The sequence below is a fragment of the Helicobacter pylori NCTC 11637 = CCUG 17874 = ATCC 43504 = JCM 12093 genome (assembly GCF_900478295.1).
GTDB classification, from domain to species: Bacteria; Campylobacterota; Campylobacteria; order Campylobacterales; family Helicobacteraceae; genus Helicobacter; species Helicobacter pylori.
The window spans coordinates 805,418-863,088 of record NZ_LS483488.1; the positions used below are offsets into that span (position 1 = coordinate 805,418).

General features: G+C 39.3%; 42 protein-coding genes, 1 other RNA gene and 3 pseudogenes (2 of these 46 running past the window's edge). 30 read left to right on the plus strand and 16 right to left on the minus strand.

Annotation, left to right across the window (positions count from 1 at the left end):
* The 3 genes from DQL14_RS04165 to DQL14_RS04175 form a co-directional block, all read left to right on the plus strand.
* On the plus strand, positions 1 to 75 hold the 3' end of the coding sequence (locus DQL14_RS04165; protein WP_108169921.1) for a disulfide bond formation protein B. The gene continues 1,398 nt to the left of window position 1, outside the view; only the last 75 of its 1,473 coding nucleotides appear in the window; the start codon falls outside the window, past its left edge; the stop codon is at positions 73 to 75.
* 35 nt (positions 76 to 110) lie between these two features.
* Positions 111 to 426, plus strand: an RNA gene (gene rnpB, locus DQL14_RS04170) — RNase P RNA component class A.
* A gap of 185 nt (positions 427 to 611) precedes the next feature.
* Positions 612 to 1,130: a tumor necrosis factor alpha-inducing protein gene (locus tag DQL14_RS04175; RefSeq protein WP_232258816.1), complete on the plus strand. Its 519-nt coding sequence runs from the start codon at positions 612 to 614 to the stop codon at positions 1,128 to 1,130.
* 2 nt (positions 1,131 to 1,132) lie between these two features.
* Here the strand turns inward: DQL14_RS04175 and pbp1a are convergent, their stop codons facing one another.
* From pbp1a to DQL14_RS08840, 4 genes and pseudogenes are all read right to left on the minus strand, one after another.
* On the minus strand, positions 1,133 to 3,112 hold the full coding sequence (gene pbp1a / locus DQL14_RS04180; RefSeq protein WP_108169922.1) for a penicillin-binding protein 1A: 1,980 nt from the start codon (positions 3,110 to 3,112) through the stop codon (positions 1,133 to 1,135).
* Entirely contained in the window at positions 3,113 to 4,234 is a 1,122-nt protein-coding gene (locus DQL14_RS04185) for an aminotransferase class I/II-fold pyridoxal phosphate-dependent enzyme (protein ID WP_108169923.1), read from the minus strand.
* Positions 4,235 to 4,257: 23 nt separating this feature from the next.
* A complete protein-coding gene (gene tlpD, locus DQL14_RS04190) occupies positions 4,258 to 5,559 on the minus strand; it encodes a chemotaxis chemoreceptor TlpD (protein WP_108169924.1) in 1,302 nt (433 codons plus the stop codon).
* Positions 5,560 to 5,630: 71 nt separating this feature from the next.
* Positions 5,631 to 5,720, minus strand: a pseudogene (locus tag DQL14_RS08840) (ABC transporter ATP-binding protein); the annotation flags it as partial.
* Between the two features lie 186 nt (positions 5,721 to 5,906).
* Between DQL14_RS08840 and DQL14_RS04195 the strand changes: the two are divergent.
* The 9 genes from DQL14_RS04195 to DQL14_RS04235 all read left to right on the plus strand — a co-directional run bounded on the left by DQL14_RS04195 (position 5,907) and on the right by DQL14_RS04235 (position 25,433).
* Positions 5,907 to 7,439, plus strand: a complete 1,533-nt coding sequence (locus DQL14_RS04195) for a flagellin A (RefSeq protein WP_108169925.1) — start codon at positions 5,907 to 5,909, stop codon at positions 7,437 to 7,439.
* A gap of 118 nt (positions 7,440 to 7,557) precedes the next feature.
* Complete coding sequence (locus DQL14_RS04200) at positions 7,558 to 8,214, plus strand: 3-methyladenine DNA glycosylase (RefSeq protein ID WP_108169983.1); 657 nt, start codon at positions 7,558 to 7,560, stop codon at positions 8,212 to 8,214.
* Positions 8,211 to 8,828 (plus strand): hypothetical protein, encoded by a 618-nt coding sequence (locus DQL14_RS04205; protein ID WP_162296859.1) that lies wholly within the window; start codon positions 8,211 to 8,213, stop codon positions 8,826 to 8,828. The genes DQL14_RS04200 and DQL14_RS04205 overlap by 4 nt, the downstream gene beginning before the upstream one ends.
* A gap of 68 nt (positions 8,829 to 8,896) precedes the next feature.
* Positions 8,897 to 9,916 (plus strand): uroporphyrinogen decarboxylase, encoded by a 1,020-nt coding sequence (gene hemE / locus DQL14_RS04210; RefSeq protein ID WP_162296860.1) that lies wholly within the window; start codon positions 8,897 to 8,899, stop codon positions 9,914 to 9,916.
* Between the two features lie 9 nt (positions 9,917 to 9,925).
* Positions 9,926 to 11,359 carry an efflux RND transporter outer membrane subunit HefA gene (gene hefA, locus DQL14_RS04215; protein WP_108169927.1) on the plus strand — a complete coding sequence of 478 codons (1,434 nt, stop codon included), beginning with the start codon at positions 9,926 to 9,928 and terminating at the stop codon, positions 11,357 to 11,359.
* Between the two features lie 10 nt (positions 11,360 to 11,369).
* The gene (hefB, locus tag DQL14_RS04220; RefSeq protein WP_097680838.1) at positions 11,370 to 12,074 is read left to right on the plus strand and encodes an efflux RND transporter periplasmic adaptor subunit HefB; all 705 of its coding nucleotides are present in this window, start codon (positions 11,370 to 11,372) and stop codon (positions 12,072 to 12,074) included.
* A gap of 12 nt (positions 12,075 to 12,086) precedes the next feature.
* Positions 12,087 to 15,173: an efflux RND transporter permease subunit HefC gene (gene hefC / locus DQL14_RS04225; protein ID WP_108169928.1), complete on the plus strand. Its 3,087-nt coding sequence runs from the start codon at positions 12,087 to 12,089 to the stop codon at positions 15,171 to 15,173.
* On the plus strand, positions 15,170 to 15,739 hold the full coding sequence (locus DQL14_RS04230; RefSeq protein ID WP_108169929.1) for an outer membrane beta-barrel protein: 570 nt from the start codon (positions 15,170 to 15,172) through the stop codon (positions 15,737 to 15,739). The genes hefC and DQL14_RS04230 overlap by 4 nt, the downstream gene beginning before the upstream one ends.
* Before the next feature lie 118 nt (positions 15,740 to 15,857).
* Entirely contained in the window at positions 15,858 to 25,433 is a 9,576-nt protein-coding gene (locus tag DQL14_RS04235; RefSeq protein ID WP_108169930.1) for a vacuolating cytotoxin domain-containing protein, read from the plus strand.
* 63 nt (positions 25,434 to 25,496) lie between these two features.
* Here DQL14_RS04235 and DQL14_RS04240 read toward each other — a convergent pair.
* The 4 genes and pseudogenes from DQL14_RS04240 to ligA all read right to left on the minus strand — a co-directional run bounded on the left by DQL14_RS04240 (position 25,497) and on the right by ligA (position 29,671).
* Positions 25,497 to 26,254, minus strand: a pseudogene (locus tag DQL14_RS04240) (ABC transporter permease).
* A gap of 148 nt (positions 26,255 to 26,402) precedes the next feature.
* Positions 26,403 to 26,954 (minus strand): ATP-binding cassette domain-containing protein, encoded by a 552-nt coding sequence (locus tag DQL14_RS04250; RefSeq protein WP_231952919.1) that lies wholly within the window; start codon positions 26,952 to 26,954, stop codon positions 26,403 to 26,405.
* 307 nt (positions 26,955 to 27,261) lie between these two features.
* The gene (locus tag DQL14_RS04255; protein ID WP_162296861.1) at positions 27,262 to 27,594 is read right to left on the minus strand and encodes a ribbon-helix-helix domain-containing protein; all 333 of its coding nucleotides are present in this window, start codon (positions 27,592 to 27,594) and stop codon (positions 27,262 to 27,264) included.
* Between the two features lie 106 nt (positions 27,595 to 27,700).
* Positions 27,701 to 29,671, minus strand: a complete 1,971-nt coding sequence (ligA, locus tag DQL14_RS04260; RefSeq protein WP_108169932.1) for an NAD-dependent DNA ligase LigA — start codon at positions 29,669 to 29,671, stop codon at positions 27,701 to 27,703.
* A gap of 77 nt (positions 29,672 to 29,748) precedes the next feature.
* On the opposite strand from ligA, the gene DQL14_RS04265 reads away from it, so the two are divergent.
* The 6 genes from DQL14_RS04265 to ppa are packed head-to-tail and all read left to right on the plus strand — an operon-like array spanning position 29,749 to position 36,007.
* Positions 29,749 to 30,690: a chemotaxis protein gene (locus tag DQL14_RS04265; RefSeq protein ID WP_108169933.1), complete on the plus strand. Its 942-nt coding sequence runs from the start codon at positions 29,749 to 29,751 to the stop codon at positions 30,688 to 30,690.
* Between the two features lie 33 nt (positions 30,691 to 30,723).
* On the plus strand, positions 30,724 to 32,457 hold the full coding sequence (aspS, locus tag DQL14_RS04270) for an aspartate--tRNA ligase (protein WP_108169934.1): 1,734 nt from the start codon (positions 30,724 to 30,726) through the stop codon (positions 32,455 to 32,457).
* A 16-nt stretch (positions 32,458 to 32,473) separates the two neighbouring features.
* Entirely contained in the window at positions 32,474 to 33,049 is a 576-nt protein-coding gene (locus DQL14_RS04275) for an adenylate kinase (RefSeq protein WP_108169935.1), read from the plus strand.
* Positions 33,050 to 33,074: 25 nt separating this feature from the next.
* Positions 33,075 to 34,073, plus strand: a complete 999-nt coding sequence (locus DQL14_RS04280) for a glycosyltransferase family 25 protein (RefSeq protein ID WP_108168853.1) — start codon at positions 33,075 to 33,077, stop codon at positions 34,071 to 34,073.
* Positions 34,074 to 34,113: 40 nt separating this feature from the next.
* Positions 34,114 to 35,433, plus strand: coding sequence for a glycosyltransferase family 25 protein (locus DQL14_RS04285; RefSeq protein ID WP_111735921.1), 1,320 nt, complete (start codon positions 34,114 to 34,116; stop codon positions 35,431 to 35,433).
* Between the two features lie 52 nt (positions 35,434 to 35,485).
* Positions 35,486 to 36,007: an inorganic diphosphatase gene (gene ppa, locus DQL14_RS04290; protein WP_108168856.1), complete on the plus strand. Its 522-nt coding sequence runs from the start codon at positions 35,486 to 35,488 to the stop codon at positions 36,005 to 36,007.
* Positions 36,008 to 36,159: 152 nt separating this feature from the next.
* Here the strand turns inward: ppa and DQL14_RS04295 are convergent, their stop codons facing one another.
* Genes DQL14_RS04295 through DQL14_RS04310 form a run of 4 tightly spaced genes read right to left on the minus strand, consistent with a single transcriptional unit; the run spans position 36,160 to position 41,264 of the window.
* Entirely contained in the window at positions 36,160 to 38,409 is a 2,250-nt protein-coding gene (locus tag DQL14_RS04295) for an endonuclease MutS2 (protein ID WP_108168857.1), read from the minus strand.
* 20 nt (positions 38,410 to 38,429) lie between these two features.
* Positions 38,430 to 38,795, minus strand: coding sequence for a hypothetical protein (locus tag DQL14_RS04300; protein WP_108168858.1), 366 nt, complete (start codon positions 38,793 to 38,795; stop codon positions 38,430 to 38,432).
* On the minus strand, positions 38,795 to 40,144 hold the full coding sequence (gene murC / locus DQL14_RS04305; protein WP_108168859.1) for a UDP-N-acetylmuramate--L-alanine ligase: 1,350 nt from the start codon (positions 40,142 to 40,144) through the stop codon (positions 38,795 to 38,797). Before murC ends, DQL14_RS04300 begins: the two co-directional genes overlap by 1 nt.
* A complete protein-coding gene (locus tag DQL14_RS04310) occupies positions 40,137 to 41,264 on the minus strand; it encodes a succinyldiaminopimelate transaminase (RefSeq protein ID WP_108168860.1) in 1,128 nt (375 codons plus the stop codon). The genes murC and DQL14_RS04310 overlap by 8 nt, the downstream gene beginning before the upstream one ends.
* 119 nt (positions 41,265 to 41,383) lie before the next feature.
* Between DQL14_RS04310 and ispG the strand changes: the two genes are divergently transcribed.
* From ispG to DQL14_RS04335, 4 genes and pseudogenes are all read left to right on the plus strand, one after another.
* Positions 41,384 to 42,463: a flavodoxin-dependent (E)-4-hydroxy-3-methylbut-2-enyl-diphosphate synthase gene (ispG, locus tag DQL14_RS04315; protein ID WP_000892493.1), complete on the plus strand. Its 1,080-nt coding sequence runs from the start codon at positions 41,384 to 41,386 to the stop codon at positions 42,461 to 42,463.
* A 2-nt stretch (positions 42,464 to 42,465) separates the two neighbouring features.
* Entirely contained in the window at positions 42,466 to 43,671 is a 1,206-nt protein-coding gene (locus DQL14_RS04320; RefSeq protein ID WP_108168861.1) for a 2,3,4,5-tetrahydropyridine-2,6-carboxylate N-succinyltransferase, read from the plus strand.
* Between the two features lie 11 nt (positions 43,672 to 43,682).
* The gene (locus DQL14_RS04325; RefSeq protein ID WP_108168862.1) at positions 43,683 to 44,741 is read left to right on the plus strand and encodes a tetratricopeptide repeat protein; all 1,059 of its coding nucleotides are present in this window, start codon (positions 43,683 to 43,685) and stop codon (positions 44,739 to 44,741) included.
* Positions 44,742 to 44,946: 205 nt separating this feature from the next.
* Positions 44,947 to 46,995 (plus strand): annotated as a pseudogene (locus tag DQL14_RS04335) (DUF262 domain-containing protein).
* A 48-nt stretch (positions 46,996 to 47,043) separates the two neighbouring features.
* Here the strand turns inward: DQL14_RS04335 and mdaB are convergent.
* Positions 47,044 to 47,628, minus strand: coding sequence for an NADPH:quinone oxidoreductase MdaB (gene mdaB / locus DQL14_RS04340; RefSeq protein ID WP_108168863.1), 585 nt, complete (start codon positions 47,626 to 47,628; stop codon positions 47,044 to 47,046).
* A 159-nt stretch (positions 47,629 to 47,787) separates the two neighbouring features.
* On the opposite strand from mdaB, the gene DQL14_RS04345 reads away from it, so the two are divergent.
* From DQL14_RS04345 to hydE, 5 genes are read left to right on the plus strand one after another with little or no spacing between them, the layout of a single operon-like run.
* Positions 47,788 to 48,942, plus strand: coding sequence for a hydrogenase 1 small subunit (locus DQL14_RS04345; protein WP_108168864.1), 1,155 nt, complete (start codon positions 47,788 to 47,790; stop codon positions 48,940 to 48,942).
* A gap of 9 nt (positions 48,943 to 48,951) precedes the next feature.
* The gene (locus DQL14_RS04350; RefSeq protein WP_108168865.1) at positions 48,952 to 50,688 is read left to right on the plus strand and encodes a nickel-dependent hydrogenase large subunit; all 1,737 of its coding nucleotides are present in this window, start codon (positions 48,952 to 48,954) and stop codon (positions 50,686 to 50,688) included.
* A gap of 12 nt (positions 50,689 to 50,700) precedes the next feature.
* The gene (gene cybH, locus DQL14_RS04355; protein ID WP_108168866.1) at positions 50,701 to 51,375 is read left to right on the plus strand and encodes a Ni/Fe-hydrogenase, b-type cytochrome subunit; all 675 of its coding nucleotides are present in this window, start codon (positions 50,701 to 50,703) and stop codon (positions 51,373 to 51,375) included.
* Positions 51,372 to 51,908, plus strand: a complete 537-nt coding sequence (gene hydD / locus DQL14_RS04360; RefSeq protein ID WP_108168867.1) for a hydrogenase biosynthesis protein HydD — start codon at positions 51,372 to 51,374, stop codon at positions 51,906 to 51,908. Before cybH ends, hydD begins: the two co-directional genes overlap by 4 nt.
* 1 nt (position 51,909) lies before the next feature.
* Complete coding sequence (hydE, locus tag DQL14_RS04365) at positions 51,910 to 53,448, plus strand: hydrogenase biosynthesis protein HydE (RefSeq protein WP_108168868.1); 1,539 nt, start codon at positions 51,910 to 51,912, stop codon at positions 53,446 to 53,448.
* Positions 53,449 to 53,452: 4 nt separating this feature from the next.
* On the opposite strand, the gene DQL14_RS04370 is transcribed toward hydE, so the two are convergent.
* Both DQL14_RS04370 and DQL14_RS04375 read right to left on the minus strand, forming a co-directional pair.
* Positions 53,453 to 53,872, minus strand: a complete 420-nt coding sequence (locus tag DQL14_RS04370; protein WP_108168869.1) for a hypothetical protein — start codon at positions 53,870 to 53,872, stop codon at positions 53,453 to 53,455.
* 136 nt (positions 53,873 to 54,008) lie between these two features.
* A complete protein-coding gene (locus DQL14_RS04375; RefSeq protein ID WP_108168870.1) occupies positions 54,009 to 54,440 on the minus strand; it encodes a hypothetical protein in 432 nt (143 codons plus the stop codon).
* 191 nt (positions 54,441 to 54,631) lie between these two features.
* Here DQL14_RS04375 and oipA point away from each other — a divergent pair, with 191 nt between their 5' ends.
* Positions 54,632 to 55,555, plus strand: a complete 924-nt coding sequence (gene oipA, locus DQL14_RS04380) for an outer inflammatory protein OipA (RefSeq protein WP_108168871.1) — start codon at positions 54,632 to 54,634, stop codon at positions 55,553 to 55,555.
* Positions 55,556 to 55,621: 66 nt separating this feature from the next.
* On the opposite strand, the gene queC is transcribed toward oipA, so the two are convergent.
* On the minus strand, positions 55,622 to 56,308 hold the full coding sequence (queC, locus tag DQL14_RS04385; protein WP_108168872.1) for a 7-cyano-7-deazaguanine synthase QueC: 687 nt from the start codon (positions 56,306 to 56,308) through the stop codon (positions 55,622 to 55,624).
* A gap of 62 nt (positions 56,309 to 56,370) precedes the next feature.
* Here queC and DQL14_RS04390 point away from each other — a divergent pair, with 62 nt between their 5' ends.
* Together DQL14_RS04390 and DQL14_RS08500 are read left to right on the plus strand one after the other, a co-directional pair.
* Positions 56,371 to 57,579, plus strand: a complete 1,209-nt coding sequence (locus tag DQL14_RS04390) for a CCA tRNA nucleotidyltransferase (RefSeq protein ID WP_108168873.1) — start codon at positions 56,371 to 56,373, stop codon at positions 57,577 to 57,579.
* A gap of 13 nt (positions 57,580 to 57,592) precedes the next feature.
* Positions 57,593 to 57,671, plus strand: partial view of a hypothetical protein gene (locus DQL14_RS08500; RefSeq protein WP_165695278.1) — the 5' portion only. Its footprint extends 59 nt past the window's final position; only the first 79 of its 138 coding nucleotides appear in the window; its start codon is at positions 57,593 to 57,595; the stop codon falls past the right edge of the window.

The following is a 57,671-nucleotide window of genomic DNA, read 5'->3' on the forward strand; positions in this document are numbered from 1 at the left end:
GGGTTTAGAAACGATGAGCTTGTCCTTGTGAGCTATGAGAATGATAAAAATATTCTCTATACCCTTAATTTTTAAACTCTTTTAAAGCTACTTTTTTCTAATATATTAACGCATTAGAAGATGGTCGCTATTTTAGAATAGAGGAAAGTCCGGGCTACATTAGACAAAATTCCATCTAACGGATGGCTAGCGCAAGCTAAGGGAAAGTGCCACAGAAAGCAAACCGCCTTTTTAAGGTAAGGGTGAAAGGGTGGGGTAAGAGCCCACCAAAGCTAAAGCGATTTAGTTTGTTTGGGCAAACCCAATTTGTAGCAAGAAGCGCATGGTAAGTCTAAATTGATACACGCTTCGCTTGAGGAATATTGCAAAATATTTCCCAGATAAATGGCCATCCATTGACAGAACCCGGCTTATTCTAATGCTCAACTGCGTGTTGATTTTTTTAACAAAGTTTCAATCATTTTATTTTTTTTTATTTTTTTACCTAATTATTGTTTTAAATCTTAAAGATTTGTGTTACACTCTGTAAAATCAAAATCAAAGGGGATAGCGTGTTAGAAAAATCTTTTTTAAAAAGCAAGCAATTGGTTTTATGCGGATTGGGTGTTTTGATGTTGCAGGCTTGCACTTGCCCAAACACTTCACAAAGGAATTCTTTCTTGCAAGATGTGCCTTATTGGATGTTGCAAAATCGCAGTGAGTATATCACGCAAGGGGTGGATAGCTCGCACATTGTGGATGGTAAGAAAACTGAAGAGATAGAAAAAATCGCTACCAAAAGAGCGACAATAAGAGTGGCGCAAAATATTGTGCATAAACTCAAAGAGGCTTACCTTTCTAAATCCAACCGCATCAAGCAAAAGATCACTAATGAAATGTTTATCCAAATGACACAGCCCATTTATGACAGCTTGATGAATGTGGATCGTTTAGGGATTTATATCAATCCTAACAATGAGGAAGTGTTTGCGTTAGTGCGCGCGCGTGGTTTTGATAAGGACGCTTTGAGCGAAGGGTTGCATAAAATGGCATTAGACAATCAAGCGGTGAGTATCCTTGTGGCTAAAGTGGAAGAAATCTTTAAAGATTCTGTCAATTACGGAGATGTTAAAGTCCCTATAGCCATGTAGGATTAGAACAACAAGCGTTCCTCACTATCGTCTGTTCTTTTGGGGGTGGGGGTGATGGAATTAGGAGTTGAGTAGTAGGGGATTTTATCCACGATTTCTTTACGCAAGCCTTTGGGGACATCAAACTTTCTTTTTAAAGAAGGTTCAATCGCTAAAATATTACGCATGAAATACGAATACACAGGTGCACTCACAACGCCTCCTGTCGCTCCTTTGCTAATAGGCGTGTTATCGTCTCTCCCAAACCAGATCACGCTTTGCAAGGTGGGGGTAAAGCCAATGAACCAAGCGTCAATATTGTTGTTAGAAGTCCCGGTTTTACCGGCGATTTCTAAACCTTTAGTGCGAGCCAAACGCCCTGTGCCGTTTTCTACCGCATTTATCAGCACTGAAAGGGTTAAAAAAGCCTGTTCTTTGGAGGTGATCTTTTTGGTTTCCATAGGCGTGAAAGTTTTGACATCGTTTTGTTGGTTAGTGATGCTTTCAATGAGCATGGGTTTGAGCATGGTGCCGTAATTAGAAAATAAAGAATACTTTTCAGCCGCATCAATGGGTGAGATAGCAAAGCTCCCTAACACGATAGACAAGTCCTTAGGGAGGTTTTTAAACCCCATATCGCTTAAAGATTGATAAATTTTTTCAAAGCCAAGCTGATCGCTTAAATTGATCGTGGCTAGATTTAACGAATGGCTTAAGGCTTCTTGCAAGGTTACAAGCCCTAAAAACTTGCGAGAATAATTGCTGGGGTGCCATGCGTGGTTTTGTTCGCTGTTTTTACTATAATTGCCATTTTCAAAGTTTCGCGCGGTATCAGGGATTTTGGAAGTGGTGGAATAGCCATTATCAAAAGCGATTTGATACACAAAAGGCTTTATCGCGCTCCCAAACTGCCGTTTGGCTTGCGTGGCGCGATTGAAAGCGCTTTTTTTATAATCAATCCCCCCCACTAAAGCTAAAATCTTACCGGTGCTCGTGTCTGTAACTATCATGCTGGCGTTCAAGTTGTCTTCATCTTCATCAGAGGCGTTAGTTTTTGGCTTTTCTTTAGCGATTTTTTCTAAGATTTTTTGATGCCCAAAACGCAAGGACTCTAACGCTAAGCGTTGGTAATCCAAATCTATCGTGAGCTTTATGGTATAGCCTTGAGTTTTTAACCCGTCTAATTGATCCAATTGCTTCAACACTTCATCCACGACATAGGGAGCGATATTTTGCGTGGAAGTTTGGTTATAGACGATTGGCACTTCATTGAGAGCGCCTTTGAGCTCGTTAGAAGAAATCCAGCCTAAAGAATACAACCGCCTTAAAATATCATTAGCTCTAGAGAGTGAAAATTCTAAATTTTTGGTAGGATCATAAAAACTCGGAGCCCTAGGCAAGGCGACTAACATGGTGATTTCTTTAAGCGTGAGTTTGTCAAGGGGTTTTTTAAAATACCCTAAACTTGCGGTTTTCACGCCATAATACCCATGCCCAAAAAAAGTTTGGTTCAAATAACGCTCTAAAATTTCTTCTTTGCTTAAGACTTTTTCAATGCGTAAAGAAATGATAGCTTCTTTGAGTTTTCTGGTTAATGTTTTTTCTCGCGTGAGCACCATGTTTTTAACGAGTTGTTGGGTTAGAGTGCTGCCCCCTTCAGTGTAACGACCGCTTTTAGCGTTTTTAATCATAGCGCGCATGATAGCGTCTAAATTGATCCCCCCATGTTCAAAAAAGAGGGTGTCTTCTACCGCTAAAAGGCTTTCAATAAATCGTGGGGGGATTTCTTCAAAACGCGCATAAAAACGGAATTCTTTATCATAGATATTAGCGATCAAACGCCCTTTTCGGTCTAGAATCTGTGAAGCGATACCCGGGCGATAATCTTTAATCTTAGCAATATCTTTATCCGTAGTTACCCAAACTTGAGCGATAAGAATGGCTAACAACCCTATGATGATCAAAAATAAAACGATAAAACCATAAAAAATCTTTTTTAGCATTTAATCACTCTTAAAAGAAGATTGTATTTTAGAATAATTTAAAAGGGTGTTCGCAAGCTCTTTAGTGTCTTCTAAGCTGTTTTTAAGGGATAAAGAGACTCGTAAAAGGGGTTTAGAAACCGTAGGAGGGCGGATAGCTCCCACTAAAAACCCCTTTTCTTTCAAAAAATGATGGGCGTTTAAAAGAGCAAGATTGCTTTCAAATTCTAAAGTAAAAAATCCTGCGAGCGTTCTAATACCTAAAGTTTCAAAAATAATCTGTTGGTGTTTGCTAAGCTCATTTTTTAATTCTTGTTTTTGCGCGATAAAGTATTCTAAATGAGCCAAAGTCAAAGCGGTGTCTAACAGGCTTAAAGCGGTGGTGTAAATCACGCTTTTAGCGCGATTGGTTAAAAACTCTATGGTTTGTAAAGGGGCTAAAATACACGCCCCATAGCTCGCAAGCGCTTTAGAGAAAGTGCTGAGTTTAATGATTTTGTCTTTTTCTTTGATGCGATAATATTCTAAAAAACCCAATAAATTCTCGCCGATAGTCCCAAAACTATGGGCTTCATCAACGATTAAAAAAGCGTTAGGGATCTCTTGAGTGATTGCATAAAAATCATAGGGAGCGACGCTTGCATCCATAGAATAAACCCCTTCAATGGCTATGAATTTGAGCTTATTTTTAGGAGCGTTAAAGAGTTTTTGTTGTAAATCTTTAGCGTCATTGTGCGAGAAAAAAACCACTTGATCAGGCTTCGTTTTGGTGCTAAAAATACCGCTTGCATGGTAGTGTTCGTCCATGAATAAGAGGGCGTTTTTGACTAAAAGAGTGTCTATTAAAGCCAGATTACCCAAAAAACCACTCCCCACTAAAAGAGCGCTTTCAAACCCCAACAAATCCGCTAATCGTTCTTCTAATTCTGCATGCAAAGGGTGGTAGCCATTCACTAGCATGGAAGCCTTGGGGGAATGAGAAACAAAGGATTGGAGCTTATTAAAAGCGTTTTGAAGCAAGTCTTTTTTAACGCTCAAACCCAAATAATCATTAGAAGCGTAATCCTTTAATGAAGAGTCAAACAACTCTCTTTTGCGGTATCGTTTGGCATGGCGTAGGGCTTCTAAAGATTTAGAAAACATCAAAACACTTCATTGAATGGAATTTATTCGCCTTTTTGAATTTTTTCAATGATTTTATTGAGTTCGTCTTGTTTTTCGTAAAACATCTTATCAATATTTTCTCTAACATGTTTAGCGCTATCTTCCATTAAATGCACTTTATGCTCTAGGTATTTTAAATCGGTAATGTGGTCTTCTTGAATGGCTTTAACCAAATCATTGGCTTCAGCATGCACGCTCGCATGGTGGCTTTCTAAAGCTCTATAGCCTGAAGTGTTGGAAAAATTCTCTTTGCCTGCGCCCTCATAATACCATTTGCCTAAGCGGCAACTCTTATGGCTGGTAATGTCAAAGGAGTTGAGACCAAAAACCATGCCATAAAGATTGTTTTTAAAGACCACATGATCCAGTTTAGCCAGACCGCAAAACACCCGGTTATTAATATTGTAGATGGTGTATTTTGCCGCTTGCGCAACAATCATGTTGTTTTTTACGGTGGATTTAAGCTCTTCCACATCGCCCTTAATAGAGCTTACAATAGAATTAATGTCATGGGTGTTGGTTTGAATATCGTTCGCTTCTTGTTGCATGCTTTTAACGACAACAGCGATTTCTTTAGTGGCTTTTTGGGTTTTTTCAGCGAGTTTTCTCACCTCATCAGCCACCACCGCAAACCCTCTCCCATGCTCGCCCGCTCGCGCGGCCTCAATAGCGGCATTTAGGGCTAAGAGATTGGTTTGTTCTGCAATATCATCAATCAAAGAAATGACTTGAGTGATTTCATTGCTCCGTTGGTTGAGAGAGTCCGCTAGCGAAGTGGCGTTTTGCATCTTTTCATAAAGCGATTCAATGTCTTGCCCCGTTTTATTAACGGTCCCTAATCCTTCAGTAGAATGCGCTTCGCCATTTTTAGCCGCATTTAAAAGAGCACCGGTTTCTTGATGGAAATACTGCATGCTTTCTTGCGCGTTCTCTAAGCCTTCTTTTAAGCTCGCACAAAAAGTCTTAAACAAATCATTTTTATGGTATTCCCCCACACAACTTGTGTTTTTAGCCAATGAAAAATACTGCACGCCATCAATATTTTGGCTTTTTAAAGAATAAGAAACCCCTTGTAAATTAACGCTCTCTGCATTCTCTTTAAAATGAACGCTTTGTTCTTCTAAATTGTTCAAGCTTGCAAGATTCCCACTCTTAAAAACGACTTTATTGTTTTTAATACCTACAAAACCTTCATGCAAGCACAAATTTAAAAGGCTTTGATAGAGATTGATTTCTTTTTTTAACTCCGTAATTTCGGAATCTTTTTGACTGATTTGAAGTTGCAACTGCTTATTCCCAAACATGGTGGCATTCCTTATTTAAATTTGAATCTTTTGGGATTATACCCAAAATTACCAAACAATTTAAGCGCTCGTTAGTATTGTTGCTTCAAAAACAATTCGTAAAATAATCCCTGTTTTTTCATAAGGGTTTCAAAGTTGCCCTGTTCTATAAGTTTGCCTTGATGGTATCCCTTAGTGTTTGCATTCAATAAGATTTGGTATCAATTTTCTTTATTATAGCCCATTTTCATGCTCCTTTAAATTTTGCTTTTGAAATAAAGCCCTTTAAAATTTCAAACTTTAACCGATAATAGTTCCAACCAAAAGCAAGGATGCCTTTGGGTTTTTTATAACAAGGAGTTACAACAATGGCTTTTCAGGTCAATACAAATATCAATGCGATGAATGCGCATGTGCAATCCGCACTCACTCAAAATGCGCTTAAAACTTCATTGGAGAGATTGAGTTCAGGTTTAAGGATTAATAAAGCGGCTGATGATGCATCAGGCATGACGGTGGCAGATTCTTTGCGTTCACAAGCGAGCAGTTTGGGTCAAGCGATTGCCAACACGAATGACGGCATGGGGATTATCCAAGTTGCGGATAAGGCTATGGATGAGCAGTTAAAAATCTTAGACACCGTTAAGGTTAAAGCGACTCAAGCGGCTCAAGACGGGCAAACTACGGAATCTCGTAAAGCGATTCAATCTGACATCGTTCGTTTGATTCAAGGTTTAGATAATATCGGTAACACGACTACTTATAACGGGCAAGCGTTATTGTCTGGTCAATTCACTAACAAAGAATTCCAAGTAGGGGCTTATTCTAACCAAAGCATTAAGGCTTCTATCGGCTCTACCACTTCGGATAAAATCGGTCAGGTTCGTATCGCTACAGGCGCGTTAATCACGGCTTCTGGGGATATTAGCTTGACTTTTAAACAAGTGGATGGCGTGAATGATGTAACTTTAGAGAGCGTAAAAGTTTCTAGTTCAGCAGGCACGGGGATCGGTGTGTTAGCGGAAGTGATTAACAAAAATTCTAACCGAACAGGGGTTAAAGCTTATGCGAGCGTTATCACCACGAGCGATGTGGCGGTCCAATCAGGAAGTTTGAGTAATTTAACTTTAAATGGGATCCATTTGGGTAATATCGCAGATATTAAGAAAAATGACTCAGACGGAAGGTTAGTCGCAGCGATCAATGCGGTTACTTCAGAAACCGGCGTGGAAGCTTATACGGATCAAAAAGGGCGCTTGAATTTGCGCAGTATAGATGGTCGTGGGATTGAAATCAAAACCGATAGCGTCAGTAATGGGCCTAGTGCTTTAACGATGGTCAATGGCGGTCAGGATTTAACAAAAGGTTCTACTAACTATGGGAGGCTTTCTCTCACACGCTTAGACGCTAAAAGCATCAATGTCGTTTCGGCTTCTGATTCGCAACATTTAGGTTTCACAGCGATTGGTTTTGGGGAATCTCAAGTGGCAGAAACCACGGTGAATTTGCGCGATGTTACTGGGAATTTTAACGCTAATGTCAAATCAGCCAGTGGCGCGAACTATAACGCCGTGATCGCTAGCGGTAACCAAAGCTTGGGATCTGGGGTTACAACCTTGAGAGGCGCGATGGTGGTGATTGATATTGCGGAATCGGCGATGAAAATGTTGGATAAAGTCCGCTCTGATTTAGGTTCTGTGCAAAATCAAATGATTAGCACCGTGAATAACATCAGCATCACTCAAGTGAATGTTAAAGCGGCTGAGTCTCAAATCAGGGATGTGGATTTTGCTGAAGAGAGCGCGAATTTCAATAAAAACAATATTTTGGTGCAATCAGGCAGCTATGCGATGAGTCAAGCTAACACCGTCCAACAAAATATCTTAAGGCTTTTAACTTAGTTTTAAGAAAGGTGTTTGTATGGGGCTAACGCTTTAAGCGTTGGCTTTTTGCTTTAATTTTTACTTCTTTTTTAATAAAATACTCTTTTTTTATTTCTTTTTATTACAGGCGGTTATTGTGTTGGATAGTTTTGAGATTTTAAAGGCTTTAAAGAGCTTGGATTTATTGAAAAACGCCCCTGCTTGGTGGTGGCCTAACGCTTTGAAATTTGAAGCTTTATTAGGGGCGGTTTTAACGCAAAATACTAAATTTGAAGCCGTTTTGAAATCTTTGGAAAATCTAAAAAACGCTTTCATTTTAGAAAATGATGATGAGATCAATCTTAAAAAAATCGCTTATATAGAGTTTTCAAAGCTTGCAGAGTGTGTCCGCCCTAGCGGGTTTTATAACCAAAAAGCCAAACGACTGATTGATTTGAGCAAGAATATTTTAAAAGACTTTCAAAGTTTTGAAAATTTTAAACAAGAAGTAACCAGAGAGTGGCTTTTAGACCAAAAGGGCGTTGGTAAAGAAAGCGCGGATGCGATTTTATGCTATGCGTGCGCTAAAGAAGTGATGGTGGTGGATAAATACACCTATCTTTTTTTAAAAAAATTAGGCATAGAGATAGAAGATTATGACGAATTGCAACATTTTTTTGAAAAAGGCGTTCAAGAGAATTTAAATTCCGCTTTAGCACTCTATGAAAACACCATTCCTTTAGCGCAACTTTATGCGAGATTCCATGGAAAGATTGTAGAATTTTCCAAACAAAAATTGGAATTAAAGCTTTGATTTTTAGATTTTTCTTAATCTTAAGCCTTTTAAAAGGCGTTTTACTGGCCAAAAAGGATGGGGATTTTTTCAAACCTCTAGAGCCTACTAAAAAATATTTTGGCTCTTTTAAGATCGGCTATCTTTACCAGCACGCTCAAACGACTAAAAGATCCCCCATCCGCCCTAAAAACCGCCCGCCTATTTTAATGGATAAAATTTACCATGACGCTTCTTTAGGCTTTCAAGCAGGGTTCGTTTTAAAAAAGAAAGCTTTATTAGGGGGGTATTTGGATGCAGGAATGGGCGATTCGTATTTCATGAGCACTGGGTTTATGGCTGGGGTGAGGCTTTTTAAGGGGTGGGTTATCCCTAAAATCGCCTTAGGCTATCAGCTTCAAATTTTAGGGGCTAAGATTGATAAGTATCAATTCAATATCCAATCAGCGGTGGGGAGTGTGGGCTTGTTTTTCAATGCGGCTAAAAATTTTGGCTTGAGCATAGAAGTAAGGGGTGGTATCCCTTTTTATTTTATCCAAAGCAAATTTTCTAAAGCATTTGGCACGCCACGATTGAATATCTATTCTGTTGGTATCACATTCACTTTTTATGACTTTACGAGATTTTTAGGGTAAAATATTCATTTTAAAAAATAACTGTAGAGTATAAAAACCATAATCAGACAAACCTTTAAGGATTTATGATGATTTTCATTGATGCATGTTTTAGAAAGGAAACGCCTTACACGCCCATTTGGATGATGAGGCAAGCGGGGCGTTACCTTAGCGAATACCAAGAGAGCCGTAAAAAAGCGGGGAGCTTCTTGGAATTGTGTAAAAATAGCGATTTAGCCACAGAAGTTACCCTACAGCCGGTAGAGATTTTGGGCGTGGATGCGGCTATTTTGTTTAGCGATATTTTAGTAGTGCCTTTGGAAATGGGCTTGAATTTGGAATTTACTCCCAAAAAGGGGCCGCATTTTTTAGAGACTATTACGGATTTAAAAAGCGTGGAAAGCCTAAAAGTAGGGGCTTATAAACAACTAAACTATGTCTATGATACGATTTCTCAAACGCGCCAAAAGCTTTCTAAAGAGAAAGCGTTAATCGGTTTTTGCGGATCGCCTTGGACTTTAGCGACTTACATGATAGAAGGCGAGGGGAGCAAATCGTATGCCAAAAGCAAGAAAATGCTTTATAGCGAGCCTGAAGTTTTAAAAGCGCTTTTAGAAAAATTAAGCCTTGAATTGATAGAGTATTTGAGCCTTCAAATCCAAGCAGGGGTCAATGCAGTGATGATTTTTGACTCATGGGCTAGCGCTTTAGAAAAAGAAGCGTATTTGAAATTCAGTTGGGATTATTTGAAAAAAATCTCTAAAGAGCTTAAAAAACGCTATGCGCATATCCCGGTTATCCTTTTCCCTAAAGGGATTGGCGCTTATTTGGATAGCATAGATGGGGAATTTGATGTGTTTGGCGTGGATTGGGGCACGCCTTTAACTGCGGCAAAAAAGATTTTAGGCGGTAAGTATGTTTTGCAAGGGAATTTAGAACCCACCCGCCTTTATGATAAAAACGCTTTAGAAGAAGGCGTTGAAAGGATTTTAAAAATCATGGGCAATCAAGGGCATATTTTTAATTTAGGGCATGGGATGCTACCGGATTTACCCAGAGAAAACGCGAAATATTTAGTGCAATTAGTGCATGCTAAAACCAGGCGATAGGGGGGCTTGATGAAAACTATTATAAGATATGCGAGTTTATGGGGCTTGTGTGCGGCTTTAACTCTAGCCCAAACCCCCTCTAAAACCCCTGATGAAATCAAGCAAATCCTTAACAATTATAGCCATAAGAATTTAAAGCTCATTGATCCACCGACAAGTTCTTTAGAAGCAACACCGAGTTTTTTATCCTCGCCTAAAGAAACAGCGACCACGATCAATCAAGAGATCGCTAAATACCATGAAAAAAGCGATAAAGCCGCTTTGGGGCTTTATGAATTGCTAAAGGGGGCTACTTCTAATCTCAGTTTGCAAGCGCAAGAACTCAGTGTCAAGCAAGCGATGAAGAACCACACCATCGCCAAAGCGATGTTTTTGCCCACTTTGGATGCGAATTATTACTTTAAAAATGAAAATAGGGATACTCCGCACTTTAAACATTATAACACGCAACAACTCCAGGCTCAAGTCAAATTGAATGTGTTTAATGGTTTTAGCGATGTGAATAATGTCAAAGAAAAGTCTGCAACTTACCGATCCACTGTGGCTAATTTAGAGTATAGCCGCCAAAGCGTGTATTTGCAAGTGGTGCAACAATATTATGAGTATTTTAACAATCTCGCTCGCATGATCGCTTTGCAAAAAAAATTAGAGCAAATCCAAACGGACATTAAAAGGGTTACCAAACTCTATGACAAAGGGCTGACCACGATTGATGATTTGCAAAGCCTAAAAGCGCAAGGGAATTTGAGCGAATACGATATTTTGGACATGCAATTTGCTTTGGAGCAAAACCGCTTGACTTTAGAATACCTCACCAATCTCAGTGTGAAAAATTTGAAAAAGACTACGATTGATGCGCCTAATTTGCAATTAAGAGAAAGGCAGGATTTGGTTTCTTTAAGGGAGCAAATTTCTGCACTCAAATACCAGAACAAGCAACTCAATTATTACCCCACAATAGATGTGTATGACTCATGGAGTTATTGGATCCAAAAACCCGCTTACGCTTTGGGGAGTTTTGGGAACTTCTTCCCAGGTCAGCAAAATACGGCTGGAGTTAATGCGAGCATGAAATTTTTTGATGATATAGGGTTGAGCTTGCAAAAACAATCCATCATGCTAGGCCAATTAGCGAATGAAAAGAATTTAGCGTATAAAAAATTGGAGCAAGAAAAAGACGAACAGCTTTACAGAAAATCGCTTGATATTGCCAGAGCCAAGATTGAATCTTCTAAGGCTAGTTTGGATGCGGCCAATCTTTCTTTTGCCAATATTAAAAGGAAATACGACGCTAATTTAGTGGATTTCACCACCTATTTAAGGGGCTTAACCACGCGCTTTGATGCAGAAGTGGCTTACAATTTAGCGCTCAACAATTATGAAGTGCAAAAAGCCAACTACATTTTCAACAGCGGGCATAAAATAGACGACTATGTGCATTAAGGGAATAAAAATGATACGAAAAATTTTAATAGGACTTTTTTTGAGTTTTTTGAGCATGGAAGCTGGCGAAAAAGTGTATGCGATTTTCAATGTGAAAGCGATGCAAGATTCCAAGCTCACCTTAGACAGCACAGGGATTGTGGATAGCATTAAGGTTACTGAGGGGAGCGTGGTCAAAAAGGGCGATGTTTTGTTGCTTTTGTATAATCAAGACAAACAGGCTCAAAGCGATTCTGCTGAGCAACAGCTCATTTTCGCTAAAAAACAATACCAACGATACAGCAAAATTGGGGGCGCTGTGGATAAAAACACTCTAGAGGGTTATGAGTTCACTTACAGGCGCTTGGAATCGGATTACGCTTATTCTATTGCAGTATTGAATAAAACCATTTTAAGAGCCCCTTTTGATGGCGTGATAGCGAGTAAAAACATTCAAGTGGGCGAAGGGGTGAGCGCGAATAACACGGTGTTATTGAGACTAGTCAGCCATGCTAGGAAATTAGTTATTGAATTTGATTCTAAATATATTAATGCAGTCAAAGTGGGGGATACTTACACCTATTCTATAGATGGGGATTCTAATCAGCATGAAGCTAAAATCACTAAGATTTACCCCACCGTTGATGAAAACACCAGAAAAGTGAGCGCTGAAGCCCTTTTGTCTAAGCCTATGGCAGTAGGGCTTTTTGGCGATGGGTTTATCCAAACGAAATAATAGGATATTTTGATGTATAAAACAGCGATTAATCGTCCTATTACGACCTTGATGTTTGCTTTGGCGATTGTCTTTTTTGGGGTGATGGGTTTTAAAAAATTGAGCGTGGCGCTTTTCCCTAAAATTGATTTGCCTACAGTGGTGGTTACTACGACTTATCCTGGGGCTAGCGCTGAAATCATAGAGAGTAAGGTAACCGATAAGATTGAAGAAGCGGTGATGGGGATTGATGGGATCAAAAAGGTTACTTCTACGAGTTCTAAAAATGTGAGTATCGTCGTCATTGAATTTGAATTAGAAAAACCTAATGAAGAAGCCTTAAACGATGTGGTTAATAAAATTTCTTCAGTGCGTTTTGATGACTCTAACATTAAAAAACCCTCTATCAATAAATTTGATACCGACAGCCAAGCCATTATTTCATTGTTTGTGAGCAGTTCAAGCGTGCCGGCTACAACCCTTAATGACTACGCTAAAAACACCATCAAACCCATGCTCCAAAAAATCAATGGGGTAGGGGGCGTGCAGCTCAACGGCTTTAGGGAGCGCCAGATTAGGATTTATGCCGATCCCACTTTGATGAATAAATACAACCTGACTTATGCGGATCTTTTCAGCACGCTTAAAGCGGAGAATGTGGAAATTGATGGGGGGCGCATTGTCAATAGCCAAAGGGAATTGTCTATTTTAATTAATGCGAATAGTTATAGCGTTGCGGATGTAGAAAAGATCCAAGTGGGTAATCATGTGCGTCTTGGCGATATTGCAAAAATTGAAATCGGCTTGGAAGAAGACAACACTTTTGCGAGCTTTAAAGACAAACCCGGTGTGATTTTAGAAATCCAAAAGATTGCCGGAGCGAATGAAATTGAAATCGTAGATAGGGTGTATGAAGCTTTAAAACACATTCAAGCCATTAGCCCTAGCTATGAAATCAGACCCTTTTTAGACACCACGAGCTATATCCGCACCTCTATTGAAGACGTGAAATTTGATCTAGTTTTAGGAGCGATTTTAGCGGTTTTAGTGGTGTTTGCGTTCTTGCGTAACGGCACGATCACCCTCGTTTCAGCGATCTCTATCCCTATTTCTATCATGGGGACTTTTGCGCTCATCCAATGGATGGGCTTTTCATTAAACATGCTCACCATGGTAGCTTTAACGCTAGCGATAGGGATCATCATTGATGATGCGATCGTGGTGATTGAAAACATCCATAAAAAGCTAGAAATGGGCATGAGTAAACGAAAAGCGAGCTATGAGGGGGTGAGGGAGATTGGCTTTGCTCTAGTAGCGATTTCAGCGATGCTGCTCTCTGTTTTTGTGCCTATAGGGAACATGAAAGGCATTATCGGGCGCTTTTTTCAAAGCTTTGGGATCACGGTGGCTTTAGCGATCGCTCTCTCGTATGTGGTGGTCGTTACGATTATCCCCATGGTAAGCTCAGTCGTGGTCAATCCCAGGCATTCTCGTTTTTATGTGTGGAGTGAGCCTTTTTTTAAGGCTTTAGAGTCTCGTTATACCAGATTGCTCCAATGGGTATTAAACCACAAGCTCATTATCTCTATAGCGGTGGTTTTGGTGTTTGTGGGTTCGCTTTTTGTGGCTTCCAAGATCGGTATGGAGTTCATGCTGAAAGAAGATAGGGGGAGGTTTTTAGTGTGGCTTAAGGCTAAACCGGGTGTGAGCATAGATTACATGACGCAAAAGAGTAAGATCTTTCAAAAAGCGATTGAAAAACATGCTGAAGTGGAATTCACCACTTTGCAAGTGGGTTATGGCACCACGCAAAACCCTTTTAAGGCTAAGATTTTTGTGCAGCTCAAGCCTTTAAAAGAGCGTAAAAAAGAACACCAATTGGGGCAATTTGAGTTGATGCGTGCTTTAAGGAAAGAGTTGAGAAGCTTGCCTGAAGCTAAAGGTTTAGATACTATTAATCTTTCTGAAGTTACTCTTATAGGGGGCGGTGGGGATAGTTCGCCCTTCCAAACCTTTGTGTTTTCCCATTCTCAAGAAGCGGTGGATAAAAGCGTGGAGAATTTGAGAAAATTCTTATTAGAAAGCCCTGAATTAAAAGGCAAGGTTGAAAGCTACCATACAAGCACGAGCGAATCGCAACCGCAATTGCAACTCAAAATCTTAAGACAAAACGCTAACAAATACGGCGTGAGCGCTCAAACCATTGGATCAGTGGTGAGTTCTGCTTTCTCTGGGACTTCTCAAGCGAGCGTGTTCAAAGAAGATGGCAAAGAATACGATATGATCATTAGAGTGCCTGATGACAAGCGCGTTTCTGTAGAAGACATCAAACGCTTGCAAGTGCGTAACAAATACGATAAATTGATGTTTTTAGACGCTTTAGTGGAAATCACAGAAACTAAAAGCCCGTCTAGTATTTCTCGCTATAACCGCCAACGCAGCGTTACGGTGCTTGCTGAGCCTAATAGGAATGCGGGCGTTTCTTTGGGCGAGATTTTAACGCAAGTGAGTAAAAACACGAAAGAATGGCTGGTTGAAGGGGCGAATTACAGATTTACCGGAGAAGCGGATAACGCCAAAGAGAGCAATGGGGAGTTTTTAGTCGCTTTAGCGACAGCGTTTGTGCTGATTTACATGATTTTAGCGGCGTTGTATGAGTCCATTTTAGAGCCTTTTATCATCATGGTTACCATGCCTTTAAGCTTTTCAGGGGCGTTTTTTGCTCTAGGTTTAGTGCATCAGCCTTTGAGCATGTTCTCTATGATAGGCTTGATCTTGCTCATTGGTATGGTGGGTAAAAACGCCACGCTTTTAATTGATGTGGCGAATGAAGAGCGTAAAAAAGGCCTGAATATCCAAGAAGCCATTTTGTTTGCCGGCAAAACCCGTCTGAGACCGATTTTAATGACGACCATTGCGATGGTTTGTGGGATGTTGCCTTTAGCGTTAGCGAGTGGGGATGGAGCAGCGATGAAATCCCCCATAGGGATTGCGATGAGTGGGGGCTTGATGATTTCTATGGTGTTAAGCTTACTCATTGTGCCAGTGTTTTATCGTTTGCTCGCTCCCATAGACGACAAAATCAAGCGGTTTTATCAAAACCAAAAAACTTTAGAATGAAAAAAATTGCTTTCATTTTGGCTTTATGGGTGGGCTTGTTAGGGGCGTTTGAGCCTAAAAAAAGTCATATTTATTTTGGGGCTATGGTGGGTTTAGCCCCTATTAAAATAACCCCAAAACCCGTTATCGACTCTTCTTATACGGCTTTTTTATGGGGGGCTAAAGGGGGGTATCAATTCGCTTTTTTTAAAGCTCTAGCGCTAAGGGGTGAATTTTCCTACCTTATGGCGATAAAACCCACCGCATTGCACACGATTAACACTTCTTTATTGAGCATGAATGTAGATGTATTGAGCGATTTTTACACTTACAAAAAATACAGCTTTGGGGTGTATGGGGGGCTTGGGATAGGGTATTTTTATCAAAGCAACCATTTAGGCATGAAAAATAGTTCGTTTATGGGTTATAACGGCTTGTTTAATGTGGGGCTTGGCAGCACGATCGATCGCCACCACCGCATAGAGCTTGGGGCTAAAATCCCTTTTTCAAAGACTAGAAATTCTTTTAAAAATCTTTATTTTTTAGAGAGCGTTTTTATCCATGCGAGTTATAGTTACGCTTTTTAAAGGGCGTGCTATCAAGCAACTGATTGATCGTTGCTATTAAGATTGATAAGATAGACTGCTGGTTGTTAAGGGAGTTGGGTTATTCTTGTTGTATAATAACTTTAAAAAGGGTTAAGCCATGATTGATAAAAACAATAAAATAGATTTAAAAAACAAACGCTTTAAAAACCGCTCGTTTAAGGGCGTTAAAAAGAAAATCGCTAAAAAATACAAAATCAAAAACTCGCCTTTGACAATTTACTCCTTAAAAACGCAATCAAATCTTTCTGCATTCTTTAACAAAAAAATCTTCTTAGGGCTAGGGTTTGTTTCAGCTTTGAGCGCTGAAGATTATAATAGTTCGGTGTATTGGCTCAATAGCGTGAATGAAAATAATAACAACAAATCCTACTATGTCAGCCCCTTACGCACTTGGGCTGGGGGGAATAGGAATTTCACGCAAAACTACAACAATAGCAAATTGTATATAGGGACAAAAAACGCTTCCGCAACGCCCAACAACAATTCTATATGGTTTGGGGAAAAGGGCTATGTAGGTTTTATTACAGGGGTTTTTAAGGCAAAAGACATTTTTATCACAGGGGCTGTTGGCTCAGGTAATGAGTGGAAAACCGGTGGGGGGGCGATACTGGTTTTTGAAAGCTCAAACGATTTGACCGCCGATGAAGCGCATTTTAAAAACGACAAAGCCGGGACGCAAACTTCTTGGATGAATTTGATTTCCAATAACAGCGTGCATTTGAAAAACACGACTTTTAGCAATCAAACCCCTAATGGGGGCTTTAATGTTAAAGGGAAAAACATCGCTTATGAAGGTGGGAGCGTTAGTGGGGGTAATTTTGGCTTTGATAATGTGGATAGCAATGGCACAACCACCATTAGCGGAGTAACTTTCAATAATAACGGCGCGCTCACTTATAAGGGTGGGAATGGTATCGGGGGGAGCATCACCTTTACTAACTCTAATATCAATCATTACAAACTCAATCTTAACGCCAATAGCGTTACCTTTAATAACAGCGCTCTGGGGAGCATGCCTAATGGCAACACTAATACTATAGGAAATGCCTACATTCTTAATGCAAATAATATTACTTTTAATAATTTGACCTTTAATGGGGGATGGTTTGTTTTTAATAGACCTGATGCTCATGTTAATTTTCAAGGCACAACCACGATCAATAACCCCACTTCACCCTTTTTGAATATGACCGGTAAAGTTACCATTAATCCTAATGCGATTTTTAATATTCAAAATTACACGCCTAGCATAGGAAGCGCTTACACGCTCTTTAGCATGAAAAATGGCAACATCACTTATAATGATGTCAATAACTTATGGAATATCATCAGGCTTAAAAACACGCAAGCCACAAAAGACAACAGCAAAAACGCCACTTCTAATAACAACACCCACACTTACCATGTAACCTACAATTTAGGCGGCACGCTCTATCATTTCAGACAAATTTTTAGCCATGATTCTATTGTTTTACAATCTGTCTATTATGGCGCGAACGATCTTTACTACACCAATAGCGTGAATATCCATGACAATGTCTTTAATTTAAAAGACATTAAAGATAATAGAGACGATACGATTTTCTACCTCAACGGCTTGAACACTTGGAATTACACTAATGCGAGATTTGCTCAAACCTATGGTGGGAAAAACAGTGCTTTAGTCTTTAACGCTACGACCCCTTGGGCTAATGGCAGCATCCCTAAATCTAACAGCACGGTGCGTTTTGGGGGGTATGAGGGAGTCAATTGGGGGAAAACGGGCTATATTACTGGCACTTTCACAGCCGATAGGGTTTATATCACCGGTAACATGATGTCTGGGAATGGCGCTCAAACCGGTGGGGGGGCGACTTTGAATTTTGTGGGCGCGACTGAAATCAATATCGCCGGGGCTGATTTTAAAAACCTAAAAACCACTTCACAAAACTCTTACATGACTTTTATGGCGTTAGGGGATAGTTCTGGGAGCGGTAAGATCAATGTTTCTCAGTCTGATTTTTACGATTGGACGGGTGGGGGGTATGATTTTACCGGTAATGGCGTTTTTGATAGCGTGAATTTCAATAAAGCCTATTACAAATTTCAAGGCCCTAAAAACACTTACACCTTTAAAAACACGAACTTTTTAGCAGGGAATTTTAAGTTTCAGGGCAAGACCACCATTGAAAAATCCGTTTTAGATGACGCTTCTTACACTTTTGAAGGCGCGAATAACACCTTTACTGAAGACAAGTTTAATGGCGGATCGTTTAATTTCAACCATACAGAGCAGACAGACGCTTTTAATAACAACTCATTTAATGGCGGATCGTTTAATTTTAACGCTAAGCAAGTGGATTTTAATCATAACTTGTTCAATGGGGGCGTGTTTAATTTCAATAATACCCCTAAAGTCAGTTTCACTGATGACACTTTCAATATGAATAGCCAATTCAAAATAAATGGCGCTCAAACAACTTTCACTTTCAATAAGGGCGTTGTTTTTAACATGCAGGGGCTTTTGAGCAGTTTAAGCGTAGGCACGACTTATCAATTGCTTAACGCTAAAAGCGTGGATTATAAGGATAATAACGCTTTGTATCAAATGTTGCGTTGGATTAGCGGAGAAAACCCTAGCGGCACGCTAGTAAATAAGGATCAGTCCACGCCAGACAGCACTAAAATTTATAATGTTCAATTCACTGATAACGGCTTGACTTACTACATTAAAGAAAATTTTAATAATGGGATCACGCTCACTCGTTTATGCACTCTAGGTTATACGCATTGCGTGAATATCCATAATGAGGTATTTCATCTTAAAAATATCAATAATAACGCCAGTAACACCGTGTTCTATCTCAACGGCATGACGACTTGGAAGGTCGCTGGCACAGGCGTTTTCACGCAAGATTATAGCGGCGCTAACAGCGTTTTAGTGTTCAACCAAACTACCCCCTTTCTTGCTGGGGCGAATCCCACTTCTAATAGCGTGGTGGGTTTTGGGAAAACTTCAGGGGCTGAATGGGGGCTAGTGGGCTATATTCAAGGCGTTTTTAAAGCCAATCAAATTGATATTACCGGCACGATTCGCTCCGGTAATGGTGCTAAAACCGGTGGGGGCGCGACTTTAGTGTTTAACGCTCAAAAACATTTGAATATCGCTAACGCTAATTTGAATAACGATAAAGCCGGTTTGCAAAATTCATGGATGAATTTCATTGTCAATAACGGCAACTTGAATGTAACAAACGCCAACTTTAGCAACCAAACCCCGCATGGAGGCTTTAACCTTAAGGCCAATAACATTACTTTTAATGGGGGGTCTGTGAGTGGAGGGGGGAATTTTGGCATGGATAACGCCAATAGCAATGGCACAACCACCATTAGCGGAGTAACTTTCAATAATAGCGGCACTTTGATTTATAAAGGGGGTGAAAACAGCGCTGGAAATTCTTTAACCCTAGAAAACAACACTTTCAATTCCTACAATATCAACGCAAAAGCGCAAAACCTAATTTTTAACAACAACTCGTTTAATGGCGGGAACTATTCGTTTAACGACACTAAAAACACCACCTTTAAAGGCACAAACACGCTTATTAATAGCAATCCTTTTAGCCGCCTTAAAGGATCAGTCTCTATTGAAAATAATAGTATTTTTAACATTGAAAGGGATTTGACCGATAAAACCACTTACACGCTTTTAAGCGGGGATAGCATCAAATACAATAACCAAGCTTTGGCGGATAATGCTTTTTCAAAAAATTTATGGAATTTAATCCATTATGGTGGCGAACGAGGGACTCTATTAAGAGCGGATAACAACACTTTTTTTGTGCAATTCACCCAAAGCAACGGCCAAAAATTTGTCTTTGAAGAGACTTTTAATCCGGGCTCTATCACTTATAAATATTTCACTATCCATTCTTCGCCTTTCCACACAGACGCTGATTCTAAGGATATTTGGAGTCAAGTGAGGAAGCAATTTGATTTCATTCCAGGAAAAACCCCTGTGTGCGTTGGCGTGTGCTATATCGCGCCTTATAAAAATCAAGACCTTATCGGCTCTAGCGCTTTTGCGTGGTCGCTGAATTTTGGGGCTACGGTGGTAGGGACTTTGCTTTTAGGGAGCGCTCAAGAAAAAGCCAATAATAATGGCGGATCGATTTGGTTTGGTAAGAATAATTTGTTGTATTTGCATGGCAATTTCAACGCGACTAATATCTTTTTAACGAATAACTTTAATGTCGGCAACCCTAACGCTGGCGGTGGGGCGACGATTAGTTTTAACGCTGATGAAACCTTGAACGCTGACGGGTTAAATTACACGAATTTCCAAACCGTGGCTATGGGCTTACAAACCAGCGCGAGCCAGCATTCTTGGGCGAATTTTAATTCCAAGCTTTCTATGGAGATTAAAAACTCTAACTTTAGGGATTTCACATGGGGAGGCTTTAATTTTAATTCAGGGCGTATCACTTTTGAAAACACCACTTTTAGCGGTTGGACCAATATTAACGGAGCGACTGAGAGCGGTTCATCGTATGTGAATATGGTTGCGAATACGGATTTGGTATTTTCTAATTCCATTTTAGGAGGGGGCATTCGCTATGATTTGAAAGCTAATAACATTGTTTTCAATAATTCTCAAATAGTCATTGATGTGTCTAAGAATGTGAATCAGTCTTCATTGAATGGGAATGTTACTTTCAATAATTCCAGGCTTTCAGTCAAGCCCAATGCGGCTATCAATATTGGGGGGGATCAGACCCAAACGACTTTAGAAAACGCTTCAAGCCTTTCTTTTTACAACAACAGCGTGGCGAATTTTAACGGCGCAACCGCTTTTAACGGGGTGTCTTATTTGAATTTGAACCCTAACGCTCAAGTAAGCTTCAATCAAGCGAATTTCAATAACGCTAATGTAACCTTTTATGGCATTCCTTTATTTGGCAAAACGCCTGATTTTGGCAGTTCTGTGCGCCTTATCAATTTCAAAGGGAATACGAATTTTAATCAAGCCACGCTCAATTTAAGGGCTAAAAATATCCATATCAATTTCCAAGGCACTTCCACTTTTGAAAATAACTCTACGATGAATCTAGCTGAAAGTTCTCAAGCGAGCTTTAATACGCTTAGCGTAGAAGGGGAAACAAATTTCAATCTCAACGGCTCAAGCTTGTTGAATTTCAATGGCAATAGCGTTTTTAACGCTCCTGTGAGTTTTTATGCCAATAATTCTCAAATTTCTTTCACTAAATTAGCGACTTTTAATTCTGACGCTTCTTTTGATTTAAACAACAACAGCACCATGAATTTTCAAAGCGTTCTTTTAAATGGCGCTTTAAACCTTTTAGGCAATGGCAGTAACAATTTGGCGATCAACGCTAAAGGGAATTTTAGTTTTGGGTCTAAAGGGATTTTGAATCTGTCTTATATGAATCTATTTGGGGGGGATAAAAAAACTTCCGTTTATGATGTGTTGCAAGCCCAAAATATTGATGGCTTAAGGGGGAATAACGGCTATGAGAAGATCCGTTTTTATGGCATACAGATTGACAAGGCTGATTACTCGTTTAATAACGGCATTCATTCTTGGAGATTCACTAACCCGCTCAATACGACTGAAACCATTACCGAAACCTTGCATAACAACCGCTTGAAAGTGCAGATCTCTCAAAACGGCGTTTCTAATAATGAAATGTTCAATCTCGCTCCTAGCTTGTATGATTACCAAAAAAACCCTTATAATGAAACCGAGAATTCCTATAATTATACAAGCGATAAGGCTGGCACTTATTATTTGACGAGCAACATCAAAGGTTTTAATCAAAACAATGAGATACCAGGAACTTATAACGCGCAAAACCAACCCTTACAAGCCTTGCACATTTACAATCAGGCTATCACTAAGCAGGATTTAAGCGTTATTGCCAGCTTGGGTAAGGAATTTTTGCCTAAAATAGCCAATCTTTTATCTTCAGGGGCTTTGGACAATCTCAATCTCAATAGTCCGGATAGTTTTGAAACTCTTTTTGGTATCTTTGAAAAATATGGTATCACTTTAACTCAAGCAAATTGGAAGAGTTTATTGGGTATTATCAATAATTTTTCCAACACGGCTAATTATCATTTCTCTCAAGGCAATCTCGTGGTGGGGGCGATCAAAGAAGGGCAAACGAACACTAATAGCGTGGTGTGGTTTGGAGGCGATGGGTATAAAGAGCCATGTGCGGTTGGAGATAACACTTGCCAGATGTTTAGACAGACTAATTTAGGGCAGTTGCTCCATTCTAGCGCGCCTTATTTGGGCTACATTAACGCTAATTTTAGGGCTAAAAACATCTACATTACCGGAACCATCGGCAGCGGGAACGCTTGGGGGAGCGGTGGGAGCGCGAATGTGTCTTTTGAAAGCGCGACGAATTTAGTGCTCAATCAAGCCAATATTGACGCTAAAGGGAACGATAAGCTCTTTTCTTACTTGGGGAAAGAGGGCATTGAAAAGCTTTTTGGGGAAAAAGGTTTAGGGAATGCGCTTTCTAATATCATTTATGAAGAGAGCTTGAATGATAACGCTATCCCTAAAGATTTAGCTAGCATGATCCCTAAAGATTTTGGATCTAAGACTTTAAGCTCATTGCTTAGCCCTACTGAAGTGAATAATCTCTTAGGCGTGAGCGCTTTTAAAAACGCGATTATGGAAATCTTAAATTCTAAAACGGTGGGCGATGTTTTTGGTGAAAACGGGCTTTTAAACGCGCTAGATCCTATAAAAAGAAAAGAAATCGATCAAATGCTCTTAGAGCAAATCCAAGCCCATTCTTCAGGGTTTGAAAAATTCATCGTGAAAACTTTAGGGATTGAAAATGTAGAGAATTTCATCAATACTTGGTATGGAAAACAAAGCTTGAGTTCTTTTGCCAATAATTTTGTGCCTGGAGGTTTGAATCAAGCCCTTGATAAAATAGGCTCTAGTGCTGATGCCAAAGACTTACAGAATTTCTTGGATAAAACGACTTTTGGGGATATTCTCAATCAAATGATCAATCAAGCCCCCTTAATCAATAAGCTCATTTCTTGGCTAGGCCCACAGGATTTGAGCGTTTTAGTGAATATCGCTTTAAATAGCATCACTAACCCCAGCAAAGAGCTGACTAGCACCATTTCTAGCATAGGTGAAAAAGCGTTAAATGACTTATTAGGCGAAGGCGTAGTGAATAAAATCATGAGCAATCAAGTCCTAGGGCAAATGATCAATAAAATCATTGCTGATAAGGGCTTAGGAGGCGTTTATCATCAAGGTTTGGGATCCATACTGCCTCAATCTTTACAAAAAGAATTGGAACAATTGGGCTTGGGATCTTTACTCAAACCTAAAGGCTTGAACAATCTCTGGCAAAAAGGGAATTTTAATTTCGTGGCTAAAAACCATGTGTTTGTGAATAACAGCTCGTTCAATAACGCTACAGGGGGGGAATTGAATTTTGTAGCGGGCAAGTCCATTATTTTTAACGGGAAAAACACCATTAATTTCACGCAATATCAGGGCAAACTTTCGTTTGTTTCTAAAGATTTTTCTAACATTTCATTAGATACCTTAAACGCTACCAACGGCTTAACGCTGAATGCGCCACGAAATGATGTTAGCGTTCAAAAAGGTCAGATTTGTGTGAATGTTTTAAATTGCATGACCGCTAAAGGAAGTGCAAAAACAGCTAATTCTTCTTCAAGCACTATAACCCCAACCGATGAAACGCTAGAAGTGAATGCAAATAACTTCACTTTTTTAGGAACCATTAAAGCTAATGGATTAGTGGATTTTTCAAAAGTCTTGCAAAATACAACTATTGGGACTTTAAATTTAGAGCCAAACGCCACTTTTAAAGCCAACAACTTGATCGTGAATAACGCTTTTAACAACAACTCTAATTACAGGGCTGATATTAGCGGTAACCTCAATGTGGTAAAAGGAGCGGCTCTCAGCACGAATGAAAATGGTTTGAATGTGGGGGGGAATTTTAAGAGCGAAGGGTCATTAATCTTTAATCTTAATAACCCCACCCATCAAACGATTATTAATGTAACGGGTGCTTCTACGATCATGTCTTATAACAATCAAGCTTTAATCCATTTTAATACTCAACTCAAGCAAGGCGCTTACACGCTTATAGACGCTAAACGCATGCTTTATGGCTATGATAACCAAACGATTCTTGGAGGGAGCTTGAGCGATTACCTCAAGCTTTACACTCTCATTGATTTTAACGGAAAACGCATGCAATTAAACGGCGATTCACTAAGCTATGACAATAAACCGGTCAATATTAAAGATGGGGGTCTTGTGGTAAGCTTTAAAGATAATCAAGGGCAAATGGTGTATTCATCTATCCTTTATGATAAGGTTCAGGTCACTGTTTCAGAGAAGCCCATGGATATTCATGCGCCTAGTTTGGAATACTATATCCAGCACATTCAAGGCCGTGCCGGTTTGGATGCGATCAAATCTGCGGGCAATAATTCCCTTATGTGGCTGAATGCGCTTTTTGTGGCTAAAGGGGGTAATCCCTTGTTCGCTCCTTATTATTTGCAAGACACGCCCACCAAACACATTGTGAATTTGATGGAAGATGTGAGCAGTGCTTTAGGCATGCTCACTAAACCCAGTCTCAAAAACAATTCCACCGATGTTTTACAGCTCAACACTTACACGCAACAAATGAGCCGTTTAGCCAAGCTTTCTAATTTCGCTTCCTTTGATTCAACGGATTTTAGCGAACGCTTGAGCAGTCTTAAAAACCAAAGATTTGCTGATGCAATCCCTAATGCGATGGATGTGATTTTAAAATACTCTCAAAGGGATAAACTAAAAAACAACCTTTGGGCGACCGGCGTTGGGGGCGTGAGCTTTGTGGAAAATGGCACAGGAACGCTCTATGGTGTCAATGTGGGCTATGACAGATTCATTAAGGGTGTGATTGTTGGAGGGTATGCGGCTTATGGGTATAGCGGTTTTTATGAACGCATCACTAATTCTAAATCCGATAATGTGGATGTGGGCTTGTATGCGAGGGCTTTCATTAAAAAGAGCGAGCTAACCTTTAGCGTCAATGAAACTTGGGGGGCTAATAAAAACCAAATCAGCTCCAACGACACTCTGCTTTCTATGATCAATCAGTCCTATAAATACAGCACATGGACGACGAACGCAAAAGTCAATTACGGGTATGATTTCATGTTTAAAAACAAAAGCATCATTTTAAAACCTCAAATTGGTTTAAGGTATTACTATATTGGCATGACCGGTTTAGAAGGGGTTATGAATAATGCGCTTTATAATCAGTTTAAAGCGAACGCCGATCCGTCTAAAAAATCCGTTTTAACGATTGATTTTGCTTTTGAAAACCGCCATTATTTCAATAAAAACTCTTATTTTTATGCGATTGGCGGCATTGGTAGGGATTTATTGGTGAGATCTATGGGGGATAAATTGGTGCGTTTCATTGGCGATAACACTTTGAGTTACAGAAAAGGCGAGCTTTATAACACCTTTGCAAGCATCACTACAGGCGGGGAAGTGAGGTTGTTTAAAAGCTTTTATGCGAATGCTGGGGTGGGGGCTAGGTTTGGATTGGATTACAAAATGATCAATATCACCGGAAACATTGGAATGCGTTTAGCGTTTTAAGGGGGTGCTAGGCTACCCAAAATAAGCGCTTTTAATATTAATGGGGCTGGTGGGACTAAGGGTTTAACGCATGCGTTCTTTTGGTGTTAGTAACATGCGATTAGCGCTTAGTAAAAATAAAATAATGCCACCAATAATGAAAAATGTTGAAGTTGCTAAAACCAGTATAGTATCAATCCCTTGAAAAGCTTTGATTAGAAGTTGATTAAGGTAGTAAAAAATAGATGTTTTGATAAATAACTGACCAATATTAGGTAGGTATTCTAAAGGAACAAAAACATTACAAGACATTAGTGCATAGAGATTGATGATATTACAAAATCCTAAGATGCTTTGTTCGTTTTGAAAGATTCTGGCTACAAAAATTGCCAAGCAAAAACAAAACAATGCGCTTGAAAAAACACTAATAAACCCCAAAATAAGCGCTTGAAAATTAAGAATAGTGATGATATTGAGCGCATAAAAAGAGAGAACAATAAAGATAAAAGCATATAGGATTACAACGATTAGTCTTGAAGCGATTAATGCTAGAGTTATTTGTTTGAAAGTTGCTGGTGATAGCATGTAGAACAAGAATATATTATGCGATTCTCAAGCTTGTTATAGCTTGTGTGAGACCAAAGATCGCGCTAGAAATAATAAGAAGTCCCATTAGACCTAATAATGTTATTAAAGTAAAAAATTTCAGTGGTATTTTTTGAAAAAACAAAAATTAGTAATAGGAGCATTAAAATAGGATAAATAAAAGTCCAAAATAACGCACTTGTATTGGTGAGATAAGATTTGATTTCAAGTTTTAGGATAGATAGAATTGCTCCCATTAAATATCCTTTAGTAATGCTAATAAGTCTTTTGTGGTTGGTTTTTCTTTAAAATTAAAAGTTTTAGCTACAGATTTTAATATAGAATTTAAAGGTTTGTATTGAGCAATGTTGCCATTCTTAAGGAGCAATACCCATTCGCAACTATCTAAGACAATAAGATCTGAGTGGCGATGATACTTGTAAGTTGTTGGGTGTTGCGCAAGCTTATGAGATTTGATAGTCTTATAAGAGCGTTTTGCTCTAAACTGGTTTCTGGTTCATCCATAATAATTAATTGGGGGTGGTGGCTAAGAGCTAAGTCAATCTTTAAGCGCTGTTTTTGTCCATCGCTTAGGTGTTCGTAGGTTTTATTCAAAAGATTTTTTTCAAATAGATTTGGAGTGCAGTTTTTGTGAAAAAATTGATAGAATTTAAAAAGGTCGTTTGCGTTTAATCCAGGTGGGTAGTTGAATAGGTTAGAGACAACTCCCAATTGCTTGCGTTGTGGTATAACATTGTCGTAGTATGGAATATTATTGTTTTGTGCTTTAAAATTATAGTCTGATCTAATGCCTAGAATAGTGTTGATAAGCGTTGATTTTCCAGCACCATTTGTGCCAATAATGGCTGTGCTAGTATGACTTTTAAATGAAAAATCTTGTATATTTAAAGCGTTTTTAAACATGGTTTTTGGGTGTATGCTGATGTTAGAAATCATAAAATCCCCTTATATAGAAATGATTTAAAATCCTATTTAGGGTTATTATATTCAAATGATGGTTTTATTTAGTGCAGTGTTACTAAAAAATTAACCGATCTTTGTTAAAACGAGCCAAAAGCGTTACTGATAGATACGCTCTAAGCGAGTGAAACGATTTTAAAAAGCGTTCCAACTCCAAAAAATAGACAAAGCCAAGGCTTTGAATAAAAAGATCAATAACCTTAAAAAACTAAAGGAACGGAGTCTTTGATTTTCCATTCTTAAAACCCTAAATACCCTCTCATTTTTTTGTCCGCTATTGGCTTTATGGGTGTTTTAGCATATAAAACTCCAACGCTTTTTCAAAGAGAAGCGATCGGTTAGGAAAACCTTTCTCTTTCATGTATTCATCCACTTTAGCCATAAAACTGGGCGAAAGTAAAACGCTGTGATTGATTCTTCGCTCTTTACTTGTTTTTTCTTCGTATTCTATCTCTTCTATTTCAGCTAACAAACTGGGCGAGAGCGAAACGTTAAAACTGCTCTTTCGTTCGCTGCTCACTTTTATTTCTGCTTCTAACTCGGCTAATTCGGTTAGCAACTTTTTGCGTTTGGCTTGTAAAGCCTGAATGGTTGTGTGCACTTTATGGTGTTCCATCATTGCTCCTTAAAGTATCTTTATTTTTCGCATTCTACTATAAAATAGGATCTTGTGAGTAAATTCATTAAGAATGAAAATTGGAATTTTTCTTTAGAATTTAATTTTAATCCAATTCTTTAAGACGCTTTAATAATTCTTCTTCATTCAAAACGCTCACGCCATGTTTTTTTGCTAGAGCGAGTTTTGAGCCGGCGTTTTCTCCAACGATTAAAAAATCGGTTTTAGCGCTCACGCTTGAAGAAATTTTTGCCCCTAAATTTTCCAACATTTGAGCGTATTCTTGCCGTGGTTTAGAAAGCGTGCCGGTTAAAACAATCGTTTTATTACTGAAAACAGAAGAGCTTTCCTGCTTTTCTTCAGCCATATCGCTGTTTTTAGGGTTCAACAAATCAAATAACGATCGGATAAATTCCTGATTGCTCGCATAAAAATTGACTAAAGAGCGCGCCATTTCCACCCCAAAGCCTTCCATTTCTAAAAACTCGGCTTCGCTTTTTTCTAACACATTTAAGCCGTATCTGGCCAGCGTTTTACTCGCTCCCTTACCAATATGCTCAATCCCTAAAGCGTTAATCAAACGCCATAAGGGAGGGTTTTTGCTCTTTTGAATAGCGTCTAACAGATTTTGAGCTTTTTTGATTTTGAATTTGTCTAGCCGCATTAAATCTTCCAATTTTAAAGCATACAAATCCAAAGCGTTAAAAATGAGTTTTTCTTCAAAAAGTTGCTCTATGACTTTATCGCCTAAGCCTTGAATGTTTAAAGCGTCCTTAGAAGCGAAATGAATCAAGCTTTCTTTCAACCTTGCCGGGCAATTAAGGTTTTGACAATAAGTAAAAATCTCTTCGCATAAAAGCTCATGCGAACATATGGGGCAAACTTTGGGGCGTTCAATTTTATGTTGCGAGCCGTCTCTATAAGATTCTAAAGGCTTGATGATTTTAGGGATCACATCGCCGCTTCTAATGACAACGACCCTATCATTGAGCATGATATTCTTTTTTTCAATTTCAGAATAATTGTGTAAGGTCGCTTTCGTAACCATAGCTCCAGCAATTTCTACAGGCTCTAAAACAGCGACCGGTGTGATCGCCCCGCTGCGCCCCACTTGGTTAATGACTCCTATGATTTTGGTGTGTTTTTCTAGAGCCGGGAATTTATAAGCGCAGGCGAATTTAGGGGATTTTTGCGTGTAGCCTAGCTCCTTTTGAATATCCAATTCATTCACAACGATCACCATGCCGTCTAAAAGGGCAAAAAAGCCCTCCCTTTCTCTAATCAGGGTGTGGTAATTGTCTTCTATTTCTTGGTGGTTTTTATTTAGGCTTAAGTATTGAATGGCGCTAAAACCTAACGAGACGATAAAATCCAAACACTCCTTAAAGCTTAAAAAATTTAAAGAATGCTTGCCCACGCCCCAAGGAATGAATTGCAATTTGCGCTTTTTAGTGATTTCGCTATCAAGTTGCCTCAAACTCCCTGATGCGGCATTTCTGGGGTTAGCGAATAGGGGTTCGTTGGCGTTTAAGCGCTCTTTGTTTAAAGCGTCAAAATCCTTTTTAGAAATGATCACTTCGCCCCTGATTTCTATTTCTCCCTTATAAGCGATAGCGTGGGGGATATTAGCGATGTGTTTAGCGTTTGCGCTAACTAATTCTCCTTCTAAGCCGTTGCCCCTAGTGGTCGCATTCACTAGCTTGCCATGTTGATACAAAAGATTGAGCGAAACCCCATCAAGTTTGGGCGAACACACGAACGAAGCGCTAGGATAGGCTTTTAAAATGCGTTGCAACCACGCTTGCAATTCGCTTTGATTGAACACATCATCTAAGCTCCACATCCGCATTAAATGGGGTTTTTTATTGAACGAATTGGTGGCAGTAGCCCCCACTTTTTGGGTAGGGGAATTAGCTTGAATGCCATTAGGGTTTTTTTCTTCATAAGCTTTTAATTCTTGGTAAAGTTCATCATAAACGGCGTCGCTTACGATAGGATCATCAAGGTTGTAATAATGGTGCGATAGGGTGTTTAAATATGCAATTCTTTCTAAATATTCTTTTTGGCTTTTTATCATTCTTGTAAAAACCTTTTAAACTAAATTAGGGTAGTATTATAACATTTAATCTTTGATAGGGCTTTAGGGGAAATTAGGTGGTAAGAGATATTGACAAAACGACTTCGTTGCACTTAAACAACGAAGCGCAATTTCTGTGCTTTAGATTAGATGCAGAAAAAGACGCCCAACTTTATGGCATGAATATTTTTAAGATCCGAGAAATTATCCATTATGACGGAGAGGTTACAGAGATTCTTGGGGGGAGCGATGGCATGATGCTTGGGTTTCTTAGTGTTAGGGGCGAATCCATCCCTTTAGTGGATGTGAAAAGGTGGTTGCATTATAACGCTAATGATCCGAGCCGTGATCTAAAAGAATGCAGCGTTAAAGATGACCATAATTTGGTGATCGTGTGCCATTTTTCTAACCATTCCATCGCTCTAAAAGTTTTAAAAATTGAAAGGATCATTCATAAAAATTGGACTGAGATTAGTGCCGGGGACAAACAAGGCATTAATGAAGAGGGCAAACTTAGCGCTATCACCCGTTTTGATGAAGAACGAGTGGTGCAGATCTTAGATGTGGAAAAGATGATTAGCGATGTTTTCCCTAGCTTGAAGGATTTGGACGATTTGACTTTGCGTTGCATAGAAGCCATTCAAAGCCAAAAACTCATTTTAATCGCTGAAGACTCTCTAAGTGCTCTTAAAACCCTAGAAAAAATCGTTCAAACTTTAGAATTGCGTTATTTAGCCTTTCCAAACGGGAGGGAATTGTTGGATTATTTGTATGAAAAAGAACATTACCAACAGGTCGGCGTGGTCATTACGGATTTAGAAATGCCTAACATTTCAGGGTTTGAAGTGTTAAAAACCATTAAAGCTGATCATAGAACTGAGCATCTTCCTGTGATTATCAATTCGTCCATGAGCAGCGATTCTAACCGCCAATTAGCCCAATCTTTAGAAGCGGATGGTTTTGTGGTAAAATCTAACATTCTTGAAATCCATGAAATGCTTAAAAAAACGCTTTCATAATTTAATTTTTGTTTTAATTTAAAGGGATAAAACATGCGAAGTCATTTCTGCACAGAAATTAGTGAAAAAGATGTGGGTAAGATAGTCAAAGTGGCCGGGTGGTGTAACACTTATAGAGACCATGGAGGCGTGGTTTTTATTGATTTAAGGGATAAGAGCGGTTTAGTGCAACTCGTCTGTGATCCCAGCTCTAAGGCTTATGAAAAGGCTTTAGAAGTCAGGAGCGAATTTGTGCTAGTGGCTAAAGGAATAGTGCGTTTGAGAGGCGCTGGGTTAGAAAACCCTAAACTAAAAACGGGTAAAATTGAAATCGTTTTAGAAGAGTTAGTCATTGAAAATAAAAGCGCTACCCCACCGATTGAAATTGGCAATAAAAACGTGAATGAAGATTTGCGCTTGAAATACCGCTATTTGGATTTACGCTCTTTGAACGCTTATGAAATCTTTAAATTGCGCAGCGAAGTGGCTCTTATTACTCGTAACGCTTTAGCCCAAAAGGGCTTTTTAGAGATTGAAACCCCCATTTTGTCTAAAACCACGCCTGAGGGGGCTAGGGATTATTTAGTGCCAAGTAGGGTGCATGAGGGCGAATTTTTCGCGCTTCCCCAAAGCCCGCAATTATTCAAACAGCTTTTAATGGTGGGGGGAATGGACAGGTATTTTCAAATCGCTCGTTGCTTTAGAGATGAAGATTTGAGAGCGGACAGGCAACCAGAATTCACGCAAATTGATGCGGAAATGAGTTTTTGTGATGAAAATGATGTGATGGGCGTGGTGGAAGATTTGTTGCAAGAGATTTTTAAAGCGATTGGGCATACTATTTCTAAACCTTTTAAACGCATGCTTTATAAGGAAGCGATGGAAAATTACGGGAGCGATAAGCCGGATTTACGCTTTGAATTGCCTTTAATAGAAGTGGGGGATTGTTTTAGGGACAGCTCAAACGCTATTTTTTCTAATATCGCGCAAGATCCTAAAAACCAACGCATTAAAGCTTTGAACGTTAAGGGGGCTGATGCGATTTTTAGCCGTAGCGTTTTAAAAGAATTAGAAGAATTTGTGCGCCAATTTGGGGCTAAAGGCTTAGCGTATTTGCAGATTAAAGAAGATGGGATTAAAGGGCCTTTAGTTAAATTTTTGAGCGAAAAGGGGCTTAAGAATATTTTAGAAAGGACTGATGCGCAAGTTGGGGATATTGTCTTTTTTGGAGCTGGGGATAAAAAAATCGTGTTAGATTACATGGGGCGTTTGCGCTTGAAAGTGGCTGAAACGCTTGATTTGATTGATAAAGACGCTTTGAATTTCTTATGGGTGGTCAATTTCCCCATGTTTGAAAAAACCGAAAACGGCTATCATGCTGCACACCACCCTTTTACGATGCCTAAAAATATAGAATGCGAAGATATAGAAGAGGTTGAAGCGCATGCGTATGATGTGGTGCTTAATGGCGTGGAGCTTGGTGGGGGAAGCATAAGGATCCATAAAGAAGAAATGCAAAAAAAAGTCTTTGAAAAAATCAATATCCATGAAGAAGAAGCACAAAAGAAATTTGGCTTTTTACTAGAAGCGCTAAAATTTGGCGCTCCTCCTCATGGAGGCTTTGCGATAGGCTTTGATCGCTTGATCATGCTAATGACTAAATCTAGTAGCATTAGAGATGTGATCGCTTTCCCTAAAACGCAAAAAGCTTCATGCTTATTGACGAATGCGCCTAGCCCCATTAATGAAGAGCAACTAAGAGAATTACACATTCGCTTGAGAAAATAATTTAAAAGGATATGATATGAAACAGCTATTTTTGATTATTGGAGCCCCAGGGAGTGGTAAAACCACTGATGCAGAGCTTATCGCTAAGAATAACAGCGAAACAATCGCTCATTTTTCTACCGGGGATTTACTAAGGGCTGAGAGCGCTAAAAAGACCGATCGAGGCTTATTGATTGAGAAATTCACTTCTCAAGGCGAATTAGTGCCTTTAGAAATTGTGGTAGAAACGATCCTTGCAGCGATTAAAAGCTCTAGTAAAGGGATCATTTTAATTGATGGCTATCCCAGGAGCGTGGAACAAATGCAGGCTTTGGATAAGGAATTGAACGCTCAAAACGAAGTAATTTTAAAAAGCGTGATTGAAGTAAAAGTGAGTGAAAATACCGCTAAAGAAAGGGTTTTAGGGCGCTCTAGGGGGGCTGATGATAATGAAAAGGTGTTTCATAACCGCATGCGGGTGTTTTTGGATCCGTTGGGTGAGATCCAAAATTTCTACAAGGCTAAATGTTTGCATAAAGTTATCAATGGCGAAAGAAGCATTGAAGAAATCGTGAATGAAATGCAAAAATATATTTTGTCTTTTGGGAATTAAAATGCGCTCTTAAGGAGAATGAGCTGTGATTGGTGTTTATATCATTTCTTTAAAAGAAAGTCAAAGGCGTTTGGATACTGAAAAACTCGTTTTAGAATCCAATGAAAAATTTAAAGGCCGTTGCGTTTTTCAAATTTTTGACGCTATTAGCCCTAAACATCAAGATTTTGAAAAATTCGTTCAAGAGCTTTATGATGCTCAAAGTTTATTGCAATCTGATTGGTATCATTCTTATGTGGGCGCTGGTTTGACTTTGCCTGAATTAGGGTGCTATTTAAGCCATTATCTTTTATGGAAAGAATGCGTTAAAACAAACCAACCGGTCGTTATTTTAGAAGATGATGTAGCGCTAGAGTCTAATTTCATGCAAGCTTTAGAAGATTGCTTGAAAAGCCCTTTTGATTTTGTGAGACTCTATGGGTGCTATTGGTATTACCACGAGACAAAATTCCATGTTTTGCCCAAAGAATTTGTATTTCCTCCCTTTGATTATCCTTTTAAAAATAACCCTATTTTAGAAAAATTTAAAAAATTTTTTGATGTTTCTAGATTTTTAAATCTTTCTACCCATAAAGTCATCCACTATATTCTCAAAAAAATACAAAAAAGCTATTACGCAACGCATGAAAAAGAAGCCTTTTTTTTAGAGCATTTTTACCTTACCAGCGTGTATGTGGCTTCTACAGCCGGTTATTACTTAACCCCTAAGGGCGCTAAAACCTTTATAGAAGCCACGGAGCGTTTTAAAATCATAGAGCCGGTGGATATGTTTATGGATAATTCTGCTTACCATGATGTGGCGAATCTGACTTATGTGCCTTGCCCTGTTTCTTTAAGTGAGCATTCTTTAGACAGCACCATTCAAAAGCCCCAAAAAAAGAGCTTGAAATCTTACCCATTTCCGCCTAAAAAATCAACTTTTAAGAATCTTTTCTACTACAGCATTAACGCTAAAAAGCGTTTAAAAGCCTTTCAACAATACAGCAAACAATACGCCCCTTTAGAAACCCCTAAAGAGGTTTAAAAAGAAATTTTATGGTAGAATGCCATATTTAGGAGTTCATTTGACACAAGTTTATATCATTTCTTTAAAAGAAAGTCAAAGGCGTTTGGATACTGAAAAACTCGTTTTAGAATCCAATGAAAAATTTAAAGGCCGTTGTGTTTTTCAAATTTTTGACGCTATTAGCCCTAAACACGAAGATTTTGAAAAATTCGTTCAAGAGCTTTATGATTCTTCAAGTTTGTTAAAATCCGATTGGTTTCATTCTGATTATTGTTATCAAGAATTATTGCCCCAAGAATTTGGGTGCTATTTAAGCCATTATCTTTTATGGAAAGAATGCGTCAAATTAAACCAACCGGTCGTTATTTTAGAAGATGACGTAGCGCTAGAGTCTAATTTCATGCAAGCTTTAGAAGATTGCTTGAAAAGCCCTTTTGATTTTGTGAGACTCTATGGGCATTATTGGGGAGGCCATAAAACCAATTTGTGCGCTCTCCCTGTCTATACAGAAACTGAAGAGGCTGAAGCGTCTATTGAAAAAACGCCTATTGAAAATTATGAAGTTACCTCCCCCCCCCCCCCCAATCCCACACGAGATACGCAACAAGATTTTATTACTGAAACGCAACAAGACCCTAAAGAACTATCTGAGCCTTGCAAAATAGCGCCCCAAAAAATCTCTTTTAACCAAGTGGTTTTTAAAAAAATTAAAAGAAAACTCAACCGCTTTATTGGAAGTATTTTAGCTCGGACAGAAGTGTATAAGAATATTGTGGCAAAATACGATGATCTCACCACAAAATACGATGATCTCACCACAAAATACGATGATCTCACCACAAAATACGATGATCTCACCACAAAATACGATGATCTCAATAAGAATATTGCGGAAAAATACGACGAACTCATGGGAAAATACGAATCCTTATTGGCAAAAGAGGTAAACATCAAAGAGACTTTTTGGGAATCTCGTGCTGATAGCGAAAAAGAAGCGCTATTTTTAGATCATTTTTACCTCACCAGCGTGTATGTGGCCACTACGGCAGGATACTATCTCACGCCTAAGGGCGCTAAAACTTTTATAGAAGCCACAGAGCGTTTCAAGATCATAGAGCCGGTGGATATGTTCATAAACAACCCCACTTACCATGATATTGCTAATTTTACCTATGTGCCTTGCCCTGTTTCTTTAAACAAGCATGCTTTCAATAGCACCATTCAAAATGCAAAAAAGCCTGACATTTCATTAAAGCCCCCTAAAAAATCTTATTTTGATAATCTTTTTTATCATAAATTCAACGCCAGAAAGTGCTTAAAAGCCTTTAATAAATACAGCAAACAATACGCTCCTTTAAAAACCCCTAAAGAGAGTTAAAAAGAGCGGGCTTTATGTTAGAATAAGTCTTTTTATTTCAAAGGAGATTGCAATGAATTTAGACCAATTAGAAGTGAGCCATGACGCTGATTCTTTGTGTGTGGTGATTGAAATATCCAAGCATTCTAATATCAAGTATGAATTGGATAAAAAAAGCGGGGCTTTAATGGTGGATAGGGTGCTTTATGGGGCGCAAAATTACCCTGCGAATTACGGCTTTGTGCCTAACACTTTAGGATCTGATGGCGACCCTGTAGATGCGCTGGTTTTAAGCGATGTGGCTTTTCAAGCCGGGAGCGTGGTGAAAGCGCGCTTGGTTGGGGTTTTGAACATGGAAGATGAAAGCGGAGTGGATGAAAAATTACTCGCTCTACCCATAGATAAGATCGATCCCACGCATTCCTATGTCAAAGATATTGATGATTTATCCAAACACACTTTAGATAAAATCAAACATTTTTTTGAAACTTACAAGGATTTAGAGCCTAATAAATGGGTGAAAGTCAAGGGGTTTGAAAACAAAGAGAGCGCGATTAAGGTTTTAGAGAAAGCGATAAAAGCCTATCAAGGCTAAAGATTTTTAAGAGTTTTGGCTCAATTGAGCTTAAACCCCATTTTAACACTCTTTTAAAAGGGCTTTGTTCTCATTATTGGGTGTTGGTGTGAAATGGCTTTATAGTTTAAAGCGGATTTTTATATTAATCCCCCATAAAAAAGCGCCAAAAACTACAATTTAACGATTTTAACCCCACTGCCACCTAAATTAATGGGAGCGTCGCTAAAGCTTACCACTTTAGGGTGGTTTTTTAAAAATTCTTTCACAAACTTTTCTAAAATCCCGCTCCCTTTGCCGTGGCAAATAAGCACCTCTTCAAAGCCTCCTAAAAGCGCGTCGTTTAAAAAAGCGTCTAGTAAATCCAGGGCTTCTTCGCTGCGTTGCCCCCTTAAATCAAGGCGCAAGCTCGCTTCTTTAGGTTTAGGAATGGTTGTTTTAGGGGGTTTGAATTTGTTTTTAGGGGGTTTTTGGATTTTTTTCAACAAACTCCCATGCGCTTTTAAACGCATGCCAAGCTCGGTTTCTATCCAATAATAGCCCTTGTCTAAAATTTGCACAATCAGCACGCTTTCATTTTTATAGCGCGCTTTTTCGTTAGTTTGAAAGTTCGTTATTGTTTGTGGGATCTCTTGGTTTGTTTTATGTTTGTTTAAAATTTCGCTCGCTCTATGGATTTCTTTATGCATGGAGCTGGTATCTTTTGAAGCGACTTCGCTTTTTAAGATGTTTAGGGCTTGCTGGTAGGATTTTTCCAATTCCAATTTTTTATTGTGAAAGATTTCTTTTTGTTTTTCCATTTCTAAAAGCCATGCGTTTTTTAAATCTTCTTGCTCTTTTAAAGCGTTCTCTAAGCTTTCATTTTTTTGTTTCAATTCCCTTTCTAACGCGCTGGAATTTTCAATCAAAACATTCAATTTTTCCTTATCTTCGCCATAAAAGGCTTTCGCTTTTTCAATCAAAAAATGCGGCACGCCATAGCGCAAAGCGGTTTCAAACGCATAGCTTTTGCCAATAACCCCTTTTAAAAAAGTGTAAGTGGGCCGTTCTTTTTCTTCGTCATAAAGAGCGGCTAGTAATTCCACTTCCTTGTTTTCTGCCATTAACACGCTCAGGCGTTTGTGGTGCGTGGTGATAATGATTTGGTTGTTTTGTTTAAGCAATTTTTCCAACAGGGTTTTATACAAGCTGCTCGCTTCATCAGCGTCAGTCCCTAGCTCAATTTCATCAACGCCTAAAAGCATGTTTTCTTTGGATAAAAGAGCGCTAAATTGCTTCATTCTGCCGGCGAAAGTAGAGATATTGTTCGCGCTGTTTTGGGGGTCGTTGATAATGGCGTGGATTTCTTTAAAATAGGGGATAATGGAATGATGGGCGTTGATTTTCATGGGAATAAGATTCTTACTCAAAAACGCCGCGCTTAAAAGCGATTTTAAGAGCATGGTTTTCCCGCCCGCATTCACGCCGGTAACAGCGAGCATGGATTTTTCAAACTTCAAATTTAAGGGCTTTGGCTCTTTCAAAATGGGGTGTGAAAAGTTTTCTAAAATCATTTTTTTTTGCGTAAAGCTTGGCATGACAAATTCTAAATTGTAGGCTTTAGCGAAATTAAGCCGGGCTTGCAAGCTGTCTAAAAAATCAAATTCTTTGAAAAGGAATTTTAAAAATAAAAGGTGTTTTTGCAAGTTACGGCTTAGAGTTTGACACATTTCAACGATACAGCAATCTATTTCATTACCAATTTGGGCGATTTTTTGGGCGATTTTTTGCGCGCTTTCAGGCAAAAGGTAGAAATAGCCATTAGCGCTTCTTTCTAGCACAACGCCTTTGATCGCGCTAGAAAACCCGCTCTTTAATAAAAGGCATTCATAACCATGCTTAAGGTGGCTTTGCGTATCCACTAAATAAGGGGCAAGCTCTTTAGAGCGGGCGTAATGGTGAATGATTTTTGCACTCTCTTTTTTAAGGCGGTTCAAACTTTCATTCAAAGCGTCTAGGGTAGCGTTCGCCCCTTGTTTGATTTTGCCTTCATCATCTAATAAAGCGATTAGATCATTAAAAAAAGGGGGTAAAACAATAGCGTTAAGGCGTTCATGAAATTTTAAATGCGTGAAAGTTTTAAAAGCGTTTTGTAAAACGACAATGTAGCGCAATCGTTTGACAATCTCAAAAATTTCATCTAAATGGAGCGTCCCTAATTTGGTGAGTTTGATGATAATAAGATCGCTTTCTTTCACGCTTTTAGGGGTAGGCAAACCGATCGCATCCACTTCGTTTAAATAAGCGAAAGCTTGTTTGAGATCGTTTTCTAAAATAATAGTATCTCTTTCTTTTGCAAAAAAGGTTTTAAAAAGAGCGATAAACTCTTTTAAATCCAGGCTTTCTTCTAGGGGTTTGGGTGGGGTATTATTATTATTATTCATTGGGGTTTATTGGGGGGGGTTCATTGGGGTTGGATTAAAGGATCTTTTTGAAGCGTCTGACAAGAATCCAAATCCACAAGAACATCTTTCATAGGGGTTTGTTTTTTGCCTAAAAAGCTCAAAGTCCCGCTCACTAAATTAAAGGTTTGGTTATTCACTTTAATGCCTTTACACAACAAGGTTTCCCCCCTTAAAAACGCTCTTTGCAAAGCGATTTCTTGTTGGTTTTGTTGGTTTTGTTGGTAAGTATAAACGCTTATGCTTGCCCCTATAATCCCTACGATTACAAAAGCTACAAGTTTTTGTTTAGGGTTTGCTAAACCAAAATCCCTTAAAACTAAAAACAATAAAATTAGCGTTAAAAATAAAACAACCGCCACGCCCATTACATTTCGCCTCTCAATTGATAGGTAATATCCCCCGCTCCAAAGCCTATCACAAAGCCTTTTTTGATTATTTCTACCACATTATCATTGACTAACAGCTCTAAAAAATCCCCCTTTTTACGCACCCTGTCTATAAAGGTGGGGTTATAATGCTTAAAATGGGCTTTCAAATCAATGTCTCTTTTGACTTCACTTGTGCTATAAACGGGTAGGATAATCAATCTGTTGCAATGCTCTAAAAAACATTTTTTAAACTCTTCTAAATTATCCATTAAGCGGGAGTATTTGTGTGCTTGCCAGATCACTACAATCTTTTCTTGCGTGTCCAATAAATCAGCATAAATCCTAGCGCTTTTTAAAGTGGCGCTGATTTCAGTGGGGTGGTGGGCGTAATCATCAATGAGGATGAGCGCGTTTTTTTGCAAAATATCAAAGCGTTTTTTAATGCCTTTGAAATTCAATAAATTATTTCTAATTTCTTCTAAATCCAATTCATCTAAAGCGCTTAAAATCGCCAAACTCGCATTCGTAGCGTTGTGTTCACCTAGCCCCCACACCAAAAAAGCCCCCAAATCTTTCAATTCAAATGAAGTGTAAGGCTCGCCGTCTTTTAAAATATATTGAATATTATAAATGTCTTTTTTTTCTAAAACAATGGCGTCTTTAGAATAGCTTTTTAAAAAAGGATCTTCTTTATAGATCACTCTTTTTTGAGCATGGTCTAAAAAATACTCATAAGCAAAGAAAAAACGCTCTAAATCGTGGCCATAATGCTCCAAATGTTCTGGCTCTGTGTTAGGCACAATCGCCACATAAGGGTTAGAAAATAAAAAACTTGAATCGCTCTCATCGGCTTCAAAAACTAAGCTATCATTCGCGCTCTCTCGCACATTGGAATCAAATTCTTTAGAATGCGCCCCAATAATCGCTCCAAAAAAGGGGCAAATCGCGCTCAACATGGCCGTGATACTGCTTTTCCCATGAGCCCCGCACACGCTAAAAACGCGCTTATCTTTAAGGATAGAATACAAAGCGTCTTTGCGAGACAAAATAGGGATTTCTAATTCCTTAGCCCTTTGTATTTCTGTATTGTCTTCTTTGATAATGGCTGAATGGATAATGACATCTTGATTATTAATCGCTTTTGGATCATGCGGGATATTAATTTCTACGCCTAAAGCTTTCAAATACTTAACGCTAGGGCTTATGGCAATATCAGAGCCGCTGATTGTAGCCCCTTGCGCTTTAAGGTATTTGGCTAAGCCTGAAATGCCAATCCCCCCTATACCGATAAAATGGATCTTGCAATCTTGTAAGTTTTTGAGTAAAACTTTTGGGGTTTCAAGCATGATTTTCTCGATAAGTTTCTATGATTTCTAAAGGCTTTTCTAAAAGGGGAGTGTCATAGACAAGGGCTAAACGCACGTAGTCAGCGCCGATACGATTACGCCCTAAATACAAAGCCGGTAAAGTAATAATGCCTTCGTTTTGATAAAGTCTTTTAGCAAAATTTTCGCCATCTTTAACGGGCAAATACACATAAAAACTATAAGGATAAATGAGCGTGTTTTTAAAGATTTTTCGCGCTAGTTTCAAATTATTCGCATAAATATTGCGGAAAAATTCTGCATGCACATCATCTAGCCAAGCTATTTCACTAGCCTTTTGGATCGCATTAGCGCTCGTATAGCCTAAATAGGTGCGAAACGCTTTGTATTTTTCTAAAAGGCTGCTATCCCCAGCGATAAAACCACTCCTTAGCCCTGGAGCGCTAGAGCGTTTGGAGAGCGAATGGATAACCAAAACATTTTTAAACGCTTCATTACCAGCTAGCATGCAAGCTTCTAAAAGCGAAGGGGGAGGCGTATTTTCATAAATTTCACTATAACATTCATCATTGATTAAAATAAAATCATGTTTTAAAGCGAGTTTGACCCAACTAATCAGCTCTTCTACAGAAAGGGTTCTTCCAGTGGGGTTGTTAGGGGAATTTAAGATCACTAAACCCACTTCTTGCAACTCTTTTTCATTCAAGCTTGGCGTGAAATCATTTTCTTTGGTTAAGGGCATTAAAAGGCTTTTAGCTCTAGCGAATTGGGCTGATCCTTCATAGATTTGATAAAAGGGGTTAGGGTAGGCGATGGTAGGGTTTTGATAATCAAATAAAACAAAACTAGGGAAATTGAATAACACTTCCCTAGATCCTAGCGTGGAGACTAACTCGTTTTCTTTCAATTCTATCTTAAAACGGCGTTTAAAAAAACCTCTTTGAGCCTCTCTCAAACCCTCTTCAAACGCGCTTTTAGGGTAGATATTGAGCGAATGGGTGTGCTGTTTGAGAGCGTCTTGAATGAATTTGGGCGTTTCAAATCGCGGCTCGCCGATGCCTAGATCTAGCCCCTTTTTTTTAGGGGTGATCTCTTTAAACAAGGCTCTTAATCGTTCAAAAGGATAAGGCTCAAAGGTCATAGGGCTACTTTAATCTTAAAATGGAATGGTTAATCTTACCTAAAATTTGAGCGTTATGGTATGAAACCACCAAGAAAGAGTATAATAGCGCATAAGAATTTAACTGATGAAGAGGTTTGATGCTAGAAAATAGAGTTAAGACCAAGCAAATTTTTATCGGTGGCGTCGCTATAGGGGGTGATGCTCCTATTAGCACGCAAAGCATGACCTTTAGTAAAACCGCTGATATTGAAAGCACTAAAAATCAAATTGACCGACTCAAACTCGCCGGGGCCGATTTAGTGAGGGTGGCGGTGAGTAATGAAAAGGACGCCCTAGCCTTAAAAGAATTGAAAAAAGTGTCCTCTTTGCCTTTAATCGCTGATATTCATTTCCATTATAAATTCGCTCTCATTGCCGCTCAAAGCGTAGATGCGATTAGGATTAACCCCGGAAACATCGGCTCTAAAGACAAAATCAAAGCGGTGGTTGATGCTTGTAAAGAAAAAAACATTCCTATAAGAATTGGCGTGAATGCCGGGAGTTTAGAAAAGCAGTTTGATCAAAAATACGGACCCACCCCAAAAGGCATGGTAGAAAGCGCTTTGTATAACGCCAAACTTTTAGAAGATTTGGATTTTACTGATTTTAAGATTTCTTTAAAAGCGAGCGATGTGATGCGCACCATAGAAGCTTACAGGATGCTACGCCCTCTTGTGATCTATCCTTTCCATTTGGGGGTTACTGAAGCGGGTAATCTTTTCAGTTCTAGCATCAAATCCGCCATGGCTTTAGGGGGGCTTTTAATGGAGGGCATTGGGGATACGATGCGCGTATCCATCACAGGGGAATTAGAAAATGAAATCAAAGTGGCTAGAGCGATTTTACGCCATAGCGGGCGGTTGAAAGAAGGGATTAATTGGATTTCTTGCCCCACTTGCGGGCGCATTGAAGCCAATTTAGTGGATATGGCGAGCAAGGTAGAAAAACGCCTAAGCCACATTAAAACCCCTTTAGACATTAGCGTGATGGGTTGCGTGGTGAACGCTTTAGGTGAAGCCAAGCATGCAGACATGGCGATCGCTTTTGGGAATCGCAGCGGTTTGATCATTAAAGAGGGTAAAGTCATTCACAAACTGGCTGAAAAGGATTTGTTTGAAACTTTTGTGATAGAAGTGGAAAATTTAGCTAAAGAAAGAGAAAAGAGTTTAAAGGATTAGGCATGATCAATAAGTTTAAAAATTTTGTGAGCAACTACCAGCAATCTAACCACTATAAAGAGCCTTTAGGTTTTGGCATTGCCAGAGTGGATATTGCCCCTATTTCCAAAAAGATTTTATGCGCCACTTACCCCGTTTTGAACTGGAAAGATGAAAATTTAGGCTCTTATGTGGTGTTTTGCAACTCGCTTTCTAAAGAAAAAATCCTAAAAGAGAGTGCGAGCGAGCGCGTCATTGAGATTGATGAAAGTTTTGTGTTAAAAGTGCTGGATTTTTATACGCCCTTTTTGAATGAAGCCTATTCCAATAAAATGGCTCATAAAAACATCCAAGTGGTTTTAGAGCTTTTAAAAGCTTTAGAAGAAAATCGTTTGAAAAATAGTGATGGGGAGTCTCTTTATCGCTTGGTGATCTTGTATGAAGATAAGCCTTGCGAGAGCGTGGAGAGCGCGTATATGAAACTTTTAGCGCTCTCTTTAGGGAAAGCCCCTTTAAGGAGTTTGAATTTAGAGGGTATTTTTAACCAGCTTTCTAATGCGGCTTGGAGCGGCAACAAGCCTTATGAATTAGAATGGCTTAGAATGAACGAAGTGGCTTTAAAAATGCGAGGCCATTTCCCTAGCATTGATTTTATAGATAAATTCCCGCGCTATTTGATGCAATTAATCCCTGAGTTTGATAATATCCGTTTATTGGATAGCTCAAAAACGCGCTTTGGGGCGTATTTAGGAACCGGTGGTTACACTCAAATGCCCGGGGCTAGTTATGTGAATTTTAATGCAGGGGCTATGGGAGTGTGCATGAATGAGGGGCGTATTTCTTCATCGGTGGTGGTGGGAGCAGGCACTGATATTGGTGGGGGAGCGAGCGTGTTAGGCGTTTTAAGCGGAGGGAATAACAACCCCATTAGCATCGGGAAAAATTGTTTGCTAGGGGCTAATAGCGTTACCGGTATTAGTTTAGGCGATGGCTGTATCGTGGATGCAGGCGTTGCGATTTTGGCCGGAAGTGTGATAGAAATTGAAGAAAATGAGTTTAAAAAGCTTTTAGAAGTGAATAGCGCTTTAGAAAAACATGCCAACAATCTTTACAAAGGCAAAGAGCTTTCCGGAAAAAATGGCGTGCATTTTCGTTCCAATAGCCAGAATGGTAAGCTGATTGCTTTTAGGAGCGTGAAAAAAATTGAGTTGAATCAAAACCTGCATTAAGGATTAAAAGAATGCTCAAAAAAAGTTTGTTATTGTTTGTTTTTTTAGTCTTACAGCTTAGCGGCGCTGAAGAAAACAATCAAGCCCCAAAAAACACGCCCCCTGAATTAAACCCCGCTAACGCTAAGGGCGCGCCAAACCCTAACACCCAGATCACCCCTAAAAACGATAACTCCAACCTGTTAGACAAATTGGGATCGCCTGAAAACGCTCAAACCGAGCTTTCTGCCGGTATTGATTTGGCTAAAAAGGGCGATTATCAAGGGGCTTTCAAGCTTTTTTCCCAATCGTGCGATAACGGCAATGCGGCCGGGTGTTTTGCAGTGGGGGCGATGTATGCTAATGGGGTAGGGATCCAAACCAACAGATTAAAAGCCGCTCGCTATTATGAAATGGGTTGCAGTGGGGGCGATGCGACCGCTTGCGCAAATCTGGCTCAAATGTATGAAAACAAGAAGAATGCGGATACGAACGATAAAGAAAACGCTTTGCAATTGTATGCAGTGGCTTGTCAAGGGGGGGATATGCTCGCATGCAATAATTTGGGGTGGATGTTTGCTAACGGGAGTGGGGTCCAAAAAGATTATTACAAGGCGATAAGTTATTATAAATTTTCATGCGAAAATGGGAATGATATGGGGTGTTATAATCTGGGCTTGATGTCTAACGTGAATAATATTTATGGCATTGATAAAGCACAACTCAGTCAAGTGGATTTGAATTATTTGGCTTGTAACGCTGGGGATATGATGGGGTGCGCGAATTTAGGCTGGATTTATGCGAATGGGGATTTAGGGGCTCCTTTGAACAACCACTACGCAGCGAAGTATTTTCAAATGGCATGCGATGGGGGGATTTTGGGGAGCTGTAACAATTTAGGCGTGCTGTATCAAAAGGGATTAGGCGTGCCTCAAGATGATCAAAGGGCTTTGGATTTATTCTCGTATGCGTGCGATAATGGTTTTGAGTCAAGCTGCCGTAATTACGGGAATTTCAAAGAGCATTTATTGCGCGTGAACCCTAATTACGGGCGCTTGTTCATGCCGTATCATTCTTATGAGATACCCTAGTAGGGGTATTTTGAAATCATTCTCGCCCCCATACTAAACCCCCCAAAAGATCGCATTTTTAAGAGATTACCACTTGCTTTGCGCAAGCTCTTTCATCTTTTTGGATAAATTGAGTCGCAAATTGCGGTTTTTTCAAAAATTTAAGCTCCTTTTTTTTTTGATTTAATACTCGGTGTGATTTTAATCTTATTTAAAAGGAAAAGTGATGAAAGCGACACAAAGCACCGTTAACGACTTTTTTGCCTTAACAAGCACGATCTTTTCTATCCCTGTATACCAGAGGAACTACACTTGGGAAGAAGAAAATTGTGAAAAATTACTGCAAGATATTATCAGTATCTCTCAAAATAAAAAAAACGCATTTCATGGGTTCTATCACTTATATACTGCATCATATTGATGATGAAAAGAGCTTAAGGAAACTGCAAGAATTTGTCATCATTGACGGGCAGCAAAGGATTACTACTCTCATGCTTTTGCTTAAAGCCATAGAGACAAAGATACCAAATGAAGAGATAAAAAAAGAGATTGACGGACTACTCAATCTTTCGGGACAAAAGCTGCGCTTAAAGCCCATTAAAAGCGACAAAGAAGCCTTTGATCTGGTCATGCAAAATCGATCGCATGAAATACAAGGCGTATCACACATCAGGAATAATTATAAATTTTTCACCAAGGAACTTGACAATTATATCAGCAAAGGGTATCGCATAGAAGAGATTTATGGCGCGTTTTTGCGGCTCAAAATCGTAGCCATAGGCTTAGAATTGGGCGAAGACGATCCGCAAGTGGTGTTTGAAAGCATTAACGCTACAGGCGTGCAATTAAAAGGGCTGGATCTCATCCGTAACTATCTGATGATGGGGGAAAATTCTGACAACCAAAATCGTCTTTATAATACTTATTGGGTTCCTTTAGAAGATTGGCTTGGTGAAAGGGATTTGAATGATTTCATCAAAACCTATTTGAGAATCTACCTTGAAAAGATAGACTTAAAGAGGGAGAGCGCGAAGTGTATTACGCGCTAAAAGCCCACCACAGAGAAAATTTCCCTAACGATATACAAGGTCTTATGAGCGATATGCGTGAATATGGCAGAATCTATCAAATCTTTTTAGACAGAGATCATTATTTTTTACATCGTGGAGACCCGCAGCAGTTAGCGAATTTACGCCTGCGCGTTAAAGATCTTGTGAAAATCAAATTTGGCGTGGCAAAGCCCTTTGTTTTGCGTTGCGCCAGAGACTTTGAAGAAGGCAAGTTGGATTATGAAAACTTCTGCGAAATTTTGCAAATCCTTATCAGCTACTTTGTTCGCCGGAGCGTGTGCGGGGATCCTGCCGGTGCACTTAACAAAGTTCTTTATATTTTATACAGACAGCTAGAAAATGTTTCAGCCGATACGCTCAAGCGGTATCTGGGCAAGAGCGTTGGTCAAACGGCGTTCCCTAATGATGATCGAATTAAAGCGGCGTTTCTTGTGCGTAACGCTTATGCAGCAAATCAAGTGTGCAAGTTCATTTTGCTTGAGATAGAAAAGCTAAGCAACGCCGAACCGCCAAGAGAAGAAAATCTAGAAGTGGAGCATTTCTACCCCAAAACCCCCACCCAAGAATGGCGCGATAGGGTGGGGGACTATTTCACTTTTGAGCAAGACTATCTCAATAATTTTGGGAATCTAACCCTATCAGGGCAAAATCAAAAGCTTGGCAACAAATCCTACGAGGCAAAAATTGCGCTTATGGAAGAATACAGCTCCTTGCATTTAAACGACTATTTCATCAATAACACCCATTCTTGGGGGATAGAGGAAGTGAGGGCTAGGAGCGAATATTTAGCGGATCAATTCTGTCAAGTGGGATTGTTTAAAGATCTGCCTAAAGAATACCGCGAAAGAGAGATTAGTAAAACCCTTGATGATAACTTAACTTGCTATAAACTTCAAAGCGTCAGACTCCCCAATAATGAGAGGCGTTTGGTAAAAAACGCTAAGGAATTGGTTAGCGCTGTCATAGACTACTTGTTAGAAAACGCCAGAGAAGCTTTTGAAAGCTACACAGACGATGAGTCTCAAAGATATATTTGTCGGGATAAAGCAAAAGCGCAATTAAGGGATAGAGATGGCACTCTTGTTGTGCCTTTTGAAAAATACGGATTCTACTTTGTCAGTGGCGCGAATCTTCAAAATGTGGGCAGTAATCTTAGGGATCTTATCTTAGGTTGTGATCTCAATCCTAGAGATTTTATTGTGTAACAAACAAGCCCCCCAAAGAAATGGAGGGGGGGGTTAAAAACCCTTATTTCACTTGCCAAAAGCTTGGTGCAAATGCATGGTTAGGGAGTTAAGATACTGCTCCACTTGGGGGTTTTTCATTACATCGTTGCAAATAAAAGTGGGCAACGCTGAAAGCCCTAAAAATTGGAACGCTTTATGCAAATGCAAATACACAACATCCACACCCACCCCTTCAAAAAATTCACTAGGATCATTAAAGGCTTCAATGGGAGCATTCCAAGTCAAGCTCAACATGTATTTTTTGCCTTGCATCAAGCCTCCTTTCCCGTAGTTTTTGGTGGGGTTTTGCGAACTTCTGCCATCGCTAGCATAAAGCTTCCCATGCCCTGCACTAAAGACTTCATCAATGTATTTTTTCACAATCCAAGGCTCTCCCATCCACCAGCCAGGCATTTGCCAAATCGTCGCATCTGCGCTAAAGACTTTCTCCACTTCTTGGCTATGATTATAGCCCTTATCCACGATTGTAGTATCCACTTCTAGCCCTAAAGACTCTAAAGTCTTTTTTGCATGATCAGTCAAGGTTTCATTGAGTTTCCCCCCAGAGCTCCCAAACGCTTTGGCCCCATTAATGATGAGTACTTTTTTCATTTTGTTCCTTTTTTAATAAAATAGGGGGGAATTTTATCCAAATGAAACTTAATATTAAAGAAATTCCCTCAATCTCAATAAAAACTAAAAAACAATCAATTGCAGCTGTATTATTTTTATTATGTTAAGATAATGAAAATTTCCAATTAAGGAGTGGTCATGTTCTACGATGAAAAAAAGACCTATCAAAAGATTGAAGAACGCCTTGATATAGTCAGTTCGTTTAACGCTCATAACGAGCATAAGAATTTGCAAGACGAGTTTAAGGATGCTGGCATTTCTAGGCGCGATTTATTGAAGTGGGCGGGCATGATGAGCACAGCGTTAGCTTTGCCGGCTAGTTTTGCTCCCTTGACTTTGAAAGCGGTGGAAGTGGCTAACAGATTGCCCGTGATTTGGTTGCATATGGCAGAATGCACCGGCTGTAGCGAAAGTTTGTTAAGGAGCGCAGACCCCACCATTGATAGCATTATCTTTGATTACATCAACCTAGAATACCATGAAACTATCATGGTAGCGAGCGGTTTTCAAGCTGAAAAAAGCTTGCATGACGCCATAGAAAAGCATAAAAACAATTACATTTTAATGGTAGAAGGCGGTATCCCCCAAGGCACAGAATACTTCCTCACTCAAGGTCCGAACGCTGAAACGGGGGCTGAAGAGTGCAGGAAAGCCGCTCAATACGCAGCCGCTATTTTTGCCATAGGCACATGCTCAAGTTTTGGGGGCGTGCAAGCGGCTTACCCTAACCCCTCTAACGCGCAACCCTTGCATAAAATCATTGATAAACCCGTGATCAATGTTCCCGGTTGCCCGCCTAGTGAAAAAAATATCGTGGGCAATGTGCTTTATTACTTGATGTTTGGGGCTCTCCCTAAATTGGATGCGTATAACCGTCCCTCTTGGGCTTATGGGAACAGGATCCATGATTTGTGCGAAAGGAGAGGGCATTTTGATGCGGGCGAGTTTGTGGAGCATTTTGGCGATGAAAACGCTAAAAGGGGCTTTTGTTTGTATAAAATGGGCTGTAAAGGGCCTTACACTTTCAACAATTGCTCCAAACTCCGTTTCAATTCACACACTTCTTGGCCCATAGGCGCAGGGCATGGGTGCATAGGGTGTTCTGAGCCTAATTTTTGGGATACGATGAGTCCTTTTGAAGAGCCTTTAGCGAATCGCTCCATTAAAACCGCCTTTGATGGCTTAGGGGCTGATAAAGTAGCCGATAAAGTAGGCACAACTTTGCTTAGCGCAACCGCTATTGGCATTGTTGCGCATGCGCTCCTTTCTAAAGCGATCAAAAACAAAGAGTAAGGGATTAACATGTCAAAAAAAATCGTAGTCGATCCTATCACTAGGATTGAGGGGCATTTAAGGATTGAAGTGATCGTAGATGATGATAACGTGATCACCGATGCGTTTTCTTCTTCTACGCTTTTTAGGGGGCTAGAAACGATCATTAAGGGCAGAGACCCACGAGATGCAGGCTTTATCGCTCAAAGGATTTGCGGGGTATGCACTTATTCGCATTATAAGGCTGGTATCACTGCAGTAGAAAACGCTCTAGGCATCACCCCCCCATTAAACGCGCAATTGGTGCGATCTTTGATGAACATGGCGTTACTTTTTCATGATCATGTGGTGCATTTTTATACTTTGCATGGGCTTGATTGGTGCGATATTTTGAGCGCTTTAAAAGCCGACCCCATTCAAGCGGCAAAACTTTCTTTCAAATACAGCCCTTATCCCATTAATACCGGTGCGGGCGAATTAAAAGCGGTTCAAAAACGCTTGAATGATTTCGCTAAAAGCGGATCTCTAGGGCCTTTTAGTAATGGCTACTATGGGCATAAAACCTATCGTTTAAACCCAGAGCAAAATTTAATCGTCTTAAGCCACTACCTCAAGCTTTTAGAAATCCAAAGGGAAGCGGCGAAAATGACCGCTATTTTTGGGGCTAAACAGCCTCACCCGCAAAGCCTAACGGTGGGGGGTGTTACGAGCGTTATGGATATATTGGATCCGACAAGATTAGCGGAGTGGAAGAGCAAGTTTGAAGTGGTGGCCAATTTCATCAACCATGCCTACTACCCTGATTTGGTGATGGCAGGCGAAATGTTCGCTAACGAACAATCTGTTATTAAAGGCTGCGGCTTAAGGAATTTTATCGCTTATGAAGAAGTGTTGCTCGGAAAGGATAAATACCTTTTGAGTAGTGGGGTGGTGCTTGATGGGGATATTTCTAAACTGCACCCCATTGATGAGAGTTTGATTAAAGAAGAAGTTACGCATTCTTGGTATCAATATAAAGACACTAAAGAAGTGCAACTCCACCCTTATGACGGGCAAACGAACCCGCATTATACCGGTTTAAAAGACGGCGAGAGCGTGGGGATTGAAAATAAAACAATCCCTGCTAAAGTGCTTGACACTCAAAATAAATATTCTTGGATAAAATCGCCCAGATACGATAGTAAGCCCATGGAAGTAGGCCCTTTAAGTTCCGTAGTGGTAGGTTTAGCGGCGAAAAACCCTTATGTTACTGAAGTGGCTACGAAGTTTTTAAAAGACACTAAACTGCCTTTAGAGGCGTTGTTTTCAACGCTTGGACGAACAGCTGCAAGGTGTATTGAAGCTAAGACAATCGCTGATAATGGCCTTTTGGCGTTTGATGCGTTAGTGGAAAATCTAAAAAGCGATCAAAGCACTTGCACTCCTTATCACATTGATAAGAATCAAGAATATAAAGGGCGCTACATTGGTCAAGTGCCAAGGGGTATGCTAAGCCATTGGGTGCGTATTAAAAACGGCGTGGTGGAAAATTATCAAGCGGTGGTGCCTTCTACTTGGAATGCGGGGCCTAGAGATTCTCAAAATCAAAGGGGGGCTTATGAAATGAGCTTGATTGGCACTAAAATCGCTGATTTAACCCAGCCTTTAGAAATCATTAGGACTATCCATTCTTTTGATCCATGCATCGCATGCTCAGTGCATGTGATGGATTTTAAAGGGCAGTCTTTAAACGAGTTTAAAGTAGAGCCTAATTTCGCTAAATTCTAAAAAGGGTTACGCATGGATAAAATGAATAAGGTCGTTTTACACAAAGAATATTCCGGTTTTGTGCGCTTTTTCCATTGGGTTAGGGCTTTGAGTATTTTCGCTTTAATCGCTACAGGGTTTTACATCGCTTACCCTTTTTTGCAACCTAATTCCAGCTTTTATAAAGGGGTGTATCTTTTACAAGCTTATGTGCGCTCTTTTCATGTCATGTTTGGGTTTTTGCTCATTAGCGCATTAATCTTTAGAACCTATCTTTTTTTCACTAAAGAAAGCTTGATGGAACGCAGGAGTTTTAGCCAACTTTTAAGCCCAAAAGCCTGGATCGATCAGATGAAAGCGTATTTTCTTATCAGCGGTAAGCCTCACACTAAAGGAGCGTATAACCCTATCCAACTCGTGGCTTATTCCACCTTGATTGTTTTGATAGTGTTGATGAGCTTGAGCGGAATAGTGCTGTATTATAATGTCTATCATGCGGGGCTTGGAGCGTTTTTAGGAAGCGCTTTTAAGTGGTTTGAAACGCTTTGTGGGGGGTTAGCGAACGTTCGTTTCATCCACCACTTAGCGACTTGGGGGTTTATTTTGTTTGTCCCTGTGCATGTTTATATGGTGTTTTTCCATTCTATCAGGTATGAAAGTTCGGGGGCGGATTCTATGATTAATGGTTATGGTTATACCAAAGAATGAGTCAAAAAATCCTAATTCTTGGCATTGGCAATATCCTTTTTGGCGATGAAGGGATTGGGGTGCATCTAGCCCACTACCTCAAAAGAAATTTTTCTTTTTTCCCTAGCGTGGATATTATAGATGGGGGGACTATGGCTCAGCAACTCATTCCTTTAATCACTTCGTATGAAAAGGTTTTGATTTTGGATTGCGTGAGCGCTAAAGGCGTTGAGATAGGCTCAGTCTATGCCTTTGATTTTAAGGACGCCCCTAAAGAAATCACATGGGCTGGGAGCGTGCATGAGGTGGAAATGCTGCACACTTTAAGGCTCACGGAGTTTTTAGGGGATTTGCCTAAAACTTTTATCGTGGGGCTTGTGCCTTTTGTGATAGGGAGCGAGACCACTTTCAAGCTTTCAAGCGAAATGTTAAACGCTTTAGAAACCGCCTTAAAAGCCATAGAAACCCAACTCAACGCATGGGGAGTTAAAATGCAACGCACCGATCACATCGCCCTAGATTGTATCGCTGAACTCTCTTATAAGGGTTTTTGAATTGGCGTTTGTCTTTCTTTTTAAATGCGTTAATGAAGAAACAAGCCTGAATTTTACGCCCCTTTTAGAGCGAATGGCATGCAATTTGCAAGCGCGTTTTTATAGCGTTTATAAGGATAATACCACTTCTTTCTACCTCCAAGCGAGCGCTGAGATTACTTTAGAGTTCGCGCAAAAACTCAGCGAAATTCTGCCCTTTTCTTTAGATTTTAGCTTTTTGTCTTTAAAGGAAATCACAGATCCTTTAGATGAAAATCTTTTCCAAACAACAAGCCTTTCAAAGCCCCTTTTTATGAACGCTAAAGAGCATCAAGATTTTTTAGACAAAAATGCATCTTTATATGCCAATGCGTTGGGTTTTGTCAAAAACACCGCTTTTAAAGGAGATATAATCCATAGCCCTAAAGAGCTTATAGATTGCTTAATCCAATTAAAAGGCATGCTCAAAACACAGGACTTTATCCCTGTTCACACTTCTAGGGGAGCGTTATCCCTTTCTTTAAAAAAGCTCTCTCCAAGCGTTATTTTTAGCGATCTTTCTAGCGTTTTGAGCTGCACTAAACTGCCTTTAGAGGACGCTAAATATTTGGCTAGTTTGGAAAAACCCTCCATCAAAGCCCCATTAAAAAGCGTGTTTAAGGACACTTTTAAAAACGATGAAATCATAGTCCAACTACCCTATGACCCCATATTGAATTTATTGTGTCATATTTTACAAGATGAGGGGATAGAATTTGTTTTTATCCATGCAAATGATCCGCAAGAAGCGCTGTTACATTATGAAGCGCTTTTTAAAACCCCTAAACGCTTGATCACACCCACTAAAAAATTCGTGCTAGAAAACAACCTTTCTACCCTTCCCTTTAAAGATGAATTAGAGTTTTTAAGCACAACCCCCAATTCTATCGTTTTGTATTTTAGTTTCAAGCGCCCTACAAGGTTGTTATTGCATGCTAATGGTTCTTTAAAAACGCTTTTAAGCGTTAGTTTTGATTTCAATCAAATATTTAACCTCCTCAAACAAGATGAAAAAGCCTCTAGAATGCTACAAAACTACGCCACTAAATTCCCTGATTTTTACGCGCGCCTTTTAGAGCTTTCTAAATACAATCTAGGGGGCACGAATTTATTGGATTTTTTCCAAATTTTAGGGTTTATTTTGGGTTACAGCGAGGATTTTTGCACGCAGAGCGTTATTTCTTTGGCTAAAGAATGCTTACGCCCTAAAGGCCCTAGGATTGATTATAAAATCCTTAAAGACGATTCTTTGAAAATGGCTTTAAACTTTTCAAAGATCATGCACAGCGCGATGAGTTTCAGGCTCGCAGGCGTGGAAAATGAAATCTTGAGTTTGGGGATTTTGGATTCTTTAGCGGAGTTTTTAGGGAATTTCATTTGGGATAATGTGCAGAATTTTAGCGTTCAAGAAGTAACGATCGCTGGGGATTTCTTTGGCGAAAAAGTGTTTTTGGATTTGTTTGTGCAATATTTCCCTAAAACCCTAACCCTTAAAACGCATGCGTTTTTGGATTATGAATAAGGGCTTAAAAGCGGATGTGCATCATCAACCCGCCGTCCATGTATTGGGTTTTTTTACTTTTAGTCCTTTCAAAATAAGGCCCAAAAGACAGAGCTTTATTGAAATTAACAATCGGCACGCTCACCCCTTCGGCGATATTGTTTTTAGCGAGTTGCTTGTAAGACTTTTTGTCGCTTTTTTTATGGCTTTTAAGGCTAAGGCTAGGGCTTTTTTCTAAATCTATGCCTTCTAAAGCACTATTTTTAGTGAAATCATAAAGCTTTTTGTCGTTTTTAGCCTCGGTTTTTAATCCATGGTTTTTATGGAGTTTGTAAAACTTTTTACCGCTCTTTTTGTCGTTTTTAGCCTCGGTTTCTAAATCCGCTGCGAACACACTACTATAAGCCACAAGCGATACAAAAAATAAATTTCTAACTATACGCATAAGAATATCTCCTCTTAATATAGTCTTTTTCTATCACACCACCCTAGCATGTTAGAAATAACCATTAGAAAACATAAGCGCGTTTGAGTAAAAACACCAACACGCTTATTGTTTAGTGCAAGCTGTTTTAAGCTAATCAATAAAAAACGTAAGGGAAGTATCCAGGCGCTCCATACCCATAAGGCCCATAAGGCATGAAACCATAGGGCATGTAATAATAAGGCATGTAATAGCCTCCATACATCCCGTTTTGCATGGGCGAATTGAGGTTATCCACTGAATTGTAAAAGCCGTTTAAAGAGCCATAAGCGTTATAATTAGTGAAACGATTGATTAAAGGCGTGGTGCGCGCATCAATAGTGGCGTTTTCTTGCTGGATGGCTTTTTCTTCTCTGGCGACTTCTTGGGCTTTGGTCTCTTTGGGATCTTTAACTAGCACTTCTTCTATAGGCACATTCGCCCCACAAGCGCTTAACAGATAGGCTAAAAAGCCGGTGTTTAAAAAAAGAATGATTTTAGAGAGGTGAGCGGATTGGCTGGGTAAAAAAGTTTTATTGTTTTGATGCATGGGATTTCCTAAATTTAAAAATAACTAAAGATTAACATGTTTTTGATTTAATGTTGATTAAGTGGTGGTTTTGTGGCTGTTTCATTTTAATTGTGTTTTTCATTAAAACCCAATCACTAAAATCTTATTTTTATGATAAAATACCTAATCATAATATCAAATCTTAAACCAAAGAAAAATAAAGAAAAACCATGAAAAAAGCTCTTTTACTCTCTCTCTTTCTCTCGTTTTGGCTCCACGCTGAAAGGAACGGATTTTATTTAGGTTTGAATTTTGCAGAAGGAAGCTATATTCAAGGACAAGGTAGTATCGGCGAAAAAGCTTCAGCAGAAAACGCCTTAAATGAAGCGATCAATAACGCAAAAAATTCATTATTCCCTACACAAAACACAAAAGCCATAAGAGATGCACAAAACGCCTTAAATGCTGTGAAAGATTCAACAAAGATCGCTAACCGATTCGCAGGAAATGGTGGATCGGGCGGTCTTTTTAATGAACTCAGCTTTGGGTATAAATATTTTTTGGGTAAAAAAAGGATTATAGGGTTTAGGCACTCTCTTTTTTTCGGTTACCAACTTGGTGGCGTTGGTTCTGTTCCTGGCAGCGGTTTAATCGTTTTTTTACCCTATGGTTTCAATACGGATTTGCTCATTAATTGGACTAACGATAAGCGAGCGTCCCAAAAATATGTTGAACGAAGGGTAAAAGGGCTCTCTATATTTTACAAAGATATGACCGGCAGAACGCTAGACGCTAATACATTAAAAAAAGCATCAAGGCATGTATTTAGAAAATCTTCAGGGCTTGTGATTGGCATGGAACTAGGGGGTAGCACTTGGTTTGCAAGTAACAATCTCACCCCTTTCAATCAAGTCAAAAGCCACACGATTTTTCAGTTACAAGGAAAATTTGGCGTTCGTTGGAATAATGATGAATACGATATTGATCGCTATGGCGATGAAAACTATCTTGGAGGTTCTAGTGTTGAATTAGGGGTTAAAGTGCCAGCTTTTAAAGTCAATTACTATAGCGATAATTATGGGGATAAATTGGATTATAAAAGAGTGGTGAGCGTTTATCTTAACTATACATATAACTTTAAAAACAAACATTAAAACATGCTTTTTACCGCTCTTTGATTGCTTGTCTTAAATATGTTTTTGAGCATTTTTACCAACGCTTTATTGAAACAAAACCTTAGTTTGAAACTCTTCATAGCCTTTTTTCCTCAATTGGCATGCCGGGCATTCATCGCAGCCATAACCATAAGCATGCAAAATCTTTCGCTCTCCTTGATAGCAGGTGTGCGTTTCTTTGATGACTAAATCCAAAACGCCCAAATCTTTAGCCATTTGAAATTCTTGCGCTTTATTCAAAAACATTAAAGGCGTTAGGATTTTAATCGCCGTGTTTGATCCTAAATTTAGGGCATGCTCAATGCTTTTAATAAAATCTTCTTTACAATCCGGATAGCCGCTAAAATCCGCTTGCGAAACCCCTAAAGCGATATTGCTAGCCCCTAGTTTTTGCGCGTAAGAATGCAAAAGGGTGATAAAAATAGCGTTACGATTAGGCACAAAAGAATTGGGTAAATCTTTATTTTGTGCATGCGAATGCCCTATTAAATCGTTAGAGTTTTTAAAAAGCGCGGAGCGGGTGATATTCTCTAAAAAATCTAACGAGATGATTTCATAAGGGAGTTGCAAAAGAGAAGCGATTTTTTGAGCGCATTCTAATTCCACAGAGTGTTTTTGCGCGTAATCAAACCCCACTAAACAGACTTTTTTAAAACGCTTTTTCGCCCATACAGCCAAAGTGGTGCTGTCTTGCCCGCCGCTAAAACCGATCACGCAAATTTCTTGTCCCATCAACATTCCTTAAAAATTCTAAAAAGATATAATAACACAAAGAAATTTTAAGAGTAAAAAGCGTGTTTGAGTTAGAAAAAGGATTAAAAGAATTGTTTGACATTTATGAAAAATCCCCTCATGAGCTTTACTTGGTAGGGGGGTGCGTGCGCGATTGTTTGATGGGCATTACCCCAAAAGATTACGATTTGACCTCAAACGCTTTAGTCAATGAAAGCAAAGAGCTTCTTTTAAAGCACCATTTTAGGGTGCTAGAAACCGGCATCAAACATGGCACGATCACGGCTCTTAAAAACCATCAAAGCTATGAAATCACAACTTTTAGAATGGAAAAGGGGCATATCAAACACCGAAAGCCTAAAGAATTGGTTTTTAGCGCGCGTTTAACAGACGATTTAAAGCGGCGCGATTTTAGCATGAATGCGATCGCTTATAGCCCTACAAAAGGGATTGTTGATCCTTTTAAAGGGCAGAATGCGATTAGAAATCAAGTGATTGAATGCGTGGGGGAAGCGCGATTAAGGTTTTTTGAAGACGCTTTAAGGATTTTAAGAGCGCTGCGATTTAGCGCGACTTTAGGCTTTAAGATAGCGCCAAGCACTAAAGAAGCGGTTTTTGCGTGTAAGGATTTGTTAAAACACCTCTCCAAAGAGCGCTTGCAAAGCGAATTAAATAAGCTTCTTATGGGGAAAAACGCCTATGAAGTGGCTAAAGAATATCAAGAAATTTTAGAGTTGGTTATTCAAGAGAAAATAGAAAATTTAGGGTTTTTAAAAAACGTGCCTTTCAATCTGGAATTAAGATTGTTAGGGTTTTTTAAGCATCAAAAAAGTTTAGAAAATCTACGATACCCTAAAAAAACATGTGTTTTATTTGCTCAAGCTAAAGAATGCCATAAAGCTTTTTTAAACATTCATAACAAAACAGAATTAAAATTTTTATTGAAAAACTACGATTTAGAGCCTTTTAATTTGGCTTTAGATTTTTATGCGCTCAAAAACCCCAAACACGCTTTAAAAATTAAAAGCTTGTTAAAAGAGATATTTAACGCTAACGAACCTTTTAAAAAAGAACACCTAGCCCTTAAGGGCGGCGCGCTCCAAAATTTAGGTTACCAGTGCCAACAAATCGGCGAAATCTTGAACGAATGCCTAAATTTAGTCATCGCTCACCCCAAAAATAACGCTTTAGAATGGCTGATTGAATGGGTTAAGGGTCATTATTTACCTAATAATGCTATAAACCATTCGCCAATAGGCAGAAAAAATTAAAAACAGAGAAAACATGATAACGATGGATGCGATTCAATGGCCTAAGAAATGGATTTTAGGAGAGACTGATAGTTTTGTGTCTAATGAAGTCA

Bases quoted from the DNA above. Each gene is read 5' to 3' on its own strand.
- DQL14_RS04175 (WP_232258816.1), top strand. From the start codon at position 612: ATGTTGCAGGCTTGCACTTGCCCAAACACTTCACAAAGGAATTCTTTC.
- pbp1a (WP_108169922.1), bottom strand. From the start codon at position 3,112: ATGCTAAAAAAGATTTTTTATGGTTTTATCGTTTTATTTTTGATCATC.
- DQL14_RS04185 (WP_108169923.1), bottom strand. From the start codon at position 4,234: ATGTTTTCTAAATCTTTAGAAGCCCTACGCCATGCCAAACGATACCGC.
- tlpD (WP_108169924.1), bottom strand. From the start codon at position 5,559: ATGTTTGGGAATAAGCAGTTGCAACTTCAAATCAGTCAAAAAGATTCC.
- DQL14_RS04195 (WP_108169925.1), top strand. From the start codon at position 5,907: ATGGCTTTTCAGGTCAATACAAATATCAATGCGATGAATGCGCATGTG.
- hemE (WP_162296860.1), top strand. From the start codon at position 8,897: ATGATTTTCATTGATGCATGTTTTAGAAAGGAAACGCCTTACACGCCC.
- hefA (WP_108169927.1), top strand. From the start codon at position 9,926: ATGAAAACTATTATAAGATATGCGAGTTTATGGGGCTTGTGTGCGGCT.
- hefB (WP_097680838.1), top strand. From the start codon at position 11,370: ATGATACGAAAAATTTTAATAGGACTTTTTTTGAGTTTTTTGAGCATG.
- hefC (WP_108169928.1), top strand. From the start codon at position 12,087: ATGTATAAAACAGCGATTAATCGTCCTATTACGACCTTGATGTTTGCT.
- DQL14_RS04230 (WP_108169929.1), top strand. From the start codon at position 15,170: ATGAAAAAAATTGCTTTCATTTTGGCTTTATGGGTGGGCTTGTTAGGG.
- DQL14_RS04235 (WP_108169930.1), top strand. From the start codon at position 15,858: ATGATTGATAAAAACAATAAAATAGATTTAAAAAACAAACGCTTTAAA.
- DQL14_RS04250 (WP_231952919.1), bottom strand. From the start codon at position 26,954: ATGATTTCTAACATCAGCATACACCCAAAAACCATGTTTAAAAACGCT.
- DQL14_RS04255 (WP_162296861.1), bottom strand. From the start codon at position 27,594: ATGGAACACCATAAAGTGCACACAACCATTCAGGCTTTACAAGCCAAA.
- ligA (WP_108169932.1), bottom strand. From the start codon at position 29,671: ATGATAAAAAGCCAAAAAGAATATTTAGAAAGAATTGCATATTTAAAC.
- aspS (WP_108169934.1), top strand. From the start codon at position 30,724: ATGCGAAGTCATTTCTGCACAGAAATTAGTGAAAAAGATGTGGGTAAG.
- DQL14_RS04275 (WP_108169935.1), top strand. From the start codon at position 32,474: ATGAAACAGCTATTTTTGATTATTGGAGCCCCAGGGAGTGGTAAAACC.
- ppa (WP_108168856.1), top strand. From the start codon at position 35,486: ATGAATTTAGACCAATTAGAAGTGAGCCATGACGCTGATTCTTTGTGT.
- DQL14_RS04295 (WP_108168857.1), bottom strand. From the start codon at position 38,409: ATGAATAATAATAATAATACCCCACCCAAACCCCTAGAAGAAAGCCTG.
- DQL14_RS04300 (WP_108168858.1), bottom strand. From the start codon at position 38,795: ATGGGCGTGGCGGTTGTTTTATTTTTAACGCTAATTTTATTGTTTTTA.
- murC (WP_108168859.1), bottom strand. From the start codon at position 40,144: ATGCTTGAAACCCCAAAAGTTTTACTCAAAAACTTACAAGATTGCAAG.
- DQL14_RS04310 (WP_108168860.1), bottom strand. From the start codon at position 41,264: ATGACCTTTGAGCCTTATCCTTTTGAACGATTAAGAGCCTTGTTTAAA.
- ispG (WP_000892493.1), top strand. From the start codon at position 41,384: ATGCTAGAAAATAGAGTTAAGACCAAGCAAATTTTTATCGGTGGCGTC.
- DQL14_RS04320 (WP_108168861.1), top strand. From the start codon at position 42,466: ATGATCAATAAGTTTAAAAATTTTGTGAGCAACTACCAGCAATCTAAC.
- DQL14_RS04325 (WP_108168862.1), top strand. From the start codon at position 43,683: ATGCTCAAAAAAAGTTTGTTATTGTTTGTTTTTTTAGTCTTACAGCTT.
- mdaB (WP_108168863.1), bottom strand. From the start codon at position 47,628: ATGAAAAAAGTACTCATCATTAATGGGGCCAAAGCGTTTGGGAGCTCT.
- DQL14_RS04345 (WP_108168864.1), top strand. From the start codon at position 47,788: ATGTTCTACGATGAAAAAAAGACCTATCAAAAGATTGAAGAACGCCTT.
- DQL14_RS04350 (WP_108168865.1), top strand. From the start codon at position 48,952: ATGTCAAAAAAAATCGTAGTCGATCCTATCACTAGGATTGAGGGGCAT.
- cybH (WP_108168866.1), top strand. From the start codon at position 50,701: ATGGATAAAATGAATAAGGTCGTTTTACACAAAGAATATTCCGGTTTT.
- hydD (WP_108168867.1), top strand. From the start codon at position 51,372: ATGAGTCAAAAAATCCTAATTCTTGGCATTGGCAATATCCTTTTTGGC.
- DQL14_RS04370 (WP_108168869.1), bottom strand. From the start codon at position 53,872: ATGCGTATAGTTAGAAATTTATTTTTTGTATCGCTTGTGGCTTATAGT.
- DQL14_RS04375 (WP_108168870.1), bottom strand. From the start codon at position 54,440: ATGCATCAAAACAATAAAACTTTTTTACCCAGCCAATCCGCTCACCTC.
- oipA (WP_108168871.1), top strand. From the start codon at position 54,632: ATGAAAAAAGCTCTTTTACTCTCTCTCTTTCTCTCGTTTTGGCTCCAC.
- queC (WP_108168872.1), bottom strand. From the start codon at position 56,308: ATGGGACAAGAAATTTGCGTGATCGGTTTTAGCGGCGGGCAAGACAGC.